Annotated in this window: 45 protein-coding genes, 3 tRNA genes and 1 pseudogene; 40 read left to right on the top strand and 9 right to left on the bottom strand. The window is 37.9% G+C overall.

What is annotated here, in order from left to right:
- The first annotated feature begins 384 nt into the window (after nucleotides 1–384).
- The gene (gene ndk, locus ABID23_RS05165) at nucleotides 385–807 is read left to right on the top strand and encodes a nucleoside-diphosphate kinase (RefSeq protein ID WP_354189999.1); all 423 of its coding nucleotides are present in this window, start codon (nucleotides 385–387) and stop codon (nucleotides 805–807) included.
- Between the two features lie 104 nt (nucleotides 808–911).
- Here the strand turns inward: ndk and pgsA are convergent, their stop codons facing one another.
- The 3 genes from pgsA to ABID23_RS05180 all read right to left on the bottom strand — a co-directional run bounded on the left by pgsA (nucleotide 912) and on the right by ABID23_RS05180 (nucleotide 4,794).
- A complete protein-coding gene (gene pgsA / locus ABID23_RS05170; RefSeq protein WP_354190001.1) occupies nucleotides 912–1,493 on the bottom strand; it encodes a CDP-diacylglycerol--glycerol-3-phosphate 3-phosphatidyltransferase in 582 nt (193 codons plus the stop codon).
- A gap of 69 nt (nucleotides 1,494–1,562) precedes the next feature.
- A complete protein-coding gene (gene uvrC, locus ABID23_RS05175) occupies nucleotides 1,563–3,548 on the bottom strand; it encodes an excinuclease ABC subunit UvrC (RefSeq protein WP_354190003.1) in 1,986 nt (661 codons plus the stop codon).
- A gap of 388 nt (nucleotides 3,549–3,936) precedes the next feature.
- On the bottom strand, nucleotides 3,937–4,794 hold the full coding sequence (locus ABID23_RS05180; protein WP_354190005.1) for a 23S rRNA (adenine(2030)-N(6))-methyltransferase RlmJ: 858 nt from the start codon (nucleotides 4,792–4,794) through the stop codon (nucleotides 3,937–3,939).
- Between the two features lie 1,500 nt (nucleotides 4,795–6,294).
- Between ABID23_RS05180 and tatA the strand changes: the two genes are divergently transcribed.
- The 9 genes from tatA (at nucleotide 6,295) to ABID23_RS05225 (ending at nucleotide 15,522) form a co-directional block, all read left to right on the top strand.
- On the top strand, nucleotides 6,295–6,567 hold the full coding sequence (gene tatA / locus ABID23_RS05185) for a twin-arginine translocase TatA/TatE family subunit (protein ID WP_354190007.1): 273 nt from the start codon (nucleotides 6,295–6,297) through the stop codon (nucleotides 6,565–6,567).
- 95 nt (nucleotides 6,568–6,662) lie between these two features.
- Nucleotides 6,663–7,103 (top strand): Sec-independent protein translocase protein TatB, encoded by a 441-nt coding sequence (gene tatB / locus ABID23_RS05190; RefSeq protein WP_354190081.1) that lies wholly within the window; start codon nucleotides 6,663–6,665, stop codon nucleotides 7,101–7,103.
- Complete coding sequence (gene tatC / locus ABID23_RS05195; protein ID WP_354190009.1) at nucleotides 7,100–7,882, top strand: twin-arginine translocase subunit TatC; 783 nt, start codon at nucleotides 7,100–7,102, stop codon at nucleotides 7,880–7,882. Before tatB ends, tatC begins: the two co-directional genes overlap by 4 nt.
- Nucleotides 7,883–7,943: 61 nt before the next feature.
- Nucleotides 7,944–9,221 carry a serine--tRNA ligase gene (gene serS / locus ABID23_RS05200; protein WP_354190011.1) on the top strand — a complete coding sequence of 426 codons (1,278 nt, stop codon included), beginning with the start codon at nucleotides 7,944–7,946 and terminating at the stop codon, nucleotides 9,219–9,221.
- Nucleotides 9,222–9,354: 133 nt separating this feature from the next.
- Nucleotides 9,355–10,014, top strand: coding sequence for a protein-L-isoaspartate(D-aspartate) O-methyltransferase (locus ABID23_RS05205; RefSeq protein WP_354190013.1), 660 nt, complete (start codon nucleotides 9,355–9,357; stop codon nucleotides 10,012–10,014).
- Nucleotides 10,015–10,174: 160 nt separating this feature from the next.
- Entirely contained in the window at nucleotides 10,175–11,338 is a 1,164-nt protein-coding gene (locus ABID23_RS05210) for a peptidoglycan DD-metalloendopeptidase family protein (protein WP_354190015.1), read from the top strand.
- Nucleotides 11,339–11,661: 323 nt separating this feature from the next.
- On the top strand, nucleotides 11,662–12,105 hold the full coding sequence (yajC, locus tag ABID23_RS05215) for a preprotein translocase subunit YajC (protein ID WP_354190017.1): 444 nt from the start codon (nucleotides 11,662–11,664) through the stop codon (nucleotides 12,103–12,105).
- A gap of 1,758 nt (nucleotides 12,106–13,863) precedes the next feature.
- Nucleotides 13,864–14,250, top strand: coding sequence for an Mth938-like domain-containing protein (locus ABID23_RS05220; protein ID WP_354190019.1), 387 nt, complete (start codon nucleotides 13,864–13,866; stop codon nucleotides 14,248–14,250).
- Nucleotides 14,251–14,658: 408 nt separating this feature from the next.
- Nucleotides 14,659–15,522, top strand: a complete 864-nt coding sequence (locus ABID23_RS05225; protein ID WP_354190021.1) for a phytoene/squalene synthase family protein — start codon at nucleotides 14,659–14,661, stop codon at nucleotides 15,520–15,522.
- A gap of 548 nt (nucleotides 15,523–16,070) precedes the next feature.
- Here the strand turns inward: ABID23_RS05225 and ABID23_RS05230 are convergent.
- A complete protein-coding gene (locus tag ABID23_RS05230; protein WP_354190023.1) occupies nucleotides 16,071–17,954 on the bottom strand; it encodes a peptidyl-prolyl cis-trans isomerase in 1,884 nt (627 codons plus the stop codon).
- Between the two features lie 164 nt (nucleotides 17,955–18,118).
- Here ABID23_RS05230 and tpiA point away from each other — a divergent pair, with 164 nt between their 5' ends.
- The 14 genes and pseudogenes from tpiA (at nucleotide 18,119) to ABID23_RS05300 (ending at nucleotide 32,283) form a co-directional block, all read left to right on the top strand.
- Nucleotides 18,119–18,883 (top strand): triose-phosphate isomerase, encoded by a 765-nt coding sequence (gene tpiA / locus ABID23_RS05235; protein ID WP_354190025.1) that lies wholly within the window; start codon nucleotides 18,119–18,121, stop codon nucleotides 18,881–18,883.
- An 82-nt stretch (nucleotides 18,884–18,965) separates the two neighbouring features.
- Nucleotides 18,966–19,394 carry a preprotein translocase subunit SecG gene (secG, locus tag ABID23_RS05240; protein ID WP_354190027.1) on the top strand — a complete coding sequence of 143 codons (429 nt, stop codon included), beginning with the start codon at nucleotides 18,966–18,968 and terminating at the stop codon, nucleotides 19,392–19,394.
- Nucleotides 19,395–19,535: 141 nt separating this feature from the next.
- Nucleotides 19,536–21,164 (top strand): CTP synthase, encoded by a 1,629-nt coding sequence (pyrG, locus tag ABID23_RS05245; protein ID WP_354190029.1) that lies wholly within the window; start codon nucleotides 19,536–19,538, stop codon nucleotides 21,162–21,164.
- 27 nt (nucleotides 21,165–21,191) lie between these two features.
- Nucleotides 21,192–22,028, top strand: coding sequence for a 3-deoxy-8-phosphooctulonate synthase (gene kdsA / locus ABID23_RS05250; protein WP_354190031.1), 837 nt, complete (start codon nucleotides 21,192–21,194; stop codon nucleotides 22,026–22,028).
- Between the two features lie 69 nt (nucleotides 22,029–22,097).
- The gene (gene eno / locus ABID23_RS05255) at nucleotides 22,098–23,369 is read left to right on the top strand and encodes a phosphopyruvate hydratase (RefSeq protein WP_354190033.1); all 1,272 of its coding nucleotides are present in this window, start codon (nucleotides 22,098–22,100) and stop codon (nucleotides 23,367–23,369) included.
- A 90-nt stretch (nucleotides 23,370–23,459) separates the two neighbouring features.
- Nucleotides 23,460–23,867 (top strand): TM2 domain-containing protein, encoded by a 408-nt coding sequence (locus ABID23_RS05260; RefSeq protein WP_354190035.1) that lies wholly within the window; start codon nucleotides 23,460–23,462, stop codon nucleotides 23,865–23,867.
- A gap of 411 nt (nucleotides 23,868–24,278) precedes the next feature.
- Nucleotides 24,279–24,689, top strand: a pseudogene (locus tag ABID23_RS05265) (TM2 domain-containing protein).
- A 173-nt stretch (nucleotides 24,690–24,862) separates the two neighbouring features.
- The gene (locus ABID23_RS05270) at nucleotides 24,863–25,192 is read left to right on the top strand and encodes an FtsB family cell division protein (protein ID WP_354190037.1); all 330 of its coding nucleotides are present in this window, start codon (nucleotides 24,863–24,865) and stop codon (nucleotides 25,190–25,192) included.
- A 127-nt stretch (nucleotides 25,193–25,319) separates the two neighbouring features.
- On the top strand, nucleotides 25,320–26,360 hold the full coding sequence (gene pdhA / locus ABID23_RS05275; RefSeq protein WP_354190039.1) for a pyruvate dehydrogenase (acetyl-transferring) E1 component subunit alpha: 1,041 nt from the start codon (nucleotides 25,320–25,322) through the stop codon (nucleotides 26,358–26,360).
- A gap of 16 nt (nucleotides 26,361–26,376) precedes the next feature.
- Nucleotides 26,377–27,759 carry a pyruvate dehydrogenase complex E1 component subunit beta gene (locus ABID23_RS05280; RefSeq protein WP_354190041.1) on the top strand — a complete coding sequence of 461 codons (1,383 nt, stop codon included), beginning with the start codon at nucleotides 26,377–26,379 and terminating at the stop codon, nucleotides 27,757–27,759.
- Nucleotides 27,760–27,773: 14 nt separating this feature from the next.
- Entirely contained in the window at nucleotides 27,774–29,102 is a 1,329-nt protein-coding gene (locus ABID23_RS05285; protein WP_354190043.1) for a pyruvate dehydrogenase complex dihydrolipoamide acetyltransferase, read from the top strand.
- 221 nt (nucleotides 29,103–29,323) lie between these two features.
- Complete coding sequence (gene lpdA, locus ABID23_RS05290) at nucleotides 29,324–30,784, top strand: dihydrolipoyl dehydrogenase (protein ID WP_354190045.1); 1,461 nt, start codon at nucleotides 29,324–29,326, stop codon at nucleotides 30,782–30,784.
- A gap of 72 nt (nucleotides 30,785–30,856) precedes the next feature.
- Nucleotides 30,857–31,819: a lipoyl synthase gene (lipA, locus tag ABID23_RS05295; protein ID WP_354190047.1), complete on the top strand. Its 963-nt coding sequence runs from the start codon at nucleotides 30,857–30,859 to the stop codon at nucleotides 31,817–31,819.
- 2 nt (nucleotides 31,820–31,821) lie between these two features.
- A complete protein-coding gene (locus tag ABID23_RS05300) occupies nucleotides 31,822–32,283 on the top strand; it encodes a type II toxin-antitoxin system RatA family toxin (protein WP_354190049.1) in 462 nt (153 codons plus the stop codon).
- A 100-nt stretch (nucleotides 32,284–32,383) separates the two neighbouring features.
- Here the strand turns inward: ABID23_RS05300 and ABID23_RS05305 are convergent, their stop codons facing one another.
- The 3 genes from ABID23_RS05305 to rirA are packed head-to-tail and all read right to left on the bottom strand — an operon-like array spanning nucleotide 32,384 to nucleotide 34,528.
- A complete protein-coding gene (locus ABID23_RS05305) occupies nucleotides 32,384–32,872 on the bottom strand; it encodes a CinA family protein (protein ID WP_354190051.1) in 489 nt (162 codons plus the stop codon).
- Nucleotides 32,869–34,062 carry a bifunctional 2-C-methyl-D-erythritol 4-phosphate cytidylyltransferase/2-C-methyl-D-erythritol 2,4-cyclodiphosphate synthase gene (locus ABID23_RS05310; RefSeq protein ID WP_354190083.1) on the bottom strand — a complete coding sequence of 398 codons (1,194 nt, stop codon included), beginning with the start codon at nucleotides 34,060–34,062 and terminating at the stop codon, nucleotides 32,869–32,871. Before ABID23_RS05310 ends, ABID23_RS05305 begins: the two co-directional genes overlap by 4 nt.
- Before the next feature lie 16 nt (nucleotides 34,063–34,078).
- On the bottom strand, nucleotides 34,079–34,528 hold the full coding sequence (gene rirA, locus ABID23_RS05315; protein WP_354190053.1) for an iron-responsive transcriptional regulator RirA: 450 nt from the start codon (nucleotides 34,526–34,528) through the stop codon (nucleotides 34,079–34,081).
- Nucleotides 34,529–34,728: 200 nt separating this feature from the next.
- Between rirA and ABID23_RS05320 the strand changes: the two genes are divergently transcribed.
- The 7 genes from ABID23_RS05320 to ABID23_RS05350 all read left to right on the top strand — a co-directional run bounded on the left by ABID23_RS05320 (nucleotide 34,729) and on the right by ABID23_RS05350 (nucleotide 45,877).
- Nucleotides 34,729–36,993 carry a sensor histidine kinase NtrY-like gene (locus ABID23_RS05320; RefSeq protein WP_354190055.1) on the top strand — a complete coding sequence of 755 codons (2,265 nt, stop codon included), beginning with the start codon at nucleotides 34,729–34,731 and terminating at the stop codon, nucleotides 36,991–36,993.
- A gap of 1 nt (nucleotide 36,994) precedes the next feature.
- Entirely contained in the window at nucleotides 36,995–38,353 is a 1,359-nt protein-coding gene (ntrX, locus tag ABID23_RS05325; protein WP_354190057.1) for a nitrogen assimilation response regulator NtrX, read from the top strand.
- Nucleotides 38,354–38,357: 4 nt separating this feature from the next.
- Nucleotides 38,358–39,734, top strand: a complete 1,377-nt coding sequence (gene trkA / locus ABID23_RS05330) for a Trk system potassium transporter TrkA (RefSeq protein WP_354190059.1) — start codon at nucleotides 38,358–38,360, stop codon at nucleotides 39,732–39,734.
- A gap of 951 nt (nucleotides 39,735–40,685) precedes the next feature.
- Complete coding sequence (gene clpP / locus ABID23_RS05335) at nucleotides 40,686–41,309, top strand: ATP-dependent Clp endopeptidase proteolytic subunit ClpP (protein WP_354190061.1); 624 nt, start codon at nucleotides 40,686–40,688, stop codon at nucleotides 41,307–41,309.
- A 183-nt stretch (nucleotides 41,310–41,492) separates the two neighbouring features.
- On the top strand, nucleotides 41,493–42,767 hold the full coding sequence (clpX, locus tag ABID23_RS05340) for an ATP-dependent Clp protease ATP-binding subunit ClpX (RefSeq protein ID WP_354190063.1): 1,275 nt from the start codon (nucleotides 41,493–41,495) through the stop codon (nucleotides 42,765–42,767).
- A gap of 177 nt (nucleotides 42,768–42,944) precedes the next feature.
- Nucleotides 42,945–45,368 (top strand): endopeptidase La, encoded by a 2,424-nt coding sequence (lon, locus tag ABID23_RS05345; protein ID WP_354190065.1) that lies wholly within the window; start codon nucleotides 42,945–42,947, stop codon nucleotides 45,366–45,368.
- Between the two features lie 230 nt (nucleotides 45,369–45,598).
- Nucleotides 45,599–45,877: an HU family DNA-binding protein gene (locus ABID23_RS05350; protein ID WP_354190067.1), complete on the top strand. Its 279-nt coding sequence runs from the start codon at nucleotides 45,599–45,601 to the stop codon at nucleotides 45,875–45,877.
- A gap of 492 nt (nucleotides 45,878–46,369) precedes the next feature.
- Here the strand turns inward: ABID23_RS05350 and trmFO are convergent, their stop codons facing one another.
- Nucleotides 46,370–47,779, bottom strand: a complete 1,410-nt coding sequence (gene trmFO, locus ABID23_RS05355) for a methylenetetrahydrofolate--tRNA-(uracil(54)-C(5))-methyltransferase (FADH(2)-oxidizing) TrmFO (RefSeq protein ID WP_354190069.1) — start codon at nucleotides 47,777–47,779, stop codon at nucleotides 46,370–46,372.
- Nucleotides 47,780–47,956: 177 nt separating this feature from the next.
- Here trmFO and ABID23_RS05360 point away from each other — a divergent pair.
- The 6 genes from ABID23_RS05360 (at nucleotide 47,957) to ABID23_RS05385 (ending at nucleotide 53,117) form a co-directional block, all read left to right on the top strand.
- A tRNA-Leu gene (locus tag ABID23_RS05360) sits at nucleotides 47,957–48,039 on the top strand.
- Between the two features lie 134 nt (nucleotides 48,040–48,173).
- Entirely contained in the window at nucleotides 48,174–49,601 is a 1,428-nt protein-coding gene (tig, locus tag ABID23_RS05365; protein ID WP_354190071.1) for a trigger factor, read from the top strand.
- Between the two features lie 127 nt (nucleotides 49,602–49,728).
- Nucleotides 49,729–51,228, top strand: a complete 1,500-nt coding sequence (gene gatB / locus ABID23_RS05370; RefSeq protein WP_354190073.1) for an Asp-tRNA(Asn)/Glu-tRNA(Gln) amidotransferase subunit GatB — start codon at nucleotides 49,729–49,731, stop codon at nucleotides 51,226–51,228.
- A 118-nt stretch (nucleotides 51,229–51,346) separates the two neighbouring features.
- Entirely contained in the window at nucleotides 51,347–51,745 is a 399-nt protein-coding gene (locus ABID23_RS05375; RefSeq protein WP_354190075.1) for an NADH:ubiquinone oxidoreductase subunit NDUFA12, read from the top strand.
- A 75-nt stretch (nucleotides 51,746–51,820) separates the two neighbouring features.
- Nucleotides 51,821–52,219: a DUF2155 domain-containing protein gene (locus ABID23_RS05380; RefSeq protein WP_354190077.1), complete on the top strand. Its 399-nt coding sequence runs from the start codon at nucleotides 51,821–51,823 to the stop codon at nucleotides 52,217–52,219.
- A gap of 169 nt (nucleotides 52,220–52,388) precedes the next feature.
- Entirely contained in the window at nucleotides 52,389–53,117 is a 729-nt protein-coding gene (locus ABID23_RS05385) for a rhomboid family intramembrane serine protease (protein WP_354190085.1), read from the top strand.
- On the opposite strand, the gene ABID23_RS05390 is transcribed toward ABID23_RS05385, so the two are convergent.
- A complete protein-coding gene (locus ABID23_RS05390) occupies nucleotides 53,107–53,937 on the bottom strand; it encodes a TrmH family RNA methyltransferase (RefSeq protein ID WP_354190079.1) in 831 nt (276 codons plus the stop codon). The genes ABID23_RS05385 and ABID23_RS05390 overlap by 11 nt on opposite strands.
- 208 nt (nucleotides 53,938–54,145) lie before the next feature.
- On the opposite strand from ABID23_RS05390, the gene ABID23_RS05395 reads away from it, so the two are divergent.
- From ABID23_RS05395 to ABID23_RS05405, 3 genes are all read left to right on the top strand, one after another.
- Nucleotides 54,146–54,229: transfer RNA gene (locus ABID23_RS05395), tRNA-Tyr, on the top strand.
- A 30-nt stretch (nucleotides 54,230–54,259) separates the two neighbouring features.
- Nucleotides 54,260–54,333: transfer RNA gene (locus ABID23_RS05400), tRNA-Gly, on the top strand.
- A 185-nt stretch (nucleotides 54,334–54,518) separates the two neighbouring features.
- Nucleotides 54,519–54,613 (top strand): GTP-binding protein (locus ABID23_RS05405; protein WP_002972655.1); only part of this gene is annotated, 95 nt, incomplete at its 3' end.

Here is a 54,613-nt window from a genome sequence, read left to right on the forward strand (position 1 = left end):
TTTTACTGGTTCTCGTGTGTGGTTTACAAATGAGATATATAGCGTCTAGGTAGTGTTTTTTGAGAAAACTAAGGCTTCTACAATCTACCTATGCTGTTATATGGCGTGTTTTACTGGTAGTTTTTCTTCTGTTTATGATGATAATCAGGAGACGTGTTGGTTTGATGTAAATAGGTATTCACCCCTCTCAAGAGAGGTGCGCGGTGATGAGAATATCAGAGCATTTTGAGGTGTCTTTATTGTGGAAGTTGTTTTGTGATTCAATGTAATATTAATTTCTACTTTAAAAAATAAGTGTAGATTTTTTTAAGACCTTGGCAAAAGGGTTTTTGCTCGTTATAGAACAGCCAGACAATATTATAAAGGTAATATTAAGGTGTTTAAATGGCTGTAGAACGTACTTTTTCAATGATTAAACCGGATGCGACGCGTCGCAATTTGACGGGAGCAATTACAAAAATGCTTGAAGATACAGGACTTCGTGTTGTTGCATCGAAACGTGTTTGGATGAGTCAACGTGAAGCTGAAAAATTTTATGCGGTTCATAGAGAACGTCCATTTTTTGATGAGTTAGTCGAGTTTATGTCTTCTGGTCCGACAATTGTACAGGTTTTAGAGGGGGAAAATGCGATTGCTAAAAATCGTGAAGTGATGGGGGCGACCAATCCTGCAGAGGCTCAGGAAGGAACAATTCGTAAAGTATACGCTTTGTCTATTGGAGAGAATTCTATCCACGGCTCTGATAGCCCTGAAACTGCAAAAGAAGAGATTGCTTTTTGGTTTTCTGAAGTGGAAATTGTTGGTTAATCAAAATATCCCTAAGATGTAAAAAATCCTAAAACACATTGTTTTGGGATTTTTCGCGTGAAATTATAGATTTCGTTAAAAGGGGCCGTAAGGTTTACAGCTTTTCATGTGATGACGTGCTTTAAGCCAGCGCGAAAATAGTCCCACCCCGTCCACAATGTGAGAAGAGCAGCAATCCACAACATGGTTATGCCAAATTCTACTGTGTAGGGGAAGATTTTATTACCAGCTGGTCCTGCTAAGAGAAAAATAATGGCTATCATTTGCACAAAAGTTTTCCATTTTGCAAGACGAGAAACTGGAACACTGACTTTCAATTCAGCCAAATATTCCCGTAGCCCTGAAACGAGAATTTCCCGACAAAGAATAATAATCGCAGCCCAAAGTGTCCATCCCGCAATAGTGCTATCTGCAGCAAGTAATAATAAACAAGCAGATACAAGAAGCTTATCTGCAATTGGATCTAACATACGTCCAATATTAGATGTTTGCTCCCAAATACGGGCAAGGTAGCCATCAAGAAAATCAGTAATAGAGGCAACAATAAAAATAGAAACGGCAATCCAACGCGCAATATCACTTGATTGTAGCCGCCCTTCTACAAAAAAGCATGCAACAACCATGGGAACTGCAATAATCCGTGCATAAGTCAAAATATTAGGGAAAGAAAAAGTATGATTTTTCATAGAGCCATTTTCAATTTTTTTTAACAATATATTTTATAAACGTAACAAGGCAAAGACTATGAAACAAGCCTATTTTTCATTAAAATAATTGTGAACCTTTTGTGCGATCGTAACAGAAATTCCCGTAACTTTTGTTAAATCTTCGAGTGAAGCATTGGCAACAGCTTTAGCACTTCCAAAATGATGAAGCAATGCACGCTTTCTTGCTGGACCGATCTCTTTAATTTCATCAAGTGGATTTTGAAATGTTGTTTTTTTTCGTTTTGTTCTGTGTGTCCCAATTGCAAAACGATGTGCTTCATCACGTAAACGTTGCAAAAAATAAAGGAGTGGATCACGTGGGGAAAGTGTAAAGGGCGTTTTTCCTTTGATAAAAAATCGTTCACGACCGGCATGACGATCAACACCTTTAGCTATTCCAATGACCGTGATAGAGTTATCCAATTTTAATTCAGATAATATTGTATGCACACTATTTATTTGTCCTTCACCACCATCAATTAATATAAGATCAGGCCATATAGGAAAAACATCATCGTCTTTACTTTTTGTTCTGCTCCTCTTATTAGGCATATCATGCTCTTTGATAAGACGCGAGAACCTCCGTTTTATAACTTCTTTCATCATTCCAAAATCATCACCAGGTGTGATATTGGTCGAGCGAATGTTAAATTTTCGATATTGATTTTTCATGAATCCCATTTTTCCCGCAACAATCATCGCACCTACTGCATTTGTCCCCATAAGATGAGAGTTGTCATAGACTTCTATACGACAAGGGGGATGAGACAGATGAAATATTTCAGTAAGTCGTTGAAATAATTTTGTATATGTCGCTGTTTCAGCAAGTTTGCGTCCCAGCGCTTCATGAGCGTTGATATAAGCGTGGTTAACGAGAGCTTTGCGTTCACCTTGTTTGGGGAAAGAGAAAAGTATTTTGCGATTTTCTTTGAGACTAAACGCTTCCATGAGAAGTGAGCTGTCTTCGATTTCTTCGGATAAAAGGATAAGTTTTGGCAGTGGCTTATCATCGTAGAATTGGGCAAGAAAACTCGATAAAATTTCAGAACAGGAAAAGGAGGGATCAGCTTTAGGAAAATAGGCTCGGTTTCCCCAGTTTTGTCCCATACGGAAAAAAAATACTTGAATGCAGGTTACTCCTCCCTGTTGTGCAATTGCAAATACATCGGCTTCTTTGATTGTTTGAGGGTTAATGCCTTGGTAGCTTTGTATGTGAGAGAGAGCTGATAAGCGGTCACGGTAGGCTGCTGCTTGTTCAAAATCAAGGTTTTCTGCGGCTTGATTCATAGCTTGAATCATATCATTTTTAACAGATTGACTTTTTCCTGAAAGGAAAGCTTTTGCTCCTTTGACCAGTTCTTTATAATCATGATCACTAATTTCATTGGTACAGGGTGCTGAACATCGCTTAATTTGGTAAAGTAAACAAGGACGTGTACGATTTTCAAAAACTGAATCAGTACAGGTTCTTAGTAAAAAGGCACGTTGTAAAACATGAATTGTTTGTGTTACGGCATTTGAGGAGGCAAAAGGACCAAAATAAGAAGCCTTTTTCGTTTGAGCACCACGATGTTTGTAAAGGGCAGGTGCTCTGTGGTCGTCGGTGATTATGATAAAGGGAAAACTTTTATCATCACGCAGTAACACATTAAAACGTGGGTGTAATCTTTTGATAAGGTTCACTTCTAGGAGGAGTGCTTCTGTTTCTGTGTGAGTAACGATAAACTCCATATGAGATGTGTTACGAATCATGCGAGAAATACGGTTATTGTGCCCTTGTTCACGCGTGTAGCTTGCAACGCGTTTTTTTAGACTGCGTGCTTTTCCAACATAGAGAACGTCACCACTTTCATCAATCATCCGGTAAACTCCCGGTTTATTCGGAAGGTGTCTGCAAAACTCTTGTATAAGCTTGGTACCTTTAAATTGATTTTTATTATTTCCTTGATTGGCATTATCCCACGTAATGAGAGAGAGAAAAGAAAGCTTTTCTCGTTCGGATTGGGGGGACGTTGTATTCTTTTTTAGGGACATTTATTTTATCTTGGAATATTTTATATTTTTCATATAAGTTTTTTATTTATTAAATATAGTGATAGCAATTTTTTCTATAAGAAAGACATTATATTATTATAAACTTTATTTATGATTTCTTGTAAGGAATATTATATTGGTCTCTAAAATACTTGTGTGATTTCACGCACTGTATTTTATCACCGATAATCGTGATTAAGCGATAATAATAAAAGATATCATAAAAATAGGTTTTATGAAAAAAGAATCAAACCTAATTCCCGATGAGAAACGGTATTGAGATTTGATATTGTAAAAAAGCCTACATAAGTAATAATATTGTAATACTTTTACGTTGTTTAATGCTTTTTTTATCAAAAAAATTCTATTTAAAGTGAAAATTCTAATGTCATAAATCCTCTTTCTGGAGCCATTTATGGGTTATTCGTGCATCTTTATCTTGTCCAAGACGAGTAAGAAGAAAGGGGCTTAGTTTTTTTATTTCATCTTCAAGAAGATAGGGAGGGTTGATAAGAATCATACCACTGCCATGCATTGTAGGTGGTATTGAACTTTTTCGAATACGCATTTCAAGTTGCAGAATTTTGGGAATTCCTGTTTGGGAAAGGGCATGCAAAAAGGTTGTAATATCTTTATTATATTTAACAGGGTACCATAAGGCGTAGATTCCTCCAGGAAAACGACGATAGGCTTTCATCACCCCTTCAATAAGACGGGAAAATTCGCCAGGTTTCTCAAAAGGAGGGTCCACGAGGATTAATCCACGTTTTTCTTTTGGTGGTAAGTGCGCATTTAAAGAAAGCCAACCATCTAAATGTAGAATTTTTGTTTGATAATCACCGGAAAAGTTTTTGGCTAAAATACGATAATCTTCATCATGTAATTCAATGGCAGTTAGTCGATCTTGTTGACGCAATAATTGGCGGATAAGGAAAGGAGAGCCAGGATAGAATAGGATTTCTTTTTCTCCTTTATTGAGCGTATCAATAATATTACACCAAGGACAAAGAAGTGTTTTTAAATCTTCCGGAATGGGAGCTGAAAAAAGTCTTTGAACACCTTCACGCCATTCCCCTGTTTTGTAAGCTTCCAAAGAAGAGAGATCATAAATGCCGATTCCGGCATGTGTATCTATAACACGAAAAGCTTTCTCCTTGCGTTTAAGATATTCTACAATACGGGTAACAATAATGTGTTTAAAAACATCGGCAAAGTTGCCAGCATGATAAATATGCCGATAATTCATAAGTGGATTCTATCATAGGTATGACTGATTACTCAGTTATTTATTAACACAAAATAACGTTTTTTATACCAAAAAACGCAATTAGAGTGATAAAACAATCAAAAAAGCGTATACATCTGTTAGAAAATATTGACGCTACGATCGATCTTGTAACTGTTTTCCATATTTTTATGAACGAGATAATAGCAAAGACTTCAAATTAAAAAATGTGAACAGAGAAAAGGTGTTACTGAAGGTTTTTACTATCTACCTTTAAGATAAGTGAGCTAAATGTTTCTTTATTATCATTGTAAAAAAATATAATAAGAGATTGTGGGCTAAAATAGCACAAAAATATTGCGATAATATTGGAAATAAAAGTTATAGTTATGAGTGTGTTAGGTCTCGTACTAAGAGGTAAAGAAAAAGCCTTTGTTATGGAGGATAGACAGAGAGCTTTGATTTAAGTGCGATATAGAATTCAGCAATAATATTAAGTATCACTCTCATTTTCATGTAGAATAAGTGAGAGCGATGGTCTTTTAAGAAAGAGCGAGGATATAACGCTTGTTTTTTCTCTTTATCTTGTGATTCAGCTGCTGTGATATTTTCATTCCTTCCTAGAAGAGGCAAGGTCAAAGAATTTGCATTGTATCAATGTTATCGTTTTATTTTAAACAATTTCATGAGGAAAGCGCCTGATATTGTAGGAAACAGTGCTTATTCCCAGAGGAAAGAGATAATGGCGGCTTTAGGATGGAGAAGGGCTGTTTCTCAGTAGTTTGTTGATAGGAGTATTTTTCCCGCGTTGAAATATACTCTCAGACATAGGTAGAGACTTTCTGATACATATTTTGTATCAACATCTGTTGATATATCACGTAAAGTTAGGGAAAGGTATGATTTTGTGTCTTTTCAATTATTTAACTGATTTATCAGGTGCAATCACTGCATATATTATCGGTTAAGCAATTTATGATCACTTTCCCACAACATTTTCTAAGTGAGTTCGTAAAAATGTTCTTCACAGGAAGATAGGTTGTGATGGAGCTTTAATGCTCTATGATTGTACAACACAGATTCTTTTAGAAGTTATATTTAAAAAAATCAGGTTGAATATGTAAAACTTTGCAGAAGGTTATGATATTATTGCCTTTAATGTTAATTGTAACTTATGAGAGATATATGTGATTGAGCAGATGATGCTATTAAATAAAGGGGTAAAACCATTAGCATGTCGGGGAAGAGCCGATAAGGGGCTTTTTAAATTCGATAGACTGAAGGAAGATACTTTGAAAGAAGAGTTTTCAAGTTTTTTAAATTTTGTTTGAATCTATTTCTTATTTTAAATTTATCTGTCTCAGCAAAAAAGAAAGGAAGATAAAAAGTCAATCTGTCATAAGTAAGTATGCGGTTGCCTTTAATTTGAGAAAAAATATACAGTAAGATACGATTTATTGGGTATCTTTCTGTAAAGCAAGTATGAACAAGTAAATCAAAATTAAAAGCAGAGAGGGAGTGATGGGTAATATTTTTTCACCAACGCATTTAATCGTCCTTTTATTAATTATCCTTGTGCTTTTTGGGCGAGGTAAAGTTTCTGAGTTAATGGCTGATGTTGCGAAGGGAATTAAAATTTTTAAAAAGAATATGAAGGAAGAAGATGATAATAGTGAGGATAAGCTTGAAATAGCTGATACCTCTAAAACAATTGATTTTGAAACCCAGAAAACTCAATCATTATCAGCAAAACATGCTGCTGCATGCAGAAAAATTCCTCCTGCAGGAACGTAAGATGTCTTTATTTTGCGAAAAGACAGACTTGTTAAATGATGAGACACAATTCATAATTGTGTTATCTTTTTTAATGAAAAGTTCGAGTATAAGTGATGTTTGGGATTAATGGTCCAGAGTTTTTTGTGATCTTAATTGTTCTCATCGTTGTCGTTGGACCAAGAGATTTACCTAAAGTGCTCAAGGCAATAGAAAGGGCAATGGCCTATGTACGTTCAACAGCAAATGAGTTTCGTCATCAGTTTAATGATGCAATGAGGCAAGCTGAGCTTGATGATTTACAAAAGACATTATCGGATATCAATGATCTTAATCTAACTAAGGAATTGAAAGAAACTTTTGACTCCATCAATGGCGGAGCCGAGGATATTCGAGATAGTTTTGATGAAAAGACAGTGTATTATAAATCAAAAAAGGATAAAGAAACTTTTGGATGTGATCAGGATAAGGTGAATGAAGATTTGACGGTATCTGTTAATCGTAGTGATTCTGAAGGGGAGGCAGTAATTTTTAAAGATAAAAAAGGTACGTCATGAATGTGAAGAAAGATGAAATTGATGCCAGTATAGCGCCTCTTTTAGAACATTTAATTGAACTTCGTCAGCGAATTATTGCTTCTCTGATTGCATTTTTGATAGCTTTTACGATTTGTTTTTTTGTCAAAGATTATATTTTAAATTTTTTGATATGGCCGTATCAATGGGCAATGAAAATATCAGGTGGTAATCCGGAAGGCATTCGTCTACAATCAACACAAGTATGGGAAACTTTTTTAACGAAGATGAAACTTGCTGCTTTTGGAGCGACTATTTTATCCTTTCCCTATATGGCTTTTCAGTTTTATAGTTTTATTGCACCAGGACTTTATAAAAATGAGCGTATAGCCTTTTTGCCCTTTCTCATTGGTGGACCAATTTTATTTTGTACTGGGGGCGCTTTTGTTTATGCTTTATTAGTACCAGTAATGCTTTGGTTTAACCTTTCTCAGCAATTTCTTCCAGATACGCATTTAAGAATAGAGTTTATAGTTCGTATCTCTGATTATTTGAATTTTATAACATCATTTGTTCTGATTTTTGGTTTAATTTTCCAATTACCTCTTGTCACGAGTCTTTTAACAAAAGTTGGACTTTTGACGGTTCACAGTTTGGTTTCTAAACGAAAGTGGGCTATTCTCATTTCTTTTATAGTGGCGGCGGTGGTAACTCCATCAGATCTTTTTACTATGTTTGCAGTCGCATTGCCAACAATAGCTCTTTACGAGATTTCAATTTTAATCGCTTTCTTTATAGAAAAGAGGAAAAAAATGACTTAAAAGAAGTTTATATTTTTGTATGATAGAGAATGAATAGAAACAATGTAAATAAGGAGTTTTGATGCTTGATATTAAGTGGATTCGTGAACAGCCTGAGAAATTAGATGAAGCATTAATCAATAGAGGTCTTGAACCACAAGCGGAAAAATTAATAAAACTTGATCTTGAGCGTCGTTCATATGTTGTGAAAGTGCAGTCTGCACAGGAGCGTCGTAATGCGATTTCAAAAGAAATCGGCCGAGCTTTAGCAGCGTGCGACCAAAAATTGGCGGAACAGCTTAAAACTGAGGTTGAAGAGATAAAAGCTTTCCTTTCTTCTGCTACAGTGGAAGAAAAGAGACTGACAGAAGAGTTTGAGGAAACTCTTTCAGCGCTTCCTAATATTCCATTTGATGATGTTCCAAAAGGGAAAGATGAAAGCGATAATGTAATTATTCGGCACTTTGGTACACCTCCAACTTTTGACTTTACGCCAAAGGAGCATTTTGATCTTGGCCAAAATCTCAAACAAATGGACTTTGAGCGAGCAAGTCGTTTATCAGGAACACGCTTTACAGTTCTTTCAGGAGCATTGGCACGGCTTGAACGCGCATTAGGCCAATTTATGCTTGATATACATGTTGAGGAACATGGTTATACAGAAATCTCTGTTCCTCTTCTTGTTCGTGATGAGATTGTTTATGGAGCAGCACAATTACCGAAATTTGCTGATGATCTTTTTAGAACAACAGATGGTCGGTGGCTTATTTCTACAGCAGAGGTACCGTTAACCAATTTGGTTAACAATGAAATTCTTGAGATATCAGATTTACCATTGCGTTTTTCTTCTCTAACGCCTTGTTTTCGCTCTGAAGCGGGGGCTGCAGGTCGTGATACGCGCGGTATGTTGCGTCAACACCAGTTTTGGAAGGTAGAAATGGTATCAATTACCAGCGAAGATCAGTCTTTAATGGAATTAGAACGTATGACAGAATGTGCAGAAGATGTTTTGAAGCGTCTTGGTTTGCCTTTTCGTACGGTGGTTCTTTCTACAGGTGATATGGGATTTGCGGCGCGTAAAACTTATGATATTGAAGTTTGGCTACCAGGTCAGGGCTGCTACCGTGAAATTTCCAGCTGCTCCATTTGTGGAGATTTTCAAGGACGACGCATGAATGCTCGGTACCGTAAAGAAGGGGATAAGGTATTGCACTTTGTTCATAGTCTCAATGGTTCTGGTGCGGCCGTTGGACGTTGTCTTATCGCTATTCTTGAAAATTATCAGCGAGCTGATGGATCAATTGTTGTTCCAGATGTTTTACAACCCTATATGAAGGGCATGCATTATATTACCGCTTAATTTGGCAAAATGATCATGAGTATACGTTTATTTATAAAGGGTGGTAGCATAAATACGCAAGTTTTTTCATTTTAAAAGAAGTGAGTTGTCGATACTATTAAGAGTGCTACTCCATTGGAGAACAAGTAATACTATGGAGCAAAAGGGTATTTTACAATTTCGTGAGGAGCTAGCGGGTCTCGTGTTGAAAATGCGCAGCAAGGGGATTGATGATGTTCGCTTTTTTTCGGCATTTGAAAAAGTTCCACGTCAGAAGTTTGTTGCTGTTCCTTGGGTCAACAGTGCTTATGATAATAAAGCCATTCCCATTGAGTGTGGTGAATATATTGAGCGTTTGGAAGAACAGCTCTTGATGCTTTCTGCTTTATCGTTGAAAAAAAAGCATCGTGTTTTAGAAATTGGTACAGGGTCTGGTTTTTGTACGGCTCTCATGGCATGTTTGAGTGACCGCGTCATAACGATTGATCGTTATAAAACACTTGTTGATTTGGCACATCAGAAATTTCAAAGTTTGGGGCTTGATAATATTGTTATTCGGCAGAGTGATGGAAGCTGTGCTGTTACAGGTTTTGGGTCATTTGATCGCATTCTTATTTGGCCATCTCGTTCTGATGAACCAAAAGATTTTTTAGAACTTCTCGCTGAAAATGGAATTCTTATTCAAGCAATAGGGCCTGATGAAGGTGTGCAAACGGTGATGTGTTATAAAAAAACTGGCAGCCGATTTGAATGTTTAGAACTGTTTCAGGTACGTTATCAGCCCTTTATTAAAGGTATTGCGGAAATAATTTAATTTAAAGTACTGTGCCCCCCCCTCTATGTTTTTATATTTAACAAATTCAGTTTAAGCTTATTATTAAGATATTTATGAATAAGGTACCTAGTTTTAACTCTTAGGTAATATTAAAAAGCTTTAATAGAGTGAATTTGAGTGTAGATGGGTGAGCAAAACGATGTGTTTGAAAGTTTGGGATAATATTTTTCGGCGCAGTTTTCAGGGAATAGCTGTTTTAGCGGCGATGGCGGTTATTGCTGGGTGTAGTTCTGGTACGCAGCGCTTTGGTAATATTTTCTCACATCATGCACTATCTCCTCGTTCAAATATATCTGCAAATATGCCTATGGACTCGCGAGTACTATCGTATGGTGGTATGATACAAAGCACGGAATTACCATCTGTAGAGTCGGATGATGGCTCATGGGAGGACAGCGACACGGCATATAGTCCTTCACAACAAGCTGAGGTATCTTCTGATAGTCGAATTATGGGAACACCTCCCCGTAATCTTGGAACACTTTCTCGTTCACAGATGGATAATTCTCCTATTCTTCGTCGGAACTCTTATATAGTTCAAAGTGGAGATACATTGTTAAGCATCGCAAGGCAAGTAGGGGTGAGTGTTGAAACATTAAAGCAAGTCAATGGTATAAGCAATAATTCCATTTATATTGGTCAAGTCCTTGTGATTCCAACTAGGCGTTCAATAGCAGCTGCCAAGACTTATAATGGTGATTGGGCAGTGTCAAAAAAAGAAACTTCTCCCCAGTCTCAAGTTGTATCTTCTATAAAGCATAAGAAAACGCCAGCTGTAACAACATCATCTTCTATAAAAACGAGTAAGTCGACTCTTGATAACCATTCTTACGGAGAAATGAAGCGATTGGATCATGGAAGTGGTTTATCAAATACCAAGTCTATGAAGAGTACAGATAATATTGTTACTCCGCAATCTACAGGGATTGCTAGAATGCGCTGGCCAGTACGAGGACGTCTATTAAGTTACTTTGGTCAAAAAAAAGGAATGATAACTAATCGAGGAATAGATATTGCTGTGCCTGAAGGTTCATCAGTAAAAGCAGCAGAAAATGGTATCGTTATCTATGCTAGTGATGGGCTAAAAGAGCTTGGCAATGTTGTTATGATCCGACATGAAGACAATGTTATTACAATCTATGGATGTAATAGTAAGCTTTCTGTTAATAAAGGACAAAGGGTACAACGAGGTGATGAGATTGCTAAGTCCGGTGTTTCAGGAAATGTAAAAACTCCACGTGTTTATTTTGAGGTGCGTAAGAATTCTTTACCTGTGGATCCTATAAAATATCTAGAAAATTAACTCATAATCATTTTATGTTGAAGATTTATAGTTTATTTAGAGTGCCGAAAAGTGATGAATTTTGTTTATTAAAGTGAAAGAAAATTATTTTCATTATTTATTTTTGAGCAGTGACAAGATTCATATTTATAGTATATAACAAGAGAAATAAGTTGTTTTTTAACAGGTTTTTCTTATTGTCTTCTGTATTTTAAGGCATTATTCCTTTCTTTTAAAGCTATGATTACATCATGTCGCTTTGCTTTTTATGATAGTTTTTTTAAGCATGAACTTTATTTTATTAGAGTCGGAAATACCTGAAGTTTAATCTATAGGAGATAGAAATGTTTATTAATAACGCTTATGCTCAAACTGCAGGCGGTGTTTCCAATGGGATCTCATTTGTGAATTTCATTCCGTTCATTTTAATTTTTGCAATTATGTATTTTTTTATGATTCGTCCGCAGCGTGCACAGATGAAGAAGCGACAAGAAATGCTTGATGCTGTTCGTCGTGGTGATACCGTTATCACTGGTGGGGGCATTATTGGCAAAGTTGTGAAAGTTTACGATGAAAGTGGCGAGTTAGAGGTTGAAATCGCTAATGATGTACGCATTCGCATTATTCGCTCAATGTTATCTGATGTTCGCGTTAAAGGTGAGCCCATTGCAGAACAAAAATCAAAAACGATTAAGACAAAAACACCACAAAAATCTAAAACTAAAGCAAAAGAAAATGTAAGTGCAACTAAAGAGAAAACAACTGAAACAAAAGAAAACGAATCTTAAAATATAATCATAGTTTATCACCTATTTTATGACAGCCTCCTATAAAACGCATTCCTATTAAAGTGGGCAGTTTTTGAGCGCAAGATACTCATTTGGGGGGCTGTTTTATAGTTTTTGGAGTGATTTTATAGTCGACAAACGAGCTATATTTTATTGTTTTTACAAGTAAAAACTCTTCTTTTTTATGTGTAGGGGGGAGAATAATTCTCCGATTTTTTGAGTAAGATTATTTTTGGGTATTAGACATTACTTATTTTTAGTGAACAGGTTGATATAAATACATTGAGCAAAATGGTTATGTGATAGAATCTCTTTGCACACTTATTCCATAATATTTAAAATAGGTTTCCATCTATTTCTTGCTGTTTTAGGATAATAAGTCAACTTATAATGGTAATTCACTATTTTACATATTGAGAGAGAGCTTAATTGTGTTGTTTTCTCAGTGTAAGTCTGTTTATATTGAATTAATAAAAACCCCTCACTTGTGCGTTTACAAATTATATTGCCATGTGCATAGCAAGTATACAAAATAAAGAGTCAAAATGCCTCTTATAAAGCATTCCATTGTAAGGGCAGTTATAACATTTATGAGCTGGAAAGCAGGAGGCTGCTAATTTGTTCCTTCATAACTGTAAAGATGGCGATCGTTCAATGGATTTACCACTATATCACTTATAAACGCCGTGATGAAATGGGGATGGAAACATTGCAGAATATCTTAAAAAAACATGTGAGTTGGCAGCATACAATTGTTCTATTCTTCATAGAGAGCGTGTTCTCATTAAAGAACACGAGAAATGGGCGTGTGAGACAATGCGTGATCTTTATGATTTAAAAGATATTCTTGTGAATGCCCTTGAATGTTGTAAAGCTGTATTAACAGGCAATGGGAAAGATGAATATGGGTTTTTACCCTTGAAACTTTTATACTTTCTTTAAATTAGGTTGTGTTTCATTTCAGAGATGGTGCAAACAGATATATGCGCTACACTTGCCCCATTTAGTATACAAAAACTGGGATAGGATAGCCCGCACTTGTTCACCTTAACCTTTGGCACGAATATGTTGCTGTATTAGATCATGATACTGATTTACAAGTAATAGAAAAATCTTTCTCAGATATACAACATTATAATGTCATTAATAGATCGACGATGAATTATAGAGAGGTTTTGGGTTTTCATAAAACATTAACGGAACGACCTATCATAATACATTTGGCTTTGTATTCTTTATAGCTGTTCAATACGTATCCTCTGCTATTGTCGTCATAAAAATCAGATTAGTCGTGATATCTGAGAAATTCCTATTGAAAGTATGAGAGGAAAAAACGCAGGTTTAAAAGAGTTTTGCATGCCTTTATTACAAAACACCAACGGAACAAAAAAATATCCCCCTATCATGCAGTGGATTTTTTTATCTGTAATGGGTTATATTTCCATTTGTAACAATTTCATATCATATACACAATGTATTAGGATAAAAGTTATATTCCCATGAGTTTTATGTGATTGGTTTGTAGAAATAAAGGGTCTCCTCTATGAGGTTGCAAGAAGCTATCCTAGTTTATACGATAAAAGTAAAGTACGTCTATCATTGTATTGACCATTGAGAACAGTGGTTTTGTATAAAAGATTTTATGTCAACAATACTGCATAGATTGTGATATAAGATATCAATGTTTATTATAGCTCCTTTGTTGTTTTTGGGAGGGGGAAGGTGCTGTTGGGTTTAAAAAATAAAGGATTCTGACTGATGTTTCATGCAATTCAAATCCGTGAAGCACATTTTCCAAGGCGTGCTCCTATCGATTCTTATGGAAATGGTGGGTTTCGTTTTGCTGATATGTCACATAGGGGGTCTATTATCTGTATACCATCAGGTATTTATGGTATTGATATGACAGGGCCTATTCCTACTCAAGAAAATATATCTCGTATTTTAGAAGAATCATCTGAGATTGAAGTTTTGTTAATAGGGACTGGAGTTGAATTATTGCGATTGCCTGAAGAGTTACGAATACAGTTATGGAAAAAACGTATTTCATCAGATACAATGAGTACAGGGGCTGCAGTGCGTACATTTAATGTTTTGTTAGCTGAAGATCGGGCTGTAGCTGCGTTGTTGTTTGCAGTAGAGTGATATAAGATGAATACCTTGGTTAAGAGTAGGGGAATTGCATCCTTGTTTATTTTTTAATCGTAGGGGAAGAAAATCCTGATTCTTTTATGAGGAGGGCTGGGTGCCTATTGGTGATAATATTGTTCACAATCACTTGGTAAATATAAAGAATGGTTTTGCAAACCTGCAAAAATTTGTCGTTTGGGACAATGATTTTTGTTAAATATTTTATTTTGATGATTCTCAGTTTTGAGATGGTGAATACTCACCCGATTTGAGATTCCATAGTGAAAGTTCCTAATATTATGCAAATAATTTTTATGAGTTCTTTTATAAAAGAATGAAACTTTGTGCGGGGAAGGAGGGATTCGTGAAAGTGCATATTCTGTCAGATATTGCTAGAAAAAGAAAGTTAATAGGTATGATAGAATGATCAATTCTCTTCCTTATTATCTTGATATTTTACGTGCTACAGATCGTGATCGCTATATATCAGTTTTATTTGCACCTAAAAAAAAGCGTAGAGCACTGGCTGCTCTTTACACTTTTAATGTAGAAATTGTTCGTATTCGAGAAACCGTACACGATCCACTTATAGGTGAGATGCGATTACGCTGGTGGTATGATTCTATTGCTGATGGTGAAATGAAAAAGAGTCAAGATAATCCTATCTTGAGTGATTTGTTTACAGCAATAGCTCTTTTTGGTTTACCAAAGACAGCGCTTTTACGTTACTGCGATGCACAAATTTCAGATCTTTACCGTAATCCAGTAGAAACTCTTCATGATCTCGAATTTTATTGTTGTGAAACAGCGAGTATAATTTTACAGCTTTCTTGTCAGATATTAGATGCTGATGCAGCACAAGATTTTACAGATATTTATAAACATGGGGGAATCGCTCAGGGATTAAGTGGTATGTTGCGGCTTTTGTCATTCATGCAGTCACGATATCAATATTATTTACCTACTGATATTTTAAAGGCTGTAGGGGTAGGGCGCGAAGATTTGGCTTCTAATCGTATCAATGACAAACAAAAGTGTCATATTATTGAAGCTATGGTCGCGTTATCGCAAGATCATTATGCTAAATTTTATGAACATTCCTACGTTTTACCTAAAAGACTTAAACAAGCATTTCTTCCATTGGCAATTATACCAGCATCTCTTCAGAAAGCAGCAAAGTTGGGGAGTTTAGCTTTTCAAGAAAGCGCAACCTTGCCACTAATACATCGTTACTGGTTGATCACAAGAACAGCAATAAGCGGTAATTTTCCGAAGATATTGCCATAAATTTGGAATGTTATTGAAGAACAAAAGAAACAGTAAATCTGTTAAAGACAGCTATGATGTTATAAATCTAAATCCTTTCAATAGTGAGAAATAAGACTTATTGGGTTAGACATATTGCATATATCTTTTAGCCATTATCTATTCTATTAAATATTATTATTGATAGATGCATTATAGAATGCAAAGCGTAAGATGGAATCTATGAAATAAATGATCTGATTTTTATGATATCAAGTTTTTAATACTCAACGCTTGAATATATTGCTGATACATCATTTTTTAATAACATATTATTTTATTTAATGAGGAAAAACATTTCTGATGACACTAAAATAGTTTGTGGTTGAGGATATATCGCATCTATAGACTATATCGTTATAAATGATAACTCTTCATTATCTCCTATTCATAGAGTCATCTATACTGGTTAGTCTTCTATTGCACAAAAAACTGTTCTTAAAATGAAATATATCGCTTTTCTGCAAACTTATGCGTTTGCAGAAAAGCTTATTACTCCCAAATATTAAGGAACGTTTGCAATGTTTTTACTAAAGAGCATTGAAGATTTGCTTATAAGTAATGCGATTAATTTCTAGAGGATGCTCTTTATTGGCAACTTGCAACATTTCTAGCTTTAGGTCTTCTCTTATCATCATATCTATATTGTTACGAATATCAGATGAAAGAGTCTGAGAAGTAATGTCTTTAGGCATAGTTACGCTCTTTATTTGATAAACGATACGACGCGTTGTAACAGGACCTTGTATTATGCCATAGTAGCCTTCTGGATTAGAAAAGACTGCTTTAACACCTTCCATTCCAAAGACTTCGTACGAATCTTGGCGTCGCAGGGCCTGTGTTGTTTGTTTTGTAACACCTAATGTATGGGCAAGAGAAATAAGACTTTTCCCTTCATTAAGTTGTTTGAGAGCATTTTGGGCTCTTTCATCAAGAAGGCGCTGAGTTTCTTCACTTTTCCATTGAAAAAGTACATCTTTCTCAGCTTCTTCAAATGTTCTATCACGGGCAGGAATAATTTTATCAACTTTATACCAGAGATAGCCATCTTTCTGAAGAGAGAGAGGATCAAGATCTACGCCTTCATTTGATTGATAAATAGCATTCAGTAAGATATCTTTCTGGGGTAAATCGATGATTTTACCTTCAATTGTTTTTCCTGTTTTGTCTATGGTCATTGTACGCAGAGGTAATTTATATTGGTCAGCAAGCTCTTTGAGAGAAGCCCCCTCAAAACGTGCATTTTCAATTGTTGCATAATGATTACGCATATCACTTATAGCACGATTTCGAGCCAGTGTTTGACGAATATTTTCTTCTGCTTTTTCAAGAGGAATGGAATGAGAAGGCTCAATATGCGTCACGCGAATGATAACAGGACCTTGTAAATCATTGATAACAGCACTGATTTGTCCCTTTGGGAGCTCAAAAACCTCAGATGCCAAGTGATTGGGAAGCTCACTTTCTGTTAGAGGACCTTTTGTGATGTCATTAAGGGTTTTGTTTTCAGCTTTAACGATCTCTTCAAAACTCAATCCGTTTGTTATCTTTTTTGCGGCATTGTCGGCAGCTTCACGTGTAGGAAAGCGTAATTCTTCAATCGTACGTTTTTCAGGAGTCATGAAGTGCGAGACATTTTGTGTATAATAATTTTTCACTTCATCTTCTGAGATAGATTCAGGCTTCGCAATTTCATCTGATGTCATAGATAATAAAAAAACAGTACGGTATTCGGGAGCACGAAATTCACTTTTATGCGTTTCAAACCACTTTTTTAACACTTCTTGATCAGGGGCAGAAATTGTGTCTGTGTCTTTTAAATCAATAACAATATAATCAGCGACACGCGTTTCTCTTTGATAGAGAGCGAGTGCTTTGTAAAAGAGATCGGGTGCCGTCACTCCGGACAGTGAAGCTGAAATGAGCTGGTTGCGCTTTTCTTTTTTTGTATAATAATCGAGGAAATTACTTTCATTTATACGCAAATGTTGAAGATAGTTACGAAATAAATTTTGGTCAAAGGCACCATTTATGTGAAACATATTATCAGCGCTAAGAATGCGAGCGACTGCATCTTTTGAAAGACTAATTTTCATTTTACGCACTTGTTCGTCAAACAGTACGTCTTGTTGTAACTGATTAAAAACAAAAGCAGGGATTTGATATTGTTGCATCTCATTTTGTGTAAACATTCGTCCAAGGTGAGACGCAATTGCTAAACGCGCGCTTTGATCGGCCAATGCAAGACGATAACCATCAACAGTTATTGTTGATTTTCCAGAAGTAATAAGATCTCTTTCACCCGTTGTATGTAATTGTGGTATCCCCCATAAAAGGACAAAGCATAAAAGCAAAATAGCGAGAAAAATCCTGGAAACCCAAGACTGTGTAGCATTTCTTAAGATGTCAAGCATCGTTCAATTCCATTTTTCGCGTGAGTTATTATTAAAGCAAGAGTAGAATTTGCAATAAAGATACGAAAGATGCAAGCTCAAAGGCTTGCTTTCATTTTATAATTTGATACCTAAAAGGGAAATAATATCAAATATTGTGTTGTGATTGCTCTTGAGGTGAAGATATGTCTCCGAATATTCGTCCTTTTATTGCTGGAAATTGGAAAATGAATGGAACTGGTGAATCACTTGGAGAGTTGCGCGCCATTGCTGCTGGTGTTAGCTCTGATTTAGGTCGTTTGTTTGAAGCTCTTATTTGTGTTCCAGCAACACTTTTATCACGTGCTTCTGATATCTTGGGTGGTGAAAATCTTCTTTTAGGGGGGCAAGACTGCCATTTTAATGATTATGGTCCTCATACTGGAGATATTTCAGCCTTCATGCTTAAAGAATCAGGAGCAAGTTATGTTATTGTTGGTCATTCAGAACGCCGCACAATTTACCAGGAAAGTAATGCAATTGTTTGTGCTAAAGTGCGCGCGGCATGGCGTGCTGGTCTTGTTGCTCTTGTTTGTATTGGTGAAACATTAGAGGAGCGCCAAAATAATAATGTTTTGGGTGTTCTCAGAAAACAGCTTGAGGGATCTTTACCAGATGAAGCAACCGCAGAAAATATCATTGTTGCTTATGAGCCTATATGGGCTATAGGGACAGGAAATACAGCTACTTCAGCAGATATTGCAGAGGTACATCACTTTATCCGTGATGAGATGTACACTCGTTTTTCTGATGAAGGAAACAAAATACGACTGCTGTATGGCGGATCAGTGAAGCCATCCAATGCATTTGATCTTTTGAGCGTTGACCATGTTGATGGTGCTTTGATCGGTGGAGCAAGTTTAAAAGCGATTGATTTTTTAACTATTTGTGATGTTTATCGTAAATTATAATAGAGGAATCATGCTTTTCCCCTTGGATTATGTGTCATTTATGTGTAAATAGCTGTGAATAGTTATTTGAAGAGCAGAGTTTATGCAAACAGTACTTATTGTTATTCATTTTTTGATTGTTATTACTTTGGTTGGTGTTATATTAATCCAACCTTCGGAAGGTGGTGGGCTTGGAGCAAGCGGTGGCTCTGAGTTAATGAGAGTGCGTGGGACCAAAAATCCGTTAACGCGTTTGACTGCTATTTTGGCATGTTGCTTTTTTGCAGTATCCATTGGCCTTATTGTTGTGGGAAATATATCAAATTCTAGTTCTGATATTCTTGAGCGTATACCATCTAATTCAAAACAAACCCCTGGAAATAAAGAGATTCCAGAGGAAATACCGTCATCAAATAGTGAGGCTCAGCCTTCGATTCTTGAACAGTTAAAAGATGTTTCGACCCCAACACAGGAACAAAAAGAACCTGCAAATCTTGAAAGTGAAAGTCCAGTTCCTCCAGTTTCAGAATAACAGTACAAAGAGGTTTTTCCAAAATTATATAGATTTTAAAAAGGTGATTTTTTCACCTTTTTTATTTCGTATAAGAAAAATGGTTTCTTTTTATATTTTTTTCTGGAAAAATCATAATAAACGGCTTATCACCATAAGCCCATGATACGTTATATTTTTATTACTGGCGGTGTGGTTTCTTCTCTTGGAAAGGGAATCGCTTCGGCGGCGTTAGCTGCATTGTTACAGGCGCGTGGATATCGTGTACGGATTCGAAAGCTTGATCCTTATTTGAATGTTGATCCAGGTACAATGTCACCTTATCAACATGGTGAGGTTTTCGTAACTGACGATGGCGCAGAAACTGATCTGGACCTTGGTCATTATGAACGCTTTACGGGACGTTCGGCAAATAGCCAAGATAATATTACAACAGGGCGCATTTATCGCAATATTATTGAACGAGAACGACGTGGTGATTATTTAGGGGCAACCGTGCAGGTTATTCCTCATGTGACCGATGAAATTAAGCAATTCATTACGACGGGCAATGAAGAGTTCGATTTTGTTTTATGCGAAATAGGTGGAACGGTTGGTGATATTGAGGCAATGCCTTTTTTAGAAGCGATTCGTCAGCTTCACAATGAGTTACCAAGACAAAGTGTTGTTTATGTGCATCTTACATTAATGCCTTATATTCCTTCGGCTGGTGAATTAAAAACCAAACCAACACAACATTCTGTCAAAGAATTACAATCTATTGGTATTGCTCCTGATATTTTATTGGTGCGTGCAGATCGTCCTATTCCAGAAACAGAACGTAGAAAATTATCACTTTTTTGTAATGTTCGCTCGAGTGCAGTGATTCAGGCATTAGATGTTTCCACAATTTATGATGTGCCTGTAGCATATCATAAGGAAGGCTTAGATTCAGAAGTTCTTTCCGCTTTTGGAATGAACGCTACATCTAAACCAAAAATGGATTGTTGGGAGGATATTGCACACCGAATTCATCATCCCGAAGGGGAAGTTACAGTTGCTGTTGTTGGAAAATATACCGGATTGAAGGATGCTTATAAATCTCTTAGTGAAGCGATTGCGCATGGTGGTTTAGCTAATAAAGTAAAAGTTAATATTGAATGGATTGATGCGGAGCTTTTTGAAAAAGAAGATCCTGCGTCTTATTTGCAAAAGGTTCATGGTATTTTAGTTCCTGGTGCTTTTGGGTTTCGTGGTGCAGAAGGCAAAATACGGGCAATTCAATTTGCACGTGAGCATAAAATTCCGTTTTTAGGCATTTGTTTTGGGATGCAGTTGGCTTGCATAGAAACTGCACGCAATATTGCGAATATTGAGAGTGCTTCATCAAGTGAGTTTTGTGAGACACCAAATCCGATTGTTGGTTTAATGGCTGAATGGTTCAAAGGCGATGTTCTTGAAAAGCGTACAAAATGTGGAGACCTTGGTGGGTCAATGCGTCTTGGTGCATTTGAAGCGACATTAAAAGAAGGCAGCCATATAGCAAAAATTTATGGAACAACAAAGATTTATGAGAGACATCGTCATCGTTATGAAGTCAATATTGCTTATAAAGATAAGTTAGAACAGTGTGGTTTGATTTTTTCCGGTATGTCTCCTGATGGTATTTTACCAGAAATAGTAGAATATAGAGATCATCCTTGGTTCATTGGTGTTCAATATCATCCGGAACTGAAGTCGCGTCCATTTGACCCGCATCCTCTTTTTGCTTCTTTTATTAAAGCCACTATAGAGCAGAGTCGATTGGTTTAATTTATAAGTTTTAATTTGAGGGATAAGATGTTTAAACCAAATGCTATTATAGAGGTTGGCAACGTTATTTTTTCAAATGAAGCGCCTTTGTCACTGATTGCAGGACCATGCCAGATGGAAAGCCGAGAGCATGCTTTTGAAATGGCTGGGCGGATTAAAGAAGTCGCAGATCAAGTTGGTATTAAATTTGTTTATAAGTCTAGTTACGACAAAGCCAACAGAACATCCCTGAACGGGGCACGTGGTATTGGTCTTGAAAAGGCAATGATTATTTTTTCTGATTTGAAAAAAGAGTTCGGTTGTCCAGTATTGACGGATGTCCATACAGAAGAGCAATGCGCGATTGTTGCTCCTACGGTGGATATTTTACAAATCCCTGCTTTTTTATGTCGCCAAACAGATCTTTTAGTAGCCGCTGCCAAAACAGGGCGTATCATCAATATTAAAAAAGGTCAATTTTTAGCTCCGTGGGATATGGAGAATGTTTTAAGAAAGGTCACGCAAAGTGGTAATCTGAATGTTATGATCTGTGAACGAGGTACTTCATTTGGTTATAACCGGCTCATTTCTGATATGCGTGCATTACCTATTTTGCGGTCGTTTGGGGCTCCTGTTATTTTTGATGCAACGCATTCTGTTCAGGAGCCGGGTGGACAAGGTAATTCATCTGGTGGGCAACGTCAATTTGTTGAAGTCTTAGCACGCGCAGCCGTTTCTGTAGGGGTTGCAGGTGTTTTCTTGGAAACACATCAAGATCCAGATCATGCGCCTTCTGATGGACCTAATATGATAAAAGTTGATGAATTACAAAGACTTCTTGAGATTTTAATGGAATTTGATTATCTGTCAAAAAAGATGCATTGACAAAGAGAGAGTATTTTTCATTATGGTGTTTAAAATGAAACAAGACTTTTGTCGGATAAGGGAGCGTATATGACTATAATTGTCGATATCATTGGACGTGAAGTACTTGATAGTCGGGGGAATCCAACGGTAGAGGTTGATGTTCATTTGGAGAATGGAGCTTTTGGTCGTGCTCTTGTTCCCTCAGGGGCATCGACAGGGGCGCATGAAGCTGTAGAGCTTCGTGATGGTGGTATGCGCTATCAGGGAAAAGGTGTTGAAAAAGCAGTTGCTGCAGTCAACGGTGAAATTCTTGAGGAGCTTGGTGGACGCGATGCAAGAAATCAAATTGCTATTGATCAAGCATTGATTGCTTTGGATGGAACACCAAACAAAGCGCGTCTTGGTGCTAATGCGCTTCTTGGTGTTTCATTGGCTGTTGCAAAGGCGGCTGCAGAATCATTAAACCTGCCTTTATATCGCTATATTGGTGGTATACAAGCACACGTTCTTCCAACACCTATGATGAATATTATTAATGGTGGTGTTCATGCTGATAACCCAATCGATTTTCAGGAGTTTATGATTATTCCTGTAGGAGCACCTACGGTGAAAGAAGCCGTCCGCTACGGTGCTGAGATTTTCCATACATTAAAAAAACGTCTAAAAGATGCAGGATATAATACGAATGTGGGCGATGAGGGTGGTTTTGCTCCTCAATTAAAAAGTGCTGAGCAGGCAATTGATTTTATTATGGAATCTGTAACAGCTTGTGGATACAAATTAGGTGAACAGATTGCTTTTGGTTTAGATTGTGCCGCGACCGAACTTTATAAAAATGGTTCTTATTTTTATAAAGGTGAGGATAAATGTCGAAATTCTCAAGAACAGGTCAACTATTTGACACAACTTGTTGAAACTTATCCCATTATTACAATTGAGGATGGGATGGCTGAGGATGATTGGGAAGGTTGGAAATTACTTACTGATTCGATTGGGAGAAAATGTCAGCTGGTTGGTGATGATTTGTTTGTAACAAATTCTGCACGTTTGTGTGAGGGTATCAAAATGGGAGTAGCTAATTCTATTCTGATTAAAGTAAATCAGATTGGAACATTGAGTGAAACGCTTGATGCTGTAGAAACAGCACATAAAGCGGGCTATCATGCTATTATATCCCATCGTTCAGGTGAAACGGAAGATTCTTTTATTGCAGATCTTGCTGTTGCGACGAATTGTGGGCAGATTAAAACGGGATCACTTGCGCGTTCGGATAGATTAGCAAAATATAATCAGCTCATTCGTATTGAAGAAATGCTAGGAAACCAGGCGTGTTATGCTGGTGGTTTTCATCGTCGATAATGATGAGTATAAAGCTTTTATATGATTTGATTATGAGATTAAATGATTTTATCAAAGATATGTACGTAACAATTTTATAGGTATTTAAATATGAGAGGTATAATTATTAGCCAAGATCAAGGAACATATCTCGTCTCCGGTGATGATGGTAAGCGTTATCAGTTTGCGATTTGGGATTGGTGTGGAAAGAAGCCACCGAGGGTAGGGCAAACCATTGACTTTGTATGTGAAGGAAGTGTGATTAATTCTGTCTTTCCATTGTTACAACAGGGGTCGGAGTCTTCAAAAGTCATGTTAGCGCTTATTTGTTGGGTTGCTGGTTTATTTGGAGTTCATCGTTTTATGGTGGGTAAAGTTAAAACTGGTGCTTTAATGCTTATTCTATCTTTGACAATTTTTGGAGTGCTGATTACAGCAATTTGGATGATGGTTGACTTTATAGTTATTGTTGCTGGGAAATTTACAGACAAAAATGGGAATGAAATTACACATTGGTAGAATTTTATACTAACTATAGTTATAATAAGATTTAAAGGAATGGATCATGTTGTTATTGTAAATATATTTGGCATATAGTGGAAAAATACTTATATTTGTGTATTTAATAGTGAAAAATACTGCATAGTTGAATAAAAATATTGCAAAAAACTATATTATCTTATATGAACAGGACAGTATCATTAATTAATTAAAGCATTTTTACCTTTATGCTCTTTTATAGTGTTGGGGGGGATAAGTTATTGGGGGGCAAGCTATTCAAATTTCCATGTGTATCTTGAGTTGTCAGTTTCTCTTATTAAAGCTGCGTGAGTATGAGTTTTATTCATGCCGTAAGCTGATCAATATGTTATTAAACCAGAAAAGCGTGCTTCTTAATAAGACGTGAGTAATGATTTATAGGTAGAAAAAATGGAGGGTCAGATTATTAGTCAAGGTTAAGGGAGTTATCTTGTTGCGGGTGATGATGATAAGCACTATCAATTTGTGAGTTTAGATTGGTTTGGAAAAAAGACCACCAGTGGTTGGTGATGTTGTTGGCTTTGTACGTGAGGGTAATGTTATTAAGTCTGTTTTTCCTTTACTCTAATAAAAGTCAGTCAGAGCGATCAAAGGTAGTATTGGCGCTTGTGTGTTTTTTTAATGGGAGGATTTGGTATTCATCGTTTTATGGTCGGTAAAGTGGGGACTGGTATTTTTATGCTTATCTTCTTTTTATCACTTGTTGGGATATTGATATCTGGAATTTGAGCATTTATTGATTTTATAGTTATTTTAACGGGGAATTTTACCGATAAAGATGGCTATAAAGTTACAGCTTAACAGATGCCAGGTAATATAAATACCATAAATGAATATATTGCTGACTTTTATTGTGGGAAGTGTATGGAAAAAAATGACCTTAAAGTGAATGTTTGGTAATGAGGTATTAATCAAAATTATGCACTGTTAGGCAAAGTATGAAGACGATTAAGTTGTAAAGACTGTGCTATTTTATGTGGACAAAGCAAAAACGCAGATCAATTAGAATGCGGTTTGTACTGCCGTTTATGACGGTAGGGGTTTTGAGCTATTTCAGTTATCATATTTATCATGGTGAATACGGACTGTATTCACGCAGTGAGGTTAATAGACATATTATTGAATTAGAAGAAGAGCTTCACAAAGTGGAAACTGAACGGATAGCCATCGAAAAGCGTATTTCTCTTTTACGTAACGGACATATTGAGAGGGATATGTTGGATGAATATATTCGAAAGAATTTAAACTTTTCTAAGCCGAATGAATTGACAATTCTAACTCCTTTAAGTGATATTAAGAACTAATCCGAAATTTCTTAATTTCAAAAAATATTTTGAAACAATTACCTATAATAAGGTTTAAGCTGATTGATAATACTTGTAACTTGCATTCGTAAAGAGTATTCCTAAACAATCATAAAGGGAGTTTAGTATGGCAGAAAGGTCTAAAAAAGGTTCTGCGTCGGTGGTACACACGACATTATCAAACGCTACCAAGAGAGCACCTATAGCGCATTTTAAAAAAGAAGAAGAAATTGATGCTTACCGTAGGATGCTTTTAATCCGTCGTTTTGAAGAAAAAGCAGGACAGCTTTATGGTATGGGGCTTATTGGTGGTTTTTGTCATCTTTATATCGGGCAGGAAGCTGTTGTCATTGGGACGTTAAAGTCTGCGAAGGAAGGTGATCAGGTTATCACGTCTTACCGTGACCATGGGCATATGTTAGCTGTTGGGATGAGTCCACGTGGTGTGATGGCAGAATTAACAGGGCGTCAAGGTGGTTTTTCCAAAGGGAAAGGGGGATCGATGCATATGTTTTCTAAAGAAAAAAGTTTTTATGGGGGGCATGGTATTGTTGGTGCACAGGTTCCCATTGGTTCAGGGTTAGCATTTTCAAATCAGTATCTTGGTAAAGATAACGTGACACTGGTATATTTTGGCGATGGTGCTGCAAATCAGGGGCAAGTTTACGAAAGTTTTAATATGGCTTCACTTTGGAAGCTTCCTGTAGTTTATATCATTGAAAATAATCAGTATGCTATGGGAACATCTGTTTCACGCGCATCGGCAGAGACTGATTTTTCTCGTCGTGGTCTTTCTTTTGAAATTCCAGGTATTGTTGTTGATGGTATGGATGTTCGAGCGGTAAAAGGGGCTGCTGATGAAGCAATTTCTTGGGCGCGTTCGGGTAAAGGGCCTATTATTCTTGATATGCAGACCTATCGTTATCGTGGTCACTCTATGTCTGATCCAGCAAAATATCGCTCGAAAGAAGAGGTTCAGAAAATAAAAGAAGAACATGATCCGATTGATCAGGTGAGGAATCGAATTCTTAAACAAGGATTTGCAAATGAAGATGATCTAAAATCGATTGATAAAGAGGTGCGTTCTATTATTGCGGATGCTGTCGATTTTGCGCAAAGTGATCAAGAGCCAGATGCTGCTGAGCTCTATAGGGATATTTTAGTTTGATGTGAGGGAAGTAAGTATGTCTATTGATATTTTGATGCCTGCGCTTTCACCAACAATGGAAGAAGGCAAGTTGTCTAAATGGCTCAAGAAAGAGGGGGACAAGGTTACTTCTGGTGATGTGATTGCTGAAATTGAAACTGATAAAGCAATGATGGAAGTAGAAGCTGTTGATGAAGGAACAATTGGTAAAATTTGTGTGCCTGAAGGCTCTGAAGGTGTAAAGGTTAATACAGTTATCGCGGTCTTATTAGAAGAGGGAGAAAGTGTTGGAGATATCCCACAAACGACCGATTCTTCTGCACCTTCGAAAGTGAAGCCAAAAAACGAGAATGTATCTTCTACTTTTTCGTCATCAGTGCAAGAAGAACCCACTTTTGATACGCCTCCTGATTTTGATATTTCCGCTGGGACAAAAATGGTTACGATGACGGTGCGTGAGGCGCTTAATCAGGCGATGGCCGAAGAGATGCGACGTGATGAAATGGTTTTCCTCTTAGGGGAAGAGGTTGCGCAATATCAGGGTGCCTACAAGGTGAGTCAGGGGTTATTGGAAGAATTTGGTACGCGTCGAGTTATAGATACACCAATCACAGAACATGGTTTTGCAGGATTGGCTGTTGGAGCTGCGTTTGGAGGGTTACGTCCCATTGTTGAGTTCATGACATTTAACTTTGCTATGCAGGCAATGGATCAAATTATTAATTCTGCAGCTAAAACGCGTTATATGTCTGGTGGGCAAATGACTGCTCCTATGGTTTTTCGTGGTCCCAATGGGGCGGCTGCGCGTGTTGGTGCTCAGCACTCTCAGTGTTATGCTGCTTGGTATGGTCATGTGCCAGGACTTAAGGTTGTTATGCCTTATAGTGCCGCAGATGCAAAAGGTTTGCTAAAAGCGGCTATTCGTGATGATAATCCTGTTGTTTTCCTTGAAAATGAGATTTTATATGGTCATCAATTTGATGTTCCTCAAATAGATGATTTTGTTTTACCTATTGGTCGAGCACGTATTCATAAATCTGGACAAGATGCTACGATTGTTGCATGTGGGATTGGGATGCACTACGCGGTTCAGTCATTGCCAGAAATTGAAAAGCTTGGTATCGATGTTGAGCTCATTGACTTACGAACTATTCGTCCAATGGATCTTCCAACAATTATTTCTTCGGTTAAAAAAACGGGGCGTTTGATAACAATTGAAGAAGGATATCCTCAGTCATCGGTTGGAACTGAAATAGCAACACGCGTTATGCAGCAGGCTTTTGATTATCTTGATGCACCCATTGCTACAATTTCTGGTAAGGATGTCCCTATGCCTTATGCTGCTAATCTTGAAAAGTTAGCTTTGCCCAGCATTTCTGAAATTGTTGAAGCCGTTAAGGCTGTAACTTATAAAGCATAACGGAGGAAAGCACGATGCCCATTAAAATTACAATGCCTGCGCTTTCTCCGACGATGGAAGAAGGAAATCTATCAAAGTGGAATGTTAAGGTAGGAGATAAAGTTTCCCCTGGTGACGTTATTGCGGAAATCGAGACAGATAAGGCAACGATGGAGGTAGAGGCTGTTGATGAAGGAACGGTTGCTAAGATCGTTGTTCCAGCTGGGACGCAAGGCGTTAAAGTGAATAGTTTGATCGTCATTTTAGCAGAAGATGGTGAAGACTTGGCTGATGCAGCAAAAGTTGCAGAAGAGTCGGCTAACGCTTTTGTCATTAAAGAATCAGAGGATGCAAAACAGGTGGAATCGAAGAATACACAGATGTCCCATGCATCATCAGTTTCGCCATTAGTGCAACAAGATCAAAAAAACAGACGCCCTTTTTCATCTCCTTTAGCGCGGCGATTAGCAGCGCAGGCAGGGCTTGATTTATCATTTGTTTCTGGAAGTGGTCCTCATGGGCGTATTATCAAGCGCGATGTAGAAAAAGCATTGAGTGGTGGTGTTCTTGAGGATTCTTATTCGTCACAAATTGGCCAACCAGTAGTGGCAGGTGCATCTGATGAACAGATCCTGAAGCTTTTCAAAGAGGATGAATATGTGTTTACCTCCCATAGTAATATGCGTAAAACAATCGCTAAACGTTTGGTTGAATCAAAGCAAACAGTTCCACATTTTTATGTGACGGTAGATTGTGAACTCGATGCGTTATTGGGACTTCGTACGCAGTTGAATGCTGCAGCCCCTATGGTTAAGACGCAAGAAGGATCTAAACCAGCTTACAAGCTTTCTGTTAATGATATGATTATTAAAGCAGTTGCTCTTTCTTTGAAAGCGGTTCCAGATGCGCATGTTTCTTGGCTTGAAGGTGGAATGCTCCACCACAAGCACTGTGATGTTGGCGTAGCGGTTTCTGTTCCCGATGGCTTAATTACCCCTATTATTCGTCATGCAGAGAAAAAGCCTTTATCAATTATTTCTAACGAGATGAAGGATTTTGTAAAGCGTGCACGTGAGCGTAAGTTAAAGATGGAAGAGTATCAGGGTGGGACAACAGCTGTATCAAATATGGGAATGTATGGCGTGAAAAATTTTTCGGCTATTCTTAATCCTCCACATGCAACAATTTTTGCCATTGGCGCAGGTGAAAAGCGTGCTATTGTTAAAAATGACGCATTAGTGGTTGCGACAGTCATGTCTGTTACGCTTTCTGCGGATCATCGTGCTGTTGATGGTGCTTTAGCTGCAAACCTCGCTCAAACTTTTAAAAAGATAATTGAGAACCCATTGGTAATGCTCATTTGAGTTTTTTAAAAGCCACTTCACGCAAATTATTTATGCGTGCAGCCGTTGATATTGTAAAAACGGATTTCAGGAGTTGAAGAGCAGCTTCGTAACCGTTTATAATTAGAAAAGCATTTATGTGAAGCTTAAAATAAAAGACATGAGAGAATTTTATCGATTGTTTTTTAGTTTAAATTCAAAAAATGCTTATTCGTTTAATGTGTTTCCATGGAGGGATTACTGTGGCGAATCTTTATGATGTAATTGTGATTGGGGCAGGGCCTGGCGGATATGTAACCGCGATTCGTGCGGCACAATGCGGTTTCAAAACTGCTATTATTGAACGTGAACATCTTGGTGGGATTTGCTTAAATTGGGGATGTATTCCGACAAAAGCCCTCTTACGTTCAGCAGAAATGAAACATTTTGCTGAACATGCCAAAGATTATGGTCTAAAGCTTAATGGTTCAGTTGAAGTCAATATTAAGGATATTGTGGCACGTTCGCGTGCGGTCTCAGCGCGTTTAAATGCCGGTGTTGGTTTTTTGATGAAAAAAAATGACATCAATATTATTTGGGGTGAAGCAAAGCTTACGAAAAAAGCGAAAGAGGGGAGGGCTGCAGAAATTACAGTTTCTTCATCGTCAAAACCGATTATGCAACCGCAAAATCCAGTACCTAAAGGAACATTAGGAGAGGGGACTTATCAGGCAAAATACGTCATTATTGCAACGGGTGCGCGTCCCCGTGTTCTTCCTGGTATGGAGCCAGATGGAAAGTTTATTTTGACTTATTTTGAAGCGATGATTCCACAGACGATTCCAAAGTCACTTTTGGTTATGGGATCTGGGGCAATTGGTATTGAATTTGCTTCTTTTTATCATGATATGGGAACAAAGGTGACTGTGGTTGAAATGATGCCTCATATTATGCCAGCCGAAGATATTGAAATTTCAACATTTGCTCGTAAACAGTTAGAGAAAAAAGGGATCCGTATTCTTACACAGGCGAAAGTGAAGAAGGTTGAAAAAGCTACTGATTCTATGACTGTGCATATTGATGTTAAGGGTAAGAGCGAAACAATTACAACGGATCGATTGATTTCAGCAGTTGGAGTTCAGGGTAATATTGAGAATCTTGGGTTAGAAACGCTCGGTATAAAAACTGAACATGGGTGTATTGTAACCAATGAATGGAGTTGGACAGGTGTAGAGGGAATCTACGCTATTGGTGATGTTGCTGGTCCTCCTATGTTGGCACATAAAGCAGAAGAAGAAGGGGTTATATGCATCGAACATCTTGCGGGTTTAGAGAATATTCACCCACTTGATAAGAAAAAAGTTCCAGGATGTACCTATTGCACGCCGCAAGTTGCCTCTGTAGGGCTATCAGAAGAGGCGGCAAAAGAAGCAGGTTATGATATACGTGTTGGTCGTTATTCCTTTTCAGCAAATGGCAAAGCGATTGCTTTGGGGGAAGATCAGGGGTTGGTGAAAACGATTTTTGATAAAAAAACAGGACAACTTCTTGGGGCACATATGGTTGGGGCAGAGGTAACAGAATTAATTCAAGGTTTTGTCATTGCTATGAATCTTGAAACAACTGAGCAGGAACTGATGCATACTGTTTTCCCACATCCAACATTATCAGAAATGATGAAAGAAAGTGTACTGGATGCGTATGGTCAAGTTTTAAATGCTTGATGGCTGGGATGTATGAAAAGTTTTGTGTTTAATTTTTCATCGGCATTCCATAATAATAAGGCAAAGGCTTAAATGGTTACGGTTGTTGATAGAGTTACGAATAGACGTGTGCGTCATCCCGAAAAAGCATATCGTCCGGATACAAGCATTCAAAAAAAACCAGATTGGATTCGCGTAAAAGCACCAACATCACCAATCTATAAAGAAACGCATGGTATTGTCCGTGCTCATAAGTTAGTGACCGTATGTGAAGAGGCAGGCTGTCCAAATGTTGGTGAGTGTTGGAGCCAACGGCATGCTAGTTTTATGATTCTGGGGGAAATATGTACACGGGCTTGTGCTTTTTGCAATGTTGCAACAGGTATTCCACTTGCTGTTGATGACAATGAGCCAGAGCGTGTAGCAAATGCTGTTGCACAAATGGAGTTGAAGCATGTTGTTATTACATCGGTTGATCGTGATGATCTTGCAGATGGTGGTGCTGGACATTTTGCAAAAGTTATTTTCGCTATTCGTCAAAAAGCATCCAAGACGACAATTGAAGTTCTCACACCTGATTTTCGTCATAAGGATGGGGCATTAGAGACGATTGTTGCTGCTAAACCTGATGTTTTTAACCATAATTTAGAAACAGTCCCTTCTAAATATTTAAAAGTGCGCCCAGGGGCACGTTATTTTCATTCTATTCGATTATTACAACGCGTTAAAGAACTTGATCCGACAATCTTCACAAAGTCAGGAATTATGGTTGGGCTTGGAGAAGAACGAAATGAAATTCTTCAGTTAATGGATGATTTGCGCTCTGCTGATGTTGACTTTATGACAATTGGGCAATATTTGCAGCCTACACGAAAGCATCATCCAGTTATTCGTTTCGTTCCTCCTGAAGAGTTTGAGTCCTTTGCTAAAATTGGTAAAGTGAAGGGTTTTCTACACATGGCTTCCAATCCTCTAACGCGCTCATCGCATCATGCGGGTGATGATTTCGCGATTTTGCAAAAGGCACGCGATAAAAAGTTTGCTTCACAGAGATAATTATGCCGACTTTTACAACACATCGGCAGGTTGCCCATAGCGCCAGTGAAATGTTTGACCTCGTATCAGATATTGAGTGTTATCCTGAATTTTTACCAATGTGTGAAGCTTTAATCGTCCGTTCTCGCAAAGAATGTAAAGACAAGATATTGCTTATTGCTGACATGACAGTTGGTTATAAGCTCATCCAAGAAACATTTACGACCCAAGTGTTTCTCCAGCCAAAGAAAAATCTCATAGAGGTTCAATATATTGATGGTCCATTCAAATATCTTGAAAATCGTTGGGCCTTTTATGATCTTGAAAAGGCCAAAGCGTGTAAAGCATGTAATGTAGAGTTTTTTATTGATTATGAATTTAAAAATAAAATGCTTGGACTGGTGATGGGGTCGATGTTTGACATTGCTTTTCATAAATTTACTGATGCTTTTGAGGAGCGTGCACACCAAATTTATGGAGCTTAAGAAACATAATTTACTGAGTTAGTATTTTTTGTAAGACCTACTCTAAATTGTGCGTTGCAATGATGATCATATGAAATCTTGAATCTAATGAAGGGAGTTTTTATTGGAGAGATTTTAAGACCATTTGCAAAGCGTTTTCAACGGTTGCATAGCGGATAGCTTGACGATCAAGATTGCCAAAATGTATCTTTTTATGTAAGGTCTTACGGTTTTTGTGAGCAACTGCAAAATGCACAAGTCCCACAGGTTTACCAGGACATGCTCCCCCTGGTCCAGCAATCCCTGTTACGGAAACAGCGATATCAGCTTGTGAGTATTGTAGTCCACCTTCAGCCATTGCAAGAGCAACTTCTTTTGAAACAGCACCATAGGTTTTTATAAGTTCAGGAGATACACCAACAAGGCGCATTTTCGCTTCATTTGAATAAACAACAAACCCACAGTCGAAGACATCTGATGATCCTGCAATATTCGTGAGGTTGGCAGCAATAAGTCCTCCTGTACAAGATTCAACGGTTGCTAAAAGTAAACCTTTTTTGCGACAAGCTGTAAGAATATCACGTGCTTGTTTTTCACAAAAATATGTCATTGAGGAATTTCTCCTGGATAGAGAACACTCGCTGTTGCAAAAGCTGCAATGCCTTCGCCACGACCAATAAATCCAAGCTTCTCATTTGTTGTTGCTTTTATAGAGATTCGATCGGATGAAATTGTGAGTATGTTCATAAGATTTTTTATCATAGTTTGACGATAGGGGCCGATTTTAGGTTCTTCAGCGATCAGTGTAATATCAATATTGGCAATACGACCACCTGCTTGTTTAACAATATCAAGAGCATGACGGAGAAAAAGTTCCGAAGACGCATTTTTCCATTGAGGATCAGAAGGGGGAAAGTGTGTGCCAATATCTCCTGCTCCTTGAGTAGCGAGAAGGGCATCTGTTAATGCATGAAGAGCAACATCAGCATCGGAGTGTCCATTTAGTTTTTTATGAAAGGGAATTTCTATGCCACATAATGTAAGAGAAGTTCCTTCTTCGAAAGAATGAGCATCATAACCATTTCCGGTGCGGATATCGGGAAATATTTGCATTTTTTTCTGAAGATATAAATTTGCGGTACTAAAGTCTTCGTACCATGTAATTTTTATATTGTTAGGATCGCCGGAAACAGTACGCATAGGAATTCCAAACCACTCTGCAATTTCAGAATCATCAGTAAATTCTTTGTTGCAAATGTGTTTTGCTTTTTCATGGGCACTCAGGATTCTTTTAAAAGGAAAACACTGTGGCGTTTGTGCACGATAAAGATGGGTACGTGGAATTGTCTCTAAAATGTGGTGTTCATCATTGACGCGTTTGAGAGTATCAGAAACAGCAAGGACAGGGAGAACACCTTCTTGGTGATTAACGGTGCTATGAATTGTTTCGAGGAGACGGTTTTCAATAAAGGGGCGTGCGCCATCATGAATATGGACATACTGAGGTTTGAAATTTTTAAGTGCATGCAGCCCATGTAAGGTAGATATTTGGCGTGTATTCCCTCCTTCAACAATAATAAGATGCTCTTTAAAATCGGCAATAGCCTGCTCACAGATTTGATGATCTTCTGGATGAATAACAAGAACAATCGTTTTAATGGCTGGATTCTGTAAAAAACAACGCACGGTATGATGAATAACCGGTTCGTTTCCCAGAAACCGATATTGTTTTGGAATTTTTTGGGAAGATCCTGCTCTTTCACCGCGTCCAGCGGCTAATATGATCGCTGCAATAGAAATACTAAATCTCCTCTTATTATTCTAGTTTGTCATTTTTATCATTGATTTTAAAGTGTTTTTTCAAGGATGATTTTTGTAGATCGGCCAAAGATATCACCGATAACACATCAAAAAAAGCATTTAATGCTTTATGAAGTGCAGTACTTAAGCTACAAAAATCTATCAATGGACAATTAGGTTCTACAGTGTCGAAACATTCCGCCATAGAAAAGTTATCTTCAGTGATTTTCACAACATCAGCTACTGAAATCTCTGCTGCGGGTTTTGCCAATTTAACGCCACCATTGCGCCCACGGACTGTTTGTATAAAACCAGCTTCAACGAGGGGGTGAAGGATTTTAAATAAAAAAAGTTCAGAAACGGCATATGCCTTAGCGATTTCTGGAATACGATTCAGAGTCTCTTGATTATTCGCACAGTACATAAGCATTCGCAGTGCATAATTTGTTTGTTTGGTTAACCGCATCTCATCTCCTCTATAAACTCACTGAATACTTTTTCTTTTAAAGATATTTTGCAGAATATAGAAGTAAAGATATTTTGCAGAATATAGAAGCTTTTTCTCCATTTTGCGGATTGGTTATAGTTTAAATGTGGTATGGGTATTGTCAACTTTTGTTACAAGAGGTTATATGAAAACAAGAGGATAGGTAATGTAAGCGCATCATGAATACAACGTCTGTGACAAATATCCAAGATATAGACCAGAATACTCATAACGATGACTTGTATCGTTTGAGTAAGATATATGTCTTTTTAGGTATTACAACTATTGTGTTAGCTTTGCTAACAGCATCTATTTCATTTATCATTCTCATTGGACTAACCCCTATTGTTCCCAGCAGGACTGTAACCCTTATTCTTATAGGGGTTAATAGCGTCTGGGTGTTAGGGCTTGTGACGATTGTTTTTTATGAGATGATTCCCATCATTCGTGCGTGGCGTTCTAGGCGTGCGGGGTCGCGTCTTCACGTGCGTCTTATTTCTTTGTTTGCACTTGTTGCAACAATGCCAGCTGTTGCCGTGGCTCTTGTATCGGGGCCAGCACTTAATTTAGGACTTGACCGATGGTTTGATACAACAACACGGCAAATTGTAGGTTCTTCCATTGATTTAGCGAATGCTTATGCAGATGAGATGCTGCAAAATTTAAAAAATTTATCTTATGCTATGGCATTTGCGCTTGACAATAAAAGACTTTTAGAGCGCAACCCAGCAGAATATAGAATGCAATTGACACGTCACGCTATAGGGCGCAATCTGCGTGGTGCATTTTTGTTAAGCTCCAGTGGAACTATTTTTATATCGAGCAATCTTGGCGATGAGAATAAACTGCCAATACCTCCTTCCAATCTTATTGAGCGTGCAACGAGTGCGAGCCCTTTTTCTTTTCAACCGGGTATCCATGATTATTTTGGTATTATTTTAAAGTTTACAAATATCCCCAATACATATTTATATTTGGTGCGTGACGTTGATAAAGAGGTTTTATCAGCTTTACGCTTAACGGAAATTAATACTGATCGTTATCGTGATTTAAATGAAAATCGTCTGTTGACGCAAGTTGCATTCGGTATGCTTTATCTTTGCCTATTTTTTAGTTTATTTTTATCTGCCATCTGGGCTGGTATTGCTGTTGCTGATCGTTTGGTGCGTCCTATTCGTCGCCTTATTGGTGCAGCGGATGATGTGGCTTCTGGAAATATGGAGGTTTTTGTGCCCGTGCGCGCGAGGGATGGAGATATTGGGCAATTATCGAAAACGTTTAATTACATGGTTAGTGAACTAAAAAGTCGACGCAATGAGTTGATCGCGGTTCGTGATCAGATTGATGAGAGACGACGTTTTTCTGAAGCGGTTTTGTCTGGTGTAACAGCCGGGGTTGCTGGTATTGATGATAATGGTGATATTACAATTATCAATCGATCTATGGAAACGATGTTTGATATTCGCTCTGAACAAGTGATTGGGCACAGCCTTTTATCATTCAGTGGTGAAATTTGGCAAGTGTTTCAGTTTGCGCGTTCGCTAGAACGCAAGAATCACCGTGAACAGGTCACTTTAAGTGTAGCAGGTCAAGAGCGCGTTTGTAATGTGCAAATTACCATGGAAGAATATGATGGACAGGGGCAGTCTTGGGTTCTAACGGTTGACGATATTACAGATCTTGTTGCAGCACAACGTACATCTGCGTGGGCAGATATTGCACGTCGTATTGCACATGAAATAAAAAACCCACTCACACCAATTCAACTATCGGCTGAGCGTATTCGTAAGCGTTACGATAAAGTGATCACACAGGATCGAGATGTCTTCGAGCGATGTATTGATACGATTATTCGACAGGTTGGAGATATTGGGCGTATGGTTGATGAATTTTCTTCTTTTGCACGTATGCCTAAGCCACAAATGCATGTGTTAGATATACGTGGATTACTGCGCGAAGCGTGTTTCTTAATAGAAGTTACGCGACATGATATCCGCTTTGAGCAAGATTTAGGAAATGTAGCACTTATGGGGGCATTTGATAATCGCCTTATTGTACAGGCTTTTTGCAATGTTATTAAAAATGCGAGCGAATCCATAGACTCGGTTATGCGAGAAGAGGGGGGCCATGGTCATATTCTTGTGCGTTCTCATCATAAGGACGGGTGTATAGTTGTCGATGTTATTGATAACGGTAAAGGGCTTCCTAAAGAGCAAAGACAAAAATTATTAGAGCCTTATATAACAACGCGAGAAAAGGGAACGGGGCTCGGATTGGCTATTGTGTGTAAAGTTATTGAAGACCATGGTGGTTCTATGGAATTGCATGACGCGCCAAAAAATTTTTATGAAGGTCGTGGTGCAATGATCCGTTTGATATTTCCTGTGGATAGAGCTAAGCAGGGTAGTGTTGCGCAAGCGATAAGTCATAAGATAGGGGAATAGAATGGTATCAGATATCTTAATTGTTGATGATGAGGCAGATATTCGTGAGCTTGTTGCTGGTATTTTAGATGATGAAGGTTATGAAACACGTGTTGCCTGTAATTCTGATGATGCTTTAATGAAAATTAGTGAGCGCATTCCAAGGCTTATTTTTTTAGATATTTGGCTGCAAGGAAGTCGTCTTGATGGTTTGGCGCTTCTTGATGAAATTAAAACACGATACCCTACTCTTCCTGTGGTTATGATTTCTGGTCATGGTAATATTGAGACAGCTGTTTCTGCTATAAAGCGAGGGGCATATGATTTTATCGAAAAACCTTTTAAGGCTGATCGACTTGTATTGGTTGCAGAACGTACTCTTGAAAACTCAAATTTAAAACGTGAACTTTTAGAGCTCAGAAAGCGTTCGAATGAGACATTGGAACTTCTTGGAACATCAACTGCTATAAAACAGTTACGTCAAATTATAGAAAAAGTAGCACCAACCAATAGCCGTGTTCTGATTACAGGCCCCTCAGGTGCAGGAAAAGAGATGGTTGCGCGTTCCATTCATGCGCTTTCAACACGTTCGAATGGACCATTTGTTACAATAAATGCTGCAACGATTACTCCAGAAAGGATGGAAATCGAATTGTTTGGTAGTGAAATGGAGGGAGAAGAACGTAAGATCGGTGCGTTAGAGGAAGCGCATGGTGGGATATTATATCTTGATGAAATTGCTGATATGCCATATGAAACGCAAGGTAAAATTCTTCGCGTATTGACAAGGCAGACCTTTGAAAGAGTTGGTGGCACAAAACGTGTCAAGGTAGATGTTCGTATCATTTCTTCAACCACGCAAAACCTAGAGAATCTCATGTCTGATGGGGCTTTTAGGGAAGATTTGTTTCATCGTCTTTCGGTGGTTCCTATTTCTGTTCCACCATTATCTGCACGTCGTGAAGATATTCCAGAGCTTATCCGCCATTTTATTAAGACAATACCTCAGCAAGTTGGTATTAAACCGCGTGAAATTGATGACGATGTGATTGCTATTTTGCAAACGCATGATTGGCCTGGTAATGTGCGGCAATTACGTAACAATATCGAGCGTCTTCTCATTCTTGTACGTGATGGTGATGGTCCAATAACAGCAGAGCTTCTTCCTAGTGAAGTGAGTGATTCTTTACCACGTATACAAATAAATACAGATGAAAGTATAATGGCTTTGCCATTACGTGAAGCACGAGAATTGTTTGAGAAGAGATATTTAGAAGCACAAATTGGACGTTTGGGTGGGAATATATCTCGTACAGCTGAATTTATAGGTATGGAGCGTTCTGCTTTGCACCGTAAGCTTAAAGCGCTTGGAGTTTCTTAAAATTATGCGTGTTATTATTTGTGGGGCAGGGCAGGTCGGTTATGGGATAGCGGAGCGCCTTGCTGCTGAAAATCACGATGTCACTGTTGTTGATATTGAAGCAAGGTTAATTGAAAAAATTTGCGATACATTAGATGTCAGAGGTTTTGTTGGGCATGGTTCTCGGCCTGAGGTCCTTTTAGCTGCTGATGCAGATAAAGCTGATATGTTGATTGCAGTAACTTTATTTGATGAAGTCAATATGGTCGCGTGTCAGATAGCACATTCATTGTTTAATGTTCCAACAAAAATTGCCCGTATCCGTTCACAGTCTTATTTAGAACCGCGCTATAAGACACTTTTTTCTAGAGAAAATATTCCCATTGATGTGGTTATTTCACCAGAAGTTGAAGTGGGAGAAATGGTTTTACGCCGTATCGCTTTACCTGGTGCGGTAGATGTTCTTTATTTTTGTAATGATGATATTGTTGCATTAGCCCTAGAGTGTATGGAAGATTGTCCGGTTATTAATACACCTTTGCGTCAGTTAACAGAGCTTTTTCCAGATCTTCGCACGACGGTTACGGCTGTTAAGCGAGGCTCAGAGTTATTGGTCGCACATTCAGAGACCCAATTACGCGTTGGTGATGTGACCTATCTTGTGGTAGCTCGTGATCAAATGCGCCGTGCGGTTGGGCTTTTTGGTCATAAAGAACAAGATGCTCATCGCATGATTATTGCAGGAGGGGGACATATTGGTCTTTATGTTGCTCAGGCTATTGAAAAGCGCCACCATAAATTAAGGTTGAAGATTATCGAAGCGCATAGAGAAAGAGCCTTAACCATTGCTGACCAACTTGAAAAAACAACCGTTTTATATGGGAATGTGCTTGATCCGGTGATCCTTCAGGATGCAGGAATTGATCAGGCCGACTTAATGATTACATTGACCAATCAGGATCAGGTCAATCTGTTAAGTGCTATCATCGCCAAAAGATTGGGATGCAAAGCCAATTTGGTGCTGATTAATAATGTTGCTTACCAAGAGTTTAGCCGTGCAGTTGGGGTAGATGCCTATCTTAACCCACATAGTGTTACTATATCGAGAATTTTACAGCAAATGCGCCGTGGTCGTATTCGTGCTGTTCACTCAGTCTTTAATGGGCAAGCGGAAATTATTGAAGCTGAAGTCATGCAAACATCTTCATTGGTTGGTAAATCATTGTCAGAGCTCGATTTATCGGATGGTTTGAGAATTGGTGCAATTTATCGCAATAAGGCAATCATACAGCTTTCGGCTGGTACACGTATTTTGTCTGGTGATCGGATTGTGATTTTTGCTCTTTCTGAGTATGTTCATGATGTTGAGCAACTGTTTCGCGTCAGTTTAGAATATTTTTAACATATTGCTTATGAATATTGGTAATTTTTAGTATGATAGACAATAAAGACTATTGGATAGACTTTATGTGTTTTCGATAATTAAAAATAGGCAATGTGTTAAGTTTTTTAGCTATGATAAAAAATAGACGCTCTTTTTTCTAGTGTTGATGATATACAACTGAATTTATTGTACCATATTCAGCAGTGGGTCATCTTTATTTTAATTTTCTCTGATGAGAAGCTGAGATGTGTAATTGTTTAGTTTTCAGATTTTTTTGTGTTATATTGATAGAGATTAGCAAAGTGTTTGGTTAAATATAGATGTTTACTAGGTGAAGCAATTTCATCCAGAGGCGAATAAGGTTTTGCTTGCAAAAGAAAATGCTGTAAAAATGAGCTTTTTCACACTTTATTTGCCGTCTAATAGCGCTATTATAAGAGTATTTGAGAAATATTGGGAGAGTGTAGGAATGGTGCCTCATTGGTTTGGATGGAAGCATCGTGTCTGGAAACTATTCTAATTAAAGAGGAAAAAATGTCGGTTTCACCGAGAAATCTTGCAATAACGATATTTGACAATATGGTACTTCGTGATTAGCCAAGTGGTATAGCTTTTTTATTCATCAATAAAGGAATACTGTTTATGATTGCGCGAGATGAAAAATAAATAAATCTTTAATCCAGCTTTTGGTATTGAGCTATTTGTAGATTCACGTTTGATAGGGTTTTATTTTCTTAGAAAAACACTCAAGAAGTTCAGAAAGGAAGCTTTTGTCATTGTGCTGTGTGTCTAGAATTCTTGATGCAGGTGATTTGTTTGGGGAGGGGTATTATTGCTATTTTAACGAAAAGAGCTTTAATCTTACTTAAAGAGTATTGATTGTAGCTTGCGGAAGAGAGTCATGTTAGCCTATGGAGAAGAACATTGAATGCATAAAAAGCAGTTACTATATGAATGGAAAGTGAAGACATGAGTGATCCAATGAAAACAGCATTAAGCCTTGTGCCTATGGTTATTGAACAAACCAATCGTGGTGAACGAGCCTATGATATTTTTTCTCGTCTTTTGAAAGAGAGAATTATTTTTATTAATGGTCCCGTTGAAGATGGTATGGCGATGCTTGTTTGTGCACAATTACTTTTTTTGGAAGCGGAAAATCCTAAGAAAGAAATTAGTCTTTATATTAATTCCCCTGGCGGTGTTGTAACATCTGGTATGGCAATTTACGATACCATGCAGTTTATTCGCCCTCCTGTTTCTACACTTTGCATGGGGCAAGCAGCGTCTATGGGGTCTTTGCTTTTAACTGCTGGAGCAAAAGGTCACCGTTTTACATTACCCAATGCACGTATTATGGTGCATCAACCCTCTGGTGGTTTTCAAGGGCAGGCTTCAGATATTGAAAGGCACGCCCAAGATATTATAAAAATGAAACGGCGTTTAAATGAAATTTATGTTCAACATACAGGACAGAACTATGAGGTAATTGAAAGGACGCTTGATCGTGATCATTTTATGACAGCGGAAGAGGCTAAGCAATTTGGCTTAGTTGATGATGTTATAGAATATCGTGCAGAAACTGAAAAAGATTAAGAGTTTTTATAGAAAAAATGGCTACTCTTAATGAGGGGGTTATAAAAATATCGCGAAAATAAGGAAAAACATCTAAAGGTACTATGATAAGCGGTTTTTTTTATATGTTTTTATAATTTTCGTTATGAAAAACTTCCTTTGAAAAGACGAAGTATTCATATACCGTAGTGAAAGGAAAGAAAAATGAGCAAACTTGGCAATAGCGGGAGTGAAACAAAAAATACTCTCTATTGCTCGTTCTGTGGCAAAAGTCAGCATGAGGTTCGTAAGCTCATCGCAGGGCCTACTGTGTTCATTTGTGATGAATGTGTAGAGCTTTGCATGGATATTATTCGTGAAGAAAATAGATCTTCTGGTGTTAAGGCGCGTGATGGTGTGCCTACCCCGCAGGAAATTATAACAGTTCTTGATGACTACGTTATTGGTCAGCAACATGCAAAGCGTGTTCTTTCTGTTGCTGTCCATAATCATTATAAAAGGCTTGCACACCAATCTAAGAACAATGATATTGAGTTGGCCAAGTCAAATATTCTCCTTGTTGGTCCAACGGGGTGTGGTAAGACATATTTAGCACAAACTTTGGCTCGTATTATTGATGTGCCTTTTACGATGGCAGATGCAACGACTTTAACGGAAGCAGGATATGTTGGTGAAGATGTTGAGAATATTATTCTAAAACTTCTTCAAGCGGCTGATTATAATGTTGAGCGTGCGCAGCGTGGTATTGTTTATATCGATGAGGTTGATAAGATTTCGCGCAAAGCTGATAACCCTTCCATTACAAGAGATGTTTCTGGAGAAGGTGTTCAGCAAGCATTATTAAAAATTATGGAAGGAACAATTGCTTCTGTTCCTCCTCAAGGTGGGCGTAAGCATCCGCAACAAGAGTTTCTTCAAGTTGATACAACAAATATTTTGTTTATTTGTGGAGGAGCTTTTGCTGGTTTGGAACGCATTATTTCAGGGCGTGGTGAAAAAACTTCTATTGGTTTTTCTGCGACCGTCAAGGCACCTGATGAGCGTTGTGTTGGTGAAATTTTTCGTGATTTAGAGCCTGAAGATCTTATAAAATTTGGTTTGATACCAGAGTTTATTGGTCGTCTTCCTGTTGTAGCTACTTTGGAAGATTTAGATGTTAACGCTCTTGTTCAAATTTTGTCACAGCCTAAAAATGCATTGGTGAAGCAATATCAGCGTCTTTTTGAGATGGAGAATGTTGAGTTGGTATTTTATGAAGATGCACTACAGGCTATTGCTAAGAAGGCGATAGAACGTAAAACGGGGGCGCGTGGTTTACGTTCTATTATGGAGAAGATACTTCTTGAAACGATGTTTGAATTGCCAGCTCTTGAAGGTGTCCAAAAAGTCGTTATTTCGAGTGATGTCGTTGATGGGAAGGCACGTCCTCTTTACATTTACGCAGAATGTGCGGAAGATAAAGAAAATGTATCGGCGTGATATTATGTGATATGATAGGTGGTAATAAGCCCCGTTTGAAATGGATGTTGATAAATAGTATAGTCAAAATGCTTGATTTATATGTTTGTAATTACCACTTCATGTATTGCGGAAAGATAAAATTTTCTAAGGGTGGCCTTGTGTGGTGGATGATCATAGGCTCCAGAAAGGAGAGTTATGCAATATATTAATGAAAAGATAGAGGAAGTAAGAGAAGAATTTTACGCTGTTTTGCCTCTTCGTGATATTGTCGTCTTCCCACATATGATTGTTCCGCTTTTTGTGGGACGAGAAAAGTCAATTCGTGCTCTTGAAGAGGCAATAGCGGTTGATAAACAGATATTGTTGGTTACGCAAAAAAATGCTTCTGATGATGATCCGAAATCAGAAGATATCTATGATATTGGTACGTTTGCTAATATTCTTCAACTTTTAAAACTTCCTGATGGAACGGTAAAAGTTTTGGTTGAAGGTACAGCGCGTGCAAAGATTAGCCAATTTGCTTCGACTGAAGATTATCATCAGGCTTATGCAACTATTATAGAAATCCCTAGAGAAAATGATGTTGAGATTGAAGCTCTTTCAAGGTCGGTGATTTCTTATTTTGAAAATTATGTAAAACTTAATAAGAAAATTTCCCCTGAAGTTATTAATGCGATTGGCCAGATTGATAACTCTTCTAAGCTTGCTGATACAATTGCTTCGCATTTAATGATTAAGCTTTCAGAAAAGCAAAAAATATTAGAGCTGTTACCTGCACGTGAGCGTCTTGAGCGTGTCCTTTCCTTTATGGAAGGAGAGATTTCTGTTTTACAGGTTGAGAAGCGTATTCGCTCGCACGTTAAGCGCCAAATGGAAAAAAACCAGCGGGAATATTATCTCAATGAACAGATGAAAGCTATTCAGAAAGAGTTGGGAGCGGGTGATGATAGCCGTGATGAACTTTCTGAATTAGAAGAGCGCATAAAGAAGACAAAACTTTCCAAAGAAGCGCATGAAAAAGCTGAAGCAGAGTTGAGAAAATTGCGAAATATGTCTCCTATGTCTGCAGAGGCAACGGTTGTTCGTAACTATCTCGATTGGTTATTAGCAATGCCTTGGGGAAAAAAGTCAAAGATTAAAAACAATTTAGACTTCGCTGAAAAAGTCATGAACAATGAGCACTTTGGTCTTGAGAAGGTCAAAGAACGAATTATTGAATATCTTGCAGTTCAAAGTCGAGCATCAAAGATAAAAGGTCCTATTATTTGTTTGTTAGGTCCCCCTGGTGTTGGAAAAACATCACTTGCGCGCTCTATTGCTAAAGCGACAGGGCGTGAATATGTCCGTATTTCATTGGGAGGGGTCCGAGATGAGGCAGAAATTCGTGGGCACCGTCGGACATATATTGGCTCTATGCCTGGAAAAATCATTCAGTCCATGAAAAAATCTAAAAAATCTAACCCGCTTTTCTTGTTGGATGAAATTGATAAAATGGGGCAAGATTTCCGAGGAGATCCTTCATCAGCTTTATTAGAAGTTCTTGACCCTGAACAAAATGGTACATTTGTGGATCATTATTTGGAGGTTGAATATGATCTATCTGATGTGATGTTTATAACAACTGCTAATACGCTTAATATTCCAGGACCGTTAATGGATCGAATGGAGGTTATTCGTATTGCAGGTTATACTGAATGTGAAAAAATGGAGATTGTTAAGCAGCACCTTTTGCCAAAAGCGTTAAAAGATCACTGTTTGTCTAAAAAAGAGCTTAATATTTCTGAGGGGGCAATAAAGTCGATAATTCAGTTTTATACACGTGAAGCGGGAGTCCGTAGTCTTGAGCGTGAGTTAATGAAGGTTGCACGTAAGTCAGTTACAAAAATTCTTAAAACGGGTCATAAATCTGTAAAAGTGACAGAAGATAATATTGGGGATTTTTTAGGTGTTAAACGTTATCACCATAATCAGATTGAAGGAGAAAACCGGATTGGTGTTGTTACTGGGCTTGCTTGGACAGAGGTTGGTGGGGAGCTATTAACCATTGAAGGGGTTATGATGCCTGGAAAAGGCAAGATGACTGTAACTGGAAATTTGCGCGATATTATGAAAGAATCAATTTCAGCAGCGGCATCTTATGTGCGTTTTCGTGCTGTTGATTTTGGTATTGAACCTCCACTTTTTGACAAGCGTGATATCCATGTTCATGTTCCAGAGGGGGCTACACCGAAGGATGGACCATCGGCTGGAATTGCAATGGTGACGGCTATTGTTTCAATATTAACAGGGATAGCAGTTCATAAAGATGTTGCAATGACTGGTGAAATTACTTTACGTGGGCGTGTTCTACCGATTGGTGGATTAAAAGAAAAATTGCTCGCAGCTCTTCGAGGAGGTATAAAAAAGGTACTTATTCCTGAAGAGAATGCAAAGGATTTGATTGATATTCCTGATGATGTCAAGAATAGTATGGAAATTATTCCGGTCAGTCATGTAAGTGAAGTTTTAAAACATGCTTTAGTTCGCTTTCCTGATTCCATTGAATGGACAGAGTCCTCTGCAGTGCCTGTATCTATCAGGGCGGAGAGTGATAGTGAGGGAATACAAGTTGCGCACTGATTCATAAAGAACGTTTGTGTTTGCATTTTTGAAGCAGTAAAGGATGTTTTTATGTTTTTTTTCTTTTTACTTTAGAAAAAAGTAAAAAATTCCGTGAATAACTTTGATTTTTTCTAAAAAAACAATGTTCTGTATAAAAATAAGACTTCTATTTACTACACTTTTCAATAAACTAATCGATAACACGGTTAAGTTGTGTTATCCGGTAATATAGGGAAAGGAAATGTTCCATGAATAAAAGTGAGTTAGTTAGTTCAGTTGCTGAAAAAGCAGATGTTTCAAAAAAACAAGCAGGTGAAGTTATAGATGCTTTCCTTGCTTCTGTGACAGAGGCTTTGGCTTCAGGAGGAGATGTTCGTCTTCCAGGTTTTGGTTCGTTTGAAGTTTCTCATCGTGCTGCTACAAAGGGACGTAATCCTTCAACTGGTGCGGAAATTGATATTCCAGCGCGTTCTGTTCCTAAATTTTCTGCAGGAAAGAGTTTAAAAGAAGCCGTTAATGGAAAGTAATTTAAGCTTTTCGAAAAAACTAAGTTATAAGTAGCTTTTTGTATATGCTTTTTACATGAGGCATCATAATATGTGTATACTTCAGGTATTTTCAATATTTTGTTGTTTTCGTTATTGTTTGAAAGTGCTTTTTGATGCCACGTTCTGTGCGTAAATATTCACTTTACGGCTTTCTATAAAGATTTTACTGCACAGGTTCTCATGTGAATGGTGGCAGTCAAAAAGCCGTTGATGTGGGGAATCTGATATATTTTTGATTCCCCTTGTTATCGTGATGGTATATTTTGTGTGGAACTCATGTGAGATGTATTTGCATTCCATTATGATTGAGGTTCTTTAATTCATAGTTATCAAAATCATTTAGAGTTTCTCCATTTTTTAGCGAAGAATGGAGATAAGTTGCGATGGCTATATAAAAAGCCTTTAGAATATTTTTCTAATGAGCATGCTTGGGGTCTTTTAAATAGGGTAAAGATCAAGAGTGTATTTTTATCAAAAAAATCTGTTTTTTTCTTTATTTTCTAACCATTGAATACAATCGTTTAGCGCTCTAGCTGTTATAGCTCGTTTTTTGGCTAATTTTTTTTCGTTATTTGGCAAGCGTTTTCCTAAGTTTTCACTAGAATCGATAGGTGGGAAAAGTCCAAAATTGATATTCATTGGTTGAAAGGATTGCCTTTCTGTTTCTTGCGCTGTGATGTGTCCACCTGTCAAATGATTCAAAAGAGCTCCCAGTGCTGTAGTTGGTGGTGGAAGGCAAGGGCGATAATGATTATATTCAGCAACGGCAAAATATCCAGCAAGAAGTCCTATTGCCGATGATTCTATGTATCCTTCACATCCGGAAATTTGTCCAGCAAAACGCAACTGAGGCCTTTGTTTCAAACGAAGAGTTTGGTCAAGGATAGCTGGGGAGTTAATATAGGTATTGCGATGAAGTCCACCAAGACGTGCAAATTCAGCATTCTCAAGACCTGGTATCATTCTAAAAACGCGAGTTTGTTCACCATATTTCAATTTTGTTTGGAAGCCAACCATATTATAAAGGGTGCCCAATTTATTATCTTGACGTAATTGGACAACGGCATAGGGCTTAACTGTAGGGTTATGGGCATTTGTTAATCCCATAGGTTTCATAGGACCATGCCTGAGGGTTTCAAGTCCGCGCTCAGCCATAACTTCGATTGGTAGACATCCGTCAAAATAGGGCGTTTTTTCAAAGTCACGGAATTCTGTTTTTTCGGCATGTATTAATGCTTGAATGAAAGCTTCATACTGCTCTTTGTTAAGGGGGCAGTTAAGGTAATCCTTTCCTGTTCCTTCAGGTCCAACTTTATCATAGCGAGATTGATACCAACAAATGCTCAAATCAATACTATTAGTATGGATAATAGGCGCAATCGCATCAAAAAAAGAAAGAGATTCTGTTCCTGTTATTGCTTGTATTTTCTGAGCAAGTGTCGATGAGGTGAGAGGTCCAGTGGCAATGATAATATGATGCCAATCTTCAGGAAATTCTTTGATTTCTTCACGTTTTATTGTTATCAGAGGATGATTTTCAAGCGCTGTAGTAATAGTTTTTGCAAACTCATCACGATCAACTGCAAGGGCACTTCCTGCTGGTATTTTGTTAGCATCTGCAGCTTTCATAATAAGTGATTTTGCTAGTCGCATTTCGGCATGTAAGAGCCCCACAGCATTTGTTTCTGAATCATCACTGCGGAATGAATTTGAGCAAACGAGTTCTGCGAGTTGACCGGTTTTATGAGCATCAGATTTTTTTTGGGGGCGCATCTCATGCACAATAACAGGAATTCCTGATTGAGCAATTTGCCAGCTTGCTTCACTGCCTGCAAGACCGCCACCGATGATATGAATTGGAGTATTGGGTGTATTTAACATAGCTTGCTTTTAGCGGAAGCTTTTCTGTATGAAAAGGGTAGATTTTATTTATACAACTTATTAATAATTATTAAGAATCATATGTATTTAGATTTTTAAATATATTTATTTGCTTTTTTTCTTTAATTAATGGTATAGAGACGCCGTTTGTGTAAGGTTACCGGCTTGCAAGTTTGAGCGGATGTGGCGAAATTGGTAGACGCACCAGATTTAGGTTCTGGCGGGAGACCATGGGGGTTCGAGTCCCTCCATCCGCACCAAAGAAACTTCTTGAACACTATGGTATCTATGTGTTTAGAGTTCTGCTTCGTGGTGATTTAACACTTAAGTGTTAGGAGTGTGGTTATTATCAGAGTGGGTTTATCCCTCTTTTCAGAAAGGTGAAGGTTGTTTAATGCAGGTTACCGAGACGCTTAATGAGGGACTGAGGCGCGAAATTAAGATCGTGGTTCCGGCGGCAGATTTAGAAAAAAAATTAAATGAACGGTTGGATAGTACCAAAGATAAAGTCAGGCTGAATGGTTTTCGTCCCGGTAAGGTACCAGCCGGACATCTGCGGAAGATGTACGGAAAATCTTTTATGGCAGAGATTCTCAATGAGATTGTTGGCGATGCGCCCCGTTCTATTTTAGCTGACCGGAATGAACGTTCAGCAATGCAGCCACAAATCGATATAGATGAAAATGAACAAATTCTAGAGGGTAAGGCTGATTTTGTTTTTAGCCTAAAATATGAAATTATACCAAAGTTTGAAGTTAAGAGCTTTGAGCATATTGAAATTACTCGTGAGATTGCGGCTATTTCTGAACAAGAAATTGATGATCAGGTAAAGCGTGTTCTTTCTTCAACGCGTAATTTTTCTCTAAAAGATGGCCCTTCTGAAGAAGGGGATTGTGTTACAATAGATTATCTTGGTAAGCTTGAAAATGTTCCATTTGAGGGTGGTGCAGATAACGATGTGCGATTGATTCTGGGGGAAAAACAATTTATTCCTGGGTTTGAGGAGCAATTGGTTGGTGTAAAAGCAGGTGATAAGAAAACGATTTCTGTTAAATTTCCTGATAATTACAGTGCTGTCCATTTGGCGGGTAAAGATGCAGAGTTTGATATCACTGTTAAGGCTGTCTCTAAGTCAGATGCGCTCAAGGTTGATGATGAAGCAGCGCAAAAAGTTGGTTTAGAATCTTTGGATCGTTTGCGCGAGGTTGTTCGTGGTCAGATTGAAAGCCAATATGGCTCAATGACACGTCAAAAGATAAAGCGTCAGATTCTTGACGCTTTGGATGCTGATTATAATTTTGAGATTCCTGAAGGGCTTTTAGAAGTTGAGTTTAACAATATATGGGCGCAAGTTAATGATGATTTAAAAAAGGCTGGGCGCAGTTTTGAAGATGAAGGTGTTACGGAGGAGCAAGCGCGGGAAGAGTATCGTATGCTTGCACAGCGTCGTGTTCGTCTTGGTTTGGTTCTATCTGAAATTGGGATGAAGGTTGGTGTCCAAGTCAGTGAGGAAGAGTTAAAGGCAGCGGTTTTTGATCAGGTTCGTCAGTATCCTGGACAGGAAAAAGAAATCATGGACTTTTTCCGTAATACACCGGAAGCTGTTGCAAATTTACGTGCTCCAATTTTTGAAGAGAAAGTCATTGATCATTTGCTAGCAACGATAAAAGTTACAGATAAAGAGGTAACAGTTGAAGAGTTGATGAAGGAATATGATGAAACGGACTTGGCGGTGAAAAAGTCAGCGAAGAAAAAAACTTCAGTGAAAGAAAAATCTGCAGAAAGGGTTTCGGCTAAGAAAAAGGTGCAGAAAAAAGGTTAATATTTTCCTGAACAAAAACAAGCCCGGTGGAATCGGGCTTGTTTTATGATATTTATATTCTAAGCTTGCACTTAGAGTGGTTTTAGATCAGCCATGAAGTATATTTGGAACGTATAGTGGGTTAATAATGGGCATTGTTGATACGCGCACTCCTGATTCTAAGCGCTTTATTTCCGGACTAACTGGTGACTGGGAAGTCATTATTGGTATGGAAGTTCACGCGCAAATCATATCAAATTCAAAGCTTTTTTCAGGCGCATCAACTAAGTTTGGTGCAGAGCCAAACAATCATGTATCGCTTGTTGATGCAGCAATGCCTGGTATGTTGCCAGTTTTAAATCAAGAGTGTGTTCTTCAAGCCATTCGGACCGGTTTGGGGCTCAGGGCACATATTAATCTGAAATCTATTTTTGATCGTAAGAATTATTTTTATCCAGATTTACCGCAAGGATATCAGATTTCTCAGTTTCATGATCCAATTGTTGGAGAGGGAAAAGTTATTATATCTGTTGGTCCAGATTCAAACGGTCAATTTGAAGACATTGAGATTGGAATTGAGCGGTTGCATCTTGAACAAGATGCTGGAAAATCGATGCATGATCAGCATCCAACAATGTCTTTTGTCGACCTTAACCGTTCGGGTATCGCTCTGATGGAAATCGTTTCTAAGCCAGATATGCGTTCCTCAGATGAAGCTAAAGCCTATATGACAAAATTGCGTACGATTGTTCGTTATTTAGGGACATGTGATGGCAATATGGATGAGGGCTCTATGCGTGCAGATGTGAACGTATCGGTTCGTCGTCCTAGTGAAAGATTTGGAACCCGTTGTGAGATCAAAAATGTGAATTCTATTCGCTTTATTGGCCAAGCGATTGAGTATGAGGCGCGTCGGCAAATTGCAATTTTAGAAGATGGTGGTGTCGTAGATCAAGAAACGCGACTTTTTGATGCTACAAAAGGGGAGACACGGTCTATGCGCTCAAAGGAAGAAGCACACGATTATCGTTATTTCCCTGATCCTGATCTTTTGCCATTAGAGCTTGATCAAGCATTTGTTGATGATTTAGCGGCTGAATTGCCTGAGCTTCCTGATGAAATAAAGGCACGTTTTATCAACGAGATGGGGTTGACAGTATATGATGCTTCTATTCTCGTGACAGAAAAATCCATTGCTGATTATTTCGAAAAAGTAGCCTATGGTCGTGATGGAAAAATAGTGGCTAATTGGGTTATTAATGATCTTTTAGGCGCTTTAAATAAGAGTAATCTTGAGATTGAAGAAACACCAGTGTCACCGGATCAATTAGGCAATATTATTGACCTTATCAAAGAAGGAACGATTTCTGGAAAAATTGCTAAGGATCTTTTTGAAATTGTCTGGAATGAAGGCGGAGATCCGCGTCAGATTGTGGAAGAACGCAATATGAAGCAGGTAACAGATGTAGAGGCGATTGAAAGGGCTGTTGATGAAATTGTTGCCAATAATGCTGATAAAGTTGCGCAAGCAAAACAAAAACCGGCTTTAGCGGGTTGGTTTGTTGGGCAGGTTATGAAAAAAACAGCTGGTAAGGCAAATCCTAAAACTGTTAATGAATTGATTAAGCTCAAACTGGGCATTGATTAAGTTTTATAGGGTAGAGGAAAGTCTATAAATATGATACTGATAGCTAGGGAATGTAGCTTAGCGCATTGGATGGGGCTACGATTGGTTTCATGGGTATACTGAAGAGATGAACAATAAAATGCCTATTTTTTTTAAACAAATTTTTACATGGTGGAATGGTAATACTGTAGGTACGCGTTTTTTTACCTGGCGTAAAGGTAAACGTATTGGAGAAGATCAGTTTGGAAATATTTATTATGAAGGAGGCCTTCATAAGGATGGTTATCCCCGGCGTTGGGTCATTTATAAGGAGTATTCTGAGGCTTCTACTATTCCACCAGGTTGGCATGGTTGGATTCATCATCGCTGCGATACTCCTCCAACACAAGAGGATTATCAGCCATATGAATGGGAAAAGCCTCATGTTGCAAATATGACAGGGACAAGCGAGGCTTATCGTCCAAAGGGAGCTATTTCTTACAGTGGTAAACGTTCTTATGTGCATGAAGATTATGATGCATGGTTGCCTAAGAAGTAAAACATTTGATGTTTGTGTGTATTTTTCCTGTTTTACAATATGTTATAAATATTTTTATGTGATTGATTGGATGTGATGAGAGCTTTTTTAGGGTTAAAGCATTTTTTAAATATTTGTTTTATGGGAGGGGCAGTTTTATCCTCAGTGTATGGTGTCCAGGCTGAGCGTATTAGCAACGGAATTGCTATTTTTTCTGGGCTTGACAAAATTACTGGTCGGACTACACGTTTTGAAGTTGCTCTTGGTGAAGTTTATCAATATGGCTCTTTGCAGGTGATACCGCGCGCATGTTATACGAGTTCTAAAGATGAACCGAATCGCACAACTGGTTTTGTTGAAGTCAATGAGATTAGATTAGATAAAAAGATACGGCGTATTTTTACAGGGTGGATGTTTGCAGACAGTCCTGGATTGAATGCTGTAGAGCATCCTATCTATGATGTGTGGTTAAAAGATTGTAAGCAAAATTCTTAAAGTCTTGCCTTCAGTGACTTTTATAAAGATAGCTTAAAATAAAAATCAGTATTTTTGTGTATTTTATATTTATTATTGATTTTCAATAAGACCATTAATTTTAACAGTTAAATTATAATCATGATTATTTTATAGAAAAAATATAAATAGGTTTATGAGATTTTATACAATGAAAGACATCAACCATAATAGATCATTTTTTTCCAAAAAAACGAAAGAACCATTATTGAATGTTCCATTGATTATATTGGTTTTGATCGTATTTTGTTTTTGTATTTATTTTATTCCTCAACATTGTTTTTCTCACGAATTTTATATTGAAAGTCTTAGGTATTTTTCATTTATACCCGTATTATTTAGGGCTGAACCACTTACATTTTTTTATACTATTTTGAGTTATTCATTTATGCATAGTAGTTTTCAACATGTTGCTATTAACATGGCTTGGCTTTTGGTTTTTGGATCTCCTTTAGTAAAACACTTGGGTGTTTTGCGTTTTTTAATTTTTTGGATTGTAACAGCAATTATAGCAGTGTTGACTTATTTTGTTTTTCATCAAGATAGTGCAGTACCGCTTGTTGGCGCATCGGGTGTTGTTTCTGGAATGATGGGGGCTATTGCACGTTACGGTTTTCCCCCAGTCGTCGGCATTGGTACACAAAATAAGGAATTTTTGAGCCCTTTATTGTCTATAAAAAAAGCACTGCGTACAGGGAATGTTCTTATTTTTATGGGGGTATGGTTAGGTGTTGATGTTATCATGGGCGTTTATTCTTTTTTATTGGTAGGAGAGGGTGTTTCAATAGCGTGGGAGGCTCATATTGGCGGTTTTTGTTCAGGCTTTTTATTGATTGGTTTTTTTGATATTTCGCGACAAAAAATAAATATTATGGTCTAAGATATCTATGAGCTGCATAAAGCGCTATTGTTGCGGCATTTGAGACATTGAGCGATTTAATGTTTCCAGGCATATCAAGACGTGTTAATGTGCAGACGGTTTCACGTATTTTTTTCCGTAAACCTTTTCCTTCTGCTCCTAAGACAAGGGCAATTTTTTTTCCTTTTAAGGCAGTCTCCAGAGGGTATTGACCTTCCGAATCAAGACCAAAACTGGTGAAATCAGCTTTGTGAAGTTCTTGGAGTGCTTCGGCGAGGTTTCGTACGGCGATATAATTAATGAGTTCTAAAGCTCCAGATGCGGCTTTAGCAAGAACCCCACTTTCTTGGGGGGAGTGGCGACAAGTTGTAATAAGAGCATCAGCTTTAAATGCAACGGCAGAGCGCATAATAGCGCCGACATTATGTGGATCGGTAATTTGATCCATGACGATGACAAGATTCGCATCAGTTAATTCAGATAATAGGCATGGCTTAAGGGGGGATGTTTCTAAAACAATGCCTTGATGGACAGCGTCACTTCCAACGAGTGCATCGAGTTGTTTAGGGAAGCATAATGTAACAGGACAAGGTAAATCTGATTCGGGTATATGTAATCGTTTTAAGGCATTCTGTGTAACATAAAGACATCCAAAAATTCTTTTTGGGTTTTTTAAAGCAGCTTGAACAGAATGCATACCGTAAAGACGGATTTTTCCTTTTGACAAAGAAATGTCTTCCTTTTTCGGGTATGCAGAAGATCGATGGGAAAAGCTTTTTGCATCACGATATTGACGACGCAAACGAGCATAATGAGCATTTTTTGATATTTTTTCTTTCATAAGTTTCTTTATAACGCATGAATAGTAAAAATAGATAGACAAAAGCTGTGATTCAAAATTATTAGCAGGAAATTTGTACAAAATCGTATTTATTCTGTTGACAGATACGATCGTAACCGTCATAACCACCTCGCAACCATTTTGAATTGAGTGGGTAGTCAAAGTCTGGTTGTCGTGATGCTTCATTGCGCAACTTTTCTGATGTGATGGAGGGGTGCCCGAGTGGTTAAAGGGGGCGGACTGTAAATCCGTTGCGTATGCTACGTTGGTTCGAATCCAACCCCCTCCACCATTCATCGGAGGAGAGTGAGTATGTGGTAATGCGGGTATAGCTCAATGGTAGAGCAGCAGCCTTCCAAGCTGAATACGCGGGTTCGATTCCCGCTACCCGCTCCAAAGAGTTGTTGGTGATTGAGCAAGAAGGGCTTGATGGAATGATATTTTCATCGTAAGCTGGTTGGGTTTTTTCTGTTTAAGGGTTCTGGCTGTTAGGTTTGGCGTAGCCTATCCAGTTTAAAGTTCTGTTTTTGGGTGTTGGGGAAAAATAAGAGAACAAGAAACAAAACAAGGGATTGATAGCGATGGCAAAGAGCAAATTTGAACGTACGAAGCCGCATGTTAATATTGGTACGATTGGTCACGTTGATCATGGGAAGACATCACTAACAGCAGCGAT

Source organism: Bartonella silvatica, from assembly GCF_040545155.1.
Lineage (GTDB): Bacteria > Pseudomonadota > Alphaproteobacteria > Rhizobiales > Rhizobiaceae > Bartonella > Bartonella silvatica.

What these genes read in the sequence shown, in the direction of transcription:
- ndk (WP_354189999.1), top strand. Translation starts at nt 385, where the DNA reads ATGGCTGTAGAACGTACTTTTTCAATGATTAAACCGGATGCGACGCGT.
- pgsA (WP_354190001.1), bottom strand. Translation starts at nt 1,493, where the DNA reads ATGAAAAATCATACTTTTTCTTTCCCTAATATTTTGACTTATGCACGG.
- uvrC (WP_354190003.1), bottom strand. Translation starts at nt 3,548, where the DNA reads ATGTCCCTAAAAAAGAATACAACGTCCCCCCAATCCGAACGAGAAAAG.
- ABID23_RS05180 (WP_354190005.1), bottom strand. Translation starts at nt 4,794, where the DNA reads ATGAATTATCGGCATATTTATCATGCTGGCAACTTTGCCGATGTTTTT.
- tatA (WP_354190007.1), top strand. Translation starts at nt 6,295, where the DNA reads ATGGGTAATATTTTTTCACCAACGCATTTAATCGTCCTTTTATTAATT.
- tatB (WP_354190081.1), top strand. Translation starts at nt 6,663, where the DNA reads ATGTTTGGGATTAATGGTCCAGAGTTTTTTGTGATCTTAATTGTTCTC.
- tatC (WP_354190009.1), top strand. Translation starts at nt 7,100, where the DNA reads ATGAATGTGAAGAAAGATGAAATTGATGCCAGTATAGCGCCTCTTTTA.
- serS (WP_354190011.1), top strand. Translation starts at nt 7,944, where the DNA reads ATGCTTGATATTAAGTGGATTCGTGAACAGCCTGAGAAATTAGATGAA.
- ABID23_RS05205 (WP_354190013.1), top strand. Translation starts at nt 9,355, where the DNA reads ATGGAGCAAAAGGGTATTTTACAATTTCGTGAGGAGCTAGCGGGTCTC.
- ABID23_RS05210 (WP_354190015.1), top strand. Translation starts at nt 10,175, where the DNA reads ATGTGTTTGAAAGTTTGGGATAATATTTTTCGGCGCAGTTTTCAGGGA.
- yajC (WP_354190017.1), top strand. Translation starts at nt 11,662, where the DNA reads ATGTTTATTAATAACGCTTATGCTCAAACTGCAGGCGGTGTTTCCAAT.
- ABID23_RS05220 (WP_354190019.1), top strand. Translation starts at nt 13,864, where the DNA reads ATGTTTCATGCAATTCAAATCCGTGAAGCACATTTTCCAAGGCGTGCT.
- ABID23_RS05225 (WP_354190021.1), top strand. Translation starts at nt 14,659, where the DNA reads ATGATCAATTCTCTTCCTTATTATCTTGATATTTTACGTGCTACAGAT.
- ABID23_RS05230 (WP_354190023.1), bottom strand. Translation starts at nt 17,954, where the DNA reads ATGCTTGACATCTTAAGAAATGCTACACAGTCTTGGGTTTCCAGGATT.
- tpiA (WP_354190025.1), top strand. Translation starts at nt 18,119, where the DNA reads ATGTCTCCGAATATTCGTCCTTTTATTGCTGGAAATTGGAAAATGAAT.
- secG (WP_354190027.1), top strand. Translation starts at nt 18,966, where the DNA reads ATGCAAACAGTACTTATTGTTATTCATTTTTTGATTGTTATTACTTTG.
- pyrG (WP_354190029.1), top strand. Translation starts at nt 19,536, where the DNA reads ATGATACGTTATATTTTTATTACTGGCGGTGTGGTTTCTTCTCTTGGA.
- kdsA (WP_354190031.1), top strand. Translation starts at nt 21,192, where the DNA reads ATGTTTAAACCAAATGCTATTATAGAGGTTGGCAACGTTATTTTTTCA.
- eno (WP_354190033.1), top strand. Translation starts at nt 22,098, where the DNA reads ATGACTATAATTGTCGATATCATTGGACGTGAAGTACTTGATAGTCGG.
- ABID23_RS05260 (WP_354190035.1), top strand. Translation starts at nt 23,460, where the DNA reads ATGAGAGGTATAATTATTAGCCAAGATCAAGGAACATATCTCGTCTCC.
- ABID23_RS05270 (WP_354190037.1), top strand. Translation starts at nt 24,863, where the DNA reads ATGTGGACAAAGCAAAAACGCAGATCAATTAGAATGCGGTTTGTACTG.
- pdhA (WP_354190039.1), top strand. Translation starts at nt 25,320, where the DNA reads ATGGCAGAAAGGTCTAAAAAAGGTTCTGCGTCGGTGGTACACACGACA.
- ABID23_RS05280 (WP_354190041.1), top strand. Translation starts at nt 26,377, where the DNA reads ATGTCTATTGATATTTTGATGCCTGCGCTTTCACCAACAATGGAAGAA.
- ABID23_RS05285 (WP_354190043.1), top strand. Translation starts at nt 27,774, where the DNA reads ATGCCCATTAAAATTACAATGCCTGCGCTTTCTCCGACGATGGAAGAA.
- lipA (WP_354190047.1), top strand. Translation starts at nt 30,857, where the DNA reads ATGGTTACGGTTGTTGATAGAGTTACGAATAGACGTGTGCGTCATCCC.
- ABID23_RS05300 (WP_354190049.1), top strand. Translation starts at nt 31,822, where the DNA reads ATGCCGACTTTTACAACACATCGGCAGGTTGCCCATAGCGCCAGTGAA.
- ABID23_RS05305 (WP_354190051.1), bottom strand. Translation starts at nt 32,872, where the DNA reads ATGACATATTTTTGTGAAAAACAAGCACGTGATATTCTTACAGCTTGT.
- rirA (WP_354190053.1), bottom strand. Translation starts at nt 34,528, where the DNA reads ATGCGGTTAACCAAACAAACAAATTATGCACTGCGAATGCTTATGTAC.
- ABID23_RS05320 (WP_354190055.1), top strand. Translation starts at nt 34,729, where the DNA reads ATGAATACAACGTCTGTGACAAATATCCAAGATATAGACCAGAATACT.
- ntrX (WP_354190057.1), top strand. Translation starts at nt 36,995, where the DNA reads ATGGTATCAGATATCTTAATTGTTGATGATGAGGCAGATATTCGTGAG.
- trkA (WP_354190059.1), top strand. Translation starts at nt 38,358, where the DNA reads ATGCGTGTTATTATTTGTGGGGCAGGGCAGGTCGGTTATGGGATAGCG.
- clpP (WP_354190061.1), top strand. Translation starts at nt 40,686, where the DNA reads ATGAGTGATCCAATGAAAACAGCATTAAGCCTTGTGCCTATGGTTATT.
- clpX (WP_354190063.1), top strand. Translation starts at nt 41,493, where the DNA reads ATGAGCAAACTTGGCAATAGCGGGAGTGAAACAAAAAATACTCTCTAT.
- lon (WP_354190065.1), top strand. Translation starts at nt 42,945, where the DNA reads ATGCAATATATTAATGAAAAGATAGAGGAAGTAAGAGAAGAATTTTAC.
- ABID23_RS05350 (WP_354190067.1), top strand. Translation starts at nt 45,599, where the DNA reads ATGAATAAAAGTGAGTTAGTTAGTTCAGTTGCTGAAAAAGCAGATGTT.
- trmFO (WP_354190069.1), bottom strand. Translation starts at nt 47,779, where the DNA reads ATGTTAAATACACCCAATACTCCAATTCATATCATCGGTGGCGGTCTT.
- tig (WP_354190071.1), top strand. Translation starts at nt 48,174, where the DNA reads ATGCAGGTTACCGAGACGCTTAATGAGGGACTGAGGCGCGAAATTAAG.
- gatB (WP_354190073.1), top strand. Translation starts at nt 49,729, where the DNA reads ATGGGCATTGTTGATACGCGCACTCCTGATTCTAAGCGCTTTATTTCC.
- ABID23_RS05375 (WP_354190075.1), top strand. Translation starts at nt 51,347, where the DNA reads ATGCCTATTTTTTTTAAACAAATTTTTACATGGTGGAATGGTAATACT.
- ABID23_RS05380 (WP_354190077.1), top strand. Translation starts at nt 51,821, where the DNA reads ATGAGAGCTTTTTTAGGGTTAAAGCATTTTTTAAATATTTGTTTTATG.
- ABID23_RS05385 (WP_354190085.1), top strand. Translation starts at nt 52,389, where the DNA reads ATGAAAGACATCAACCATAATAGATCATTTTTTTCCAAAAAAACGAAA.
- ABID23_RS05390 (WP_354190079.1), bottom strand. Translation starts at nt 53,937, where the DNA reads ATGAAAGAAAAAATATCAAAAAATGCTCATTATGCTCGTTTGCGTCGT.